This is a genomic window from Kitasatospora sp. NPDC001664 (genome assembly GCF_053596675.1).
The window spans coordinates 194623-251105 of the sequence record NZ_JBSFGS010000006.1; the positions used below are offsets into that span (position 1 = coordinate 194623).

The 56483-nt window shown below is 71.8% G+C and carries 53 protein-coding genes and 1 CRISPR repeat array (1 of these 54 running past the window's edge); of the genes, 26 read left to right on the forward strand and 27 right to left on the reverse strand.

Going from position 1 to position 56483, the window contains the following annotated elements; translation table 11 throughout:
* The 5 genes from ACWCYY_RS11305 to ACWCYY_RS11325 form a co-directional block, all read right to left on the reverse strand.
* Positions 1-1070, reverse strand: a 1070-nt coding sequence (locus ACWCYY_RS11305) for a DUF2637 domain-containing protein (RefSeq protein ID WP_449795790.1), incomplete at its 3' end; no start/stop codon positions are given.
* Positions 1067-1597 (reverse strand): WhiB family transcriptional regulator, encoded by a 531-nt coding sequence (locus ACWCYY_RS11310; protein ID WP_449795791.1) that lies wholly within the window; start codon positions 1595-1597, stop codon positions 1067-1069. The genes ACWCYY_RS11305 and ACWCYY_RS11310, both read right to left, overlap by 4 nt.
* Before the next feature lie 94 nt (positions 1598-1691).
* Positions 1692-2360, reverse strand: a complete 669-nt coding sequence (locus ACWCYY_RS11315; protein ID WP_449795792.1) for a DciA family protein — start codon at positions 2358-2360, stop codon at positions 1692-1694.
* The gene (locus tag ACWCYY_RS11320; RefSeq protein ID WP_449795793.1) at positions 2357-3727 is read right to left on the reverse strand and encodes a hypothetical protein; all 1371 of its coding nucleotides are present in this window, start codon (positions 3725-3727) and stop codon (positions 2357-2359) included. Before ACWCYY_RS11320 ends, ACWCYY_RS11315 begins: the two co-directional genes overlap by 4 nt.
* Before the next feature lie 254 nt (positions 3728-3981).
* Positions 3982-4266, reverse strand: a complete 285-nt coding sequence (locus ACWCYY_RS11325; RefSeq protein ID WP_449795794.1) for a hypothetical protein — start codon at positions 4264-4266, stop codon at positions 3982-3984.
* 428 nt (positions 4267-4694) lie between these two features.
* Between ACWCYY_RS11325 and ACWCYY_RS11330 the strand changes: the two genes are divergently transcribed.
* The 3 genes from ACWCYY_RS11330 to ACWCYY_RS11340 all read left to right on the forward strand — a co-directional run bounded on the left by ACWCYY_RS11330 (position 4695) and on the right by ACWCYY_RS11340 (position 7335).
* Complete coding sequence (locus ACWCYY_RS11330) at positions 4695-5114, forward strand: helix-turn-helix domain-containing protein (protein ID WP_449795795.1); 420 nt, start codon at positions 4695-4697, stop codon at positions 5112-5114.
* Positions 5115-5415: 301 nt separating this feature from the next.
* Positions 5416-6039 carry a hypothetical protein gene (locus ACWCYY_RS11335; protein WP_449795796.1) on the forward strand — a complete coding sequence of 208 codons (624 nt, stop codon included), beginning with the start codon at positions 5416-5418 and terminating at the stop codon, positions 6037-6039.
* A gap of 27 nt (positions 6040-6066) precedes the next feature.
* Positions 6067-7335 (forward strand): MAB_1171c family putative transporter, encoded by a 1269-nt coding sequence (locus ACWCYY_RS11340; protein ID WP_449795797.1) that lies wholly within the window; start codon positions 6067-6069, stop codon positions 7333-7335.
* Positions 7336-7501: 166 nt separating this feature from the next.
* Here the strand turns inward: ACWCYY_RS11340 and ACWCYY_RS11345 are convergent, their stop codons facing one another.
* The 6 genes from ACWCYY_RS11345 to ACWCYY_RS11370 all read right to left on the reverse strand — a co-directional run bounded on the left by ACWCYY_RS11345 (position 7502) and on the right by ACWCYY_RS11370 (position 15462).
* The gene (locus tag ACWCYY_RS11345; protein WP_449795798.1) at positions 7502-8392 is read right to left on the reverse strand and encodes a hypothetical protein; all 891 of its coding nucleotides are present in this window, start codon (positions 8390-8392) and stop codon (positions 7502-7504) included.
* A gap of 861 nt (positions 8393-9253) precedes the next feature.
* Positions 9254-11671 carry a CRISPR-associated helicase Cas3' gene (gene cas3 / locus ACWCYY_RS11350; RefSeq protein ID WP_449795799.1) on the reverse strand — a complete coding sequence of 806 codons (2418 nt, stop codon included), beginning with the start codon at positions 11669-11671 and terminating at the stop codon, positions 9254-9256.
* A gap of 23 nt (positions 11672-11694) precedes the next feature.
* Entirely contained in the window at positions 11695-12372 is a 678-nt protein-coding gene (gene cas5 / locus ACWCYY_RS11355; protein WP_449795800.1) for a CRISPR-associated protein Cas5, read from the reverse strand.
* Positions 12369-13394: a type I-B CRISPR-associated protein Cas7/Cst2/DevR gene (gene cas7i / locus ACWCYY_RS11360; RefSeq protein WP_449795801.1), complete on the reverse strand. Its 1026-nt coding sequence runs from the start codon at positions 13392-13394 to the stop codon at positions 12369-12371. Before cas7i ends, cas5 begins: the two co-directional genes overlap by 4 nt.
* Entirely contained in the window at positions 13391-14812 is a 1422-nt protein-coding gene (locus tag ACWCYY_RS11365; protein ID WP_449795802.1) for a hypothetical protein, read from the reverse strand. The genes cas7i and ACWCYY_RS11365 overlap by 4 nt, the downstream gene beginning before the upstream one ends.
* Positions 14809-15462 carry a CRISPR-associated endoribonuclease Cas6 gene (locus ACWCYY_RS11370; protein WP_449795803.1) on the reverse strand — a complete coding sequence of 218 codons (654 nt, stop codon included), beginning with the start codon at positions 15460-15462 and terminating at the stop codon, positions 14809-14811. Before ACWCYY_RS11370 ends, ACWCYY_RS11365 begins: the two co-directional genes overlap by 4 nt.
* A 320-nt stretch (positions 15463-15782) precedes the next feature.
* Positions 15783-16473: a CRISPR direct-repeat array (repeat unit 30 nt; unit sequence GTCCTCATCGCCCCTCAGAGGGGTAGCAAC).
* A 299-nt stretch (positions 16474-16772) separates the two neighbouring features.
* On the opposite strand from ACWCYY_RS11370, the gene ACWCYY_RS11375 reads away from it, so the two are divergent.
* Both ACWCYY_RS11375 and ACWCYY_RS11380 read left to right on the forward strand, forming a co-directional pair.
* Entirely contained in the window at positions 16773-17222 is a 450-nt protein-coding gene (locus tag ACWCYY_RS11375; protein WP_449795804.1) for an NUDIX hydrolase, read from the forward strand.
* Positions 17223-17514: 292 nt separating this feature from the next.
* Complete coding sequence (locus tag ACWCYY_RS11380) at positions 17515-18351, forward strand: TrmH family RNA methyltransferase (RefSeq protein WP_449795805.1); 837 nt, start codon at positions 17515-17517, stop codon at positions 18349-18351.
* A gap of 4 nt (positions 18352-18355) precedes the next feature.
* Here the strand turns inward: ACWCYY_RS11380 and ACWCYY_RS11385 are convergent, their stop codons facing one another.
* The 9 genes from ACWCYY_RS11385 to ACWCYY_RS11425 are packed head-to-tail and all read right to left on the reverse strand — an operon-like array spanning position 18356 to position 26977.
* Positions 18356-19357, reverse strand: coding sequence for a glycosyltransferase (locus ACWCYY_RS11385; RefSeq protein ID WP_449795806.1), 1002 nt, complete (start codon positions 19355-19357; stop codon positions 18356-18358).
* Positions 19354-20211 carry a glycosyltransferase family 2 protein gene (locus tag ACWCYY_RS11390; protein WP_449795807.1) on the reverse strand — a complete coding sequence of 286 codons (858 nt, stop codon included), beginning with the start codon at positions 20209-20211 and terminating at the stop codon, positions 19354-19356. The genes ACWCYY_RS11385 and ACWCYY_RS11390 overlap by 4 nt, the downstream gene beginning before the upstream one ends.
* Positions 20208-20990 (reverse strand): HAD family hydrolase, encoded by a 783-nt coding sequence (locus tag ACWCYY_RS11395; protein ID WP_449795808.1) that lies wholly within the window; start codon positions 20988-20990, stop codon positions 20208-20210. The genes ACWCYY_RS11390 and ACWCYY_RS11395 overlap by 4 nt, the downstream gene beginning before the upstream one ends.
* On the reverse strand, positions 20987-22003 hold the full coding sequence (locus ACWCYY_RS11400) for an NAD-dependent epimerase/dehydratase family protein (protein ID WP_449795809.1): 1017 nt from the start codon (positions 22001-22003) through the stop codon (positions 20987-20989). The genes ACWCYY_RS11395 and ACWCYY_RS11400 overlap by 4 nt, the downstream gene beginning before the upstream one ends.
* A gap of 35 nt (positions 22004-22038) precedes the next feature.
* Positions 22039-23235 (reverse strand): polysaccharide pyruvyl transferase family protein, encoded by a 1197-nt coding sequence (locus ACWCYY_RS11405; protein WP_449795810.1) that lies wholly within the window; start codon positions 23233-23235, stop codon positions 22039-22041.
* Between the two features lie 16 nt (positions 23236-23251).
* Positions 23252-24298: a glycosyltransferase family protein gene (locus ACWCYY_RS11410; RefSeq protein WP_449795811.1), complete on the reverse strand. Its 1047-nt coding sequence runs from the start codon at positions 24296-24298 to the stop codon at positions 23252-23254.
* Positions 24295-25329 carry a glycosyltransferase family 2 protein gene (locus ACWCYY_RS11415; RefSeq protein ID WP_449795812.1) on the reverse strand — a complete coding sequence of 345 codons (1035 nt, stop codon included), beginning with the start codon at positions 25327-25329 and terminating at the stop codon, positions 24295-24297. The genes ACWCYY_RS11410 and ACWCYY_RS11415 overlap by 4 nt, the downstream gene beginning before the upstream one ends.
* Positions 25326-26012, reverse strand: coding sequence for a phytanoyl-CoA dioxygenase family protein (locus ACWCYY_RS11420; protein WP_449795813.1), 687 nt, complete (start codon positions 26010-26012; stop codon positions 25326-25328). Before ACWCYY_RS11420 ends, ACWCYY_RS11415 begins: the two co-directional genes overlap by 4 nt.
* Positions 26009-26977: an NAD-dependent epimerase/dehydratase family protein gene (locus ACWCYY_RS11425; protein ID WP_449795814.1), complete on the reverse strand. Its 969-nt coding sequence runs from the start codon at positions 26975-26977 to the stop codon at positions 26009-26011. The genes ACWCYY_RS11420 and ACWCYY_RS11425 overlap by 4 nt, the downstream gene beginning before the upstream one ends.
* A gap of 523 nt (positions 26978-27500) precedes the next feature.
* Here ACWCYY_RS11425 and ACWCYY_RS11430 point away from each other — a divergent pair.
* Both ACWCYY_RS11430 and ACWCYY_RS11435 read left to right on the forward strand, forming a co-directional pair.
* The gene (locus ACWCYY_RS11430; RefSeq protein WP_449795815.1) at positions 27501-28844 is read left to right on the forward strand and encodes a hypothetical protein; all 1344 of its coding nucleotides are present in this window, start codon (positions 27501-27503) and stop codon (positions 28842-28844) included.
* Complete coding sequence (locus ACWCYY_RS11435) at positions 28841-29554, forward strand: SDR family NAD(P)-dependent oxidoreductase (protein ID WP_449795816.1); 714 nt, start codon at positions 28841-28843, stop codon at positions 29552-29554. Before ACWCYY_RS11430 ends, ACWCYY_RS11435 begins: the two co-directional genes overlap by 4 nt.
* Positions 29555-29705: 151 nt before the next feature.
* Here ACWCYY_RS11435 and ACWCYY_RS11440 read toward each other — a convergent pair whose 3' ends face one another.
* The 3 genes from ACWCYY_RS11440 to ACWCYY_RS11450 form a co-directional block, all read right to left on the reverse strand.
* Complete coding sequence (locus tag ACWCYY_RS11440) at positions 29706-30722, reverse strand: hypothetical protein (RefSeq protein WP_449795817.1); 1017 nt, start codon at positions 30720-30722, stop codon at positions 29706-29708.
* A gap of 174 nt (positions 30723-30896) precedes the next feature.
* A complete protein-coding gene (locus tag ACWCYY_RS11445; protein ID WP_449795818.1) occupies positions 30897-31721 on the reverse strand; it encodes a hypothetical protein in 825 nt (274 codons plus the stop codon).
* A gap of 158 nt (positions 31722-31879) precedes the next feature.
* The gene (locus ACWCYY_RS11450) at positions 31880-32380 is read right to left on the reverse strand and encodes an NUDIX hydrolase (RefSeq protein ID WP_449795819.1); all 501 of its coding nucleotides are present in this window, start codon (positions 32378-32380) and stop codon (positions 31880-31882) included.
* Positions 32381-32714: 334 nt separating this feature from the next.
* Between ACWCYY_RS11450 and ACWCYY_RS11455 the strand changes: the two genes are divergently transcribed.
* From ACWCYY_RS11455 to ACWCYY_RS11465, 3 genes are all read left to right on the forward strand, one after another.
* The gene (locus ACWCYY_RS11455; protein WP_449795820.1) at positions 32715-32855 is read left to right on the forward strand and encodes a hypothetical protein; all 141 of its coding nucleotides are present in this window, start codon (positions 32715-32717) and stop codon (positions 32853-32855) included.
* A gap of 81 nt (positions 32856-32936) precedes the next feature.
* Positions 32937-34136: a JmjC domain-containing protein gene (locus ACWCYY_RS11460; RefSeq protein ID WP_449795821.1), complete on the forward strand. Its 1200-nt coding sequence runs from the start codon at positions 32937-32939 to the stop codon at positions 34134-34136.
* A gap of 20 nt (positions 34137-34156) precedes the next feature.
* A complete protein-coding gene (locus ACWCYY_RS11465; protein WP_449795822.1) occupies positions 34157-34942 on the forward strand; it encodes an aldo/keto reductase in 786 nt (261 codons plus the stop codon).
* Here ACWCYY_RS11465 and ACWCYY_RS11470 read toward each other — a convergent pair.
* The 3 genes from ACWCYY_RS11470 to ACWCYY_RS11480 are packed head-to-tail and all read right to left on the reverse strand — an operon-like array spanning position 34920 to position 37968.
* Positions 34920-35777, reverse strand: coding sequence for a hypothetical protein (locus ACWCYY_RS11470; protein WP_449795823.1), 858 nt, complete (start codon positions 35775-35777; stop codon positions 34920-34922). The two genes, ACWCYY_RS11465 and ACWCYY_RS11470, sit on opposite strands and share 23 nt — an antisense overlap.
* Before the next feature lie 59 nt (positions 35778-35836).
* Positions 35837-36559 (reverse strand): HAD family hydrolase, encoded by a 723-nt coding sequence (locus ACWCYY_RS11475; RefSeq protein WP_449795824.1) that lies wholly within the window; start codon positions 36557-36559, stop codon positions 35837-35839.
* Positions 36560-36561: 2 nt separating this feature from the next.
* Positions 36562-37968: a helix-turn-helix domain-containing protein gene (locus ACWCYY_RS11480; protein WP_449795825.1), complete on the reverse strand. Its 1407-nt coding sequence runs from the start codon at positions 37966-37968 to the stop codon at positions 36562-36564.
* A 413-nt stretch (positions 37969-38381) separates the two neighbouring features.
* Between ACWCYY_RS11480 and ACWCYY_RS11485 the strand changes: the two genes are divergently transcribed.
* The 14 genes from ACWCYY_RS11485 to ACWCYY_RS11550 all read left to right on the forward strand — a co-directional run bounded on the left by ACWCYY_RS11485 (position 38382) and on the right by ACWCYY_RS11550 (position 54265).
* Complete coding sequence (locus ACWCYY_RS11485; protein WP_449795826.1) at positions 38382-39359, forward strand: hypothetical protein; 978 nt, start codon at positions 38382-38384, stop codon at positions 39357-39359.
* A gap of 42 nt (positions 39360-39401) precedes the next feature.
* Positions 39402-40898: an amino acid permease gene (locus ACWCYY_RS11490; protein WP_449795827.1), complete on the forward strand. Its 1497-nt coding sequence runs from the start codon at positions 39402-39404 to the stop codon at positions 40896-40898.
* Positions 40895-42322: a glutamine synthetase family protein gene (locus ACWCYY_RS11495; RefSeq protein ID WP_449795828.1), complete on the forward strand. Its 1428-nt coding sequence runs from the start codon at positions 40895-40897 to the stop codon at positions 42320-42322. The genes ACWCYY_RS11490 and ACWCYY_RS11495 overlap by 4 nt, the downstream gene beginning before the upstream one ends.
* Before the next feature lie 101 nt (positions 42323-42423).
* A complete protein-coding gene (locus ACWCYY_RS11500) occupies positions 42424-43986 on the forward strand; it encodes a glutamate ligase domain-containing protein (RefSeq protein ID WP_449795829.1) in 1563 nt (520 codons plus the stop codon).
* A 23-nt stretch (positions 43987-44009) separates the two neighbouring features.
* Positions 44010-44522: a helix-turn-helix transcriptional regulator gene (locus ACWCYY_RS11505; protein ID WP_449795830.1), complete on the forward strand. Its 513-nt coding sequence runs from the start codon at positions 44010-44012 to the stop codon at positions 44520-44522.
* Between the two features lie 29 nt (positions 44523-44551).
* A complete protein-coding gene (locus tag ACWCYY_RS11510; protein WP_449795831.1) occupies positions 44552-44737 on the forward strand; it encodes a hypothetical protein in 186 nt (61 codons plus the stop codon).
* A gap of 107 nt (positions 44738-44844) precedes the next feature.
* Entirely contained in the window at positions 44845-45753 is a 909-nt protein-coding gene (locus ACWCYY_RS11515; RefSeq protein ID WP_449795832.1) for a helix-turn-helix transcriptional regulator, read from the forward strand.
* A gap of 68 nt (positions 45754-45821) precedes the next feature.
* Positions 45822-46214: a hypothetical protein gene (locus ACWCYY_RS11520; RefSeq protein ID WP_449795833.1), complete on the forward strand. Its 393-nt coding sequence runs from the start codon at positions 45822-45824 to the stop codon at positions 46212-46214.
* A gap of 35 nt (positions 46215-46249) precedes the next feature.
* Entirely contained in the window at positions 46250-48178 is a 1929-nt protein-coding gene (locus tag ACWCYY_RS11525) for a glycoside hydrolase family 15 protein (protein WP_449795834.1), read from the forward strand.
* A complete protein-coding gene (locus tag ACWCYY_RS11530; protein WP_449795835.1) occupies positions 48175-50262 on the forward strand; it encodes a tetratricopeptide repeat protein in 2088 nt (695 codons plus the stop codon). Before ACWCYY_RS11525 ends, ACWCYY_RS11530 begins: the two co-directional genes overlap by 4 nt.
* The gene (locus ACWCYY_RS11535; RefSeq protein ID WP_449795836.1) at positions 50259-51443 is read left to right on the forward strand and encodes a helix-turn-helix transcriptional regulator; all 1185 of its coding nucleotides are present in this window, start codon (positions 50259-50261) and stop codon (positions 51441-51443) included. Before ACWCYY_RS11530 ends, ACWCYY_RS11535 begins: the two co-directional genes overlap by 4 nt.
* Entirely contained in the window at positions 51433-52425 is a 993-nt protein-coding gene (locus ACWCYY_RS11540) for a phosphotransferase enzyme family protein (RefSeq protein ID WP_449795837.1), read from the forward strand. The genes ACWCYY_RS11535 and ACWCYY_RS11540 overlap by 11 nt, the downstream gene beginning before the upstream one ends.
* The gene (locus ACWCYY_RS11545; protein ID WP_449795838.1) at positions 52422-52859 is read left to right on the forward strand and encodes a hypothetical protein; all 438 of its coding nucleotides are present in this window, start codon (positions 52422-52424) and stop codon (positions 52857-52859) included. Before ACWCYY_RS11540 ends, ACWCYY_RS11545 begins: the two co-directional genes overlap by 4 nt.
* Positions 52860-52903: 44 nt before the next feature.
* Positions 52904-54265, forward strand: a complete 1362-nt coding sequence (locus ACWCYY_RS11550) for a tetratricopeptide repeat protein (protein WP_449795839.1) — start codon at positions 52904-52906, stop codon at positions 54263-54265.
* Between the two features lie 161 nt (positions 54266-54426).
* On the opposite strand, the gene ACWCYY_RS11555 is transcribed toward ACWCYY_RS11550, so the two are convergent.
* Complete coding sequence (locus tag ACWCYY_RS11555) at positions 54427-55236, reverse strand: hypothetical protein (protein WP_449795840.1); 810 nt, start codon at positions 55234-55236, stop codon at positions 54427-54429.
* A 577-nt stretch (positions 55237-55813) separates the two neighbouring features.
* On the opposite strand from ACWCYY_RS11555, the gene ACWCYY_RS11560 reads away from it, so the two are divergent.
* Both ACWCYY_RS11560 and ACWCYY_RS11565 read left to right on the forward strand, forming a co-directional pair.
* The gene (locus ACWCYY_RS11560; protein ID WP_449795841.1) at positions 55814-56254 is read left to right on the forward strand and encodes an NUDIX hydrolase; all 441 of its coding nucleotides are present in this window, start codon (positions 55814-55816) and stop codon (positions 56252-56254) included.
* Positions 56251-56483: the 5' portion of a protein-L-isoaspartate O-methyltransferase family protein gene (locus tag ACWCYY_RS11565; protein WP_449795842.1), read on the forward strand. It continues 979 nt past the right edge of the window; the window shows 233 of its 1212 coding nt (coding positions 1-233); the start codon lies at positions 56251-56253; its stop codon lies beyond the right edge, outside the window. Before ACWCYY_RS11560 ends, ACWCYY_RS11565 begins: the two co-directional genes overlap by 4 nt.

Consider the following 56483-nt stretch of genomic DNA (forward strand, 5'->3'; position numbering starts at 1 on the left):
GGACCGGACGGACCCGACGCGGGTACCGGACCGGACGGAGGAACCGGACTGGACGAGCCCGGCAAGTGAACCGGACCAGCGACCGGACCGGACGGACCCGACCCCGGTACCGGACCGGACGGAGGCACGGGCACGGGGACCGGACCGGACGGACCCGACGCGGGTACCGGACCGGACGGAGGAACCGGACTGGACGAGCCCGGCAAGTGAACCGGACCAGCGACCGGACCGGACGGACCGGACGCGGGTACCGGACCGGACGGACCCGACGCGGGTACCGGACCGGACCGACCCGGCCCCGACCCCGGTACCGGACCGGACGGAGGAACCGGACTGGACGAGCCCGGCAAGTGAACCGGACCAGCGACCGGACCGGACGAGCCTGACCCCGGTACCGGACCGGACGGAGGCACTGGACCGGCGACCGGACCGGACGGACCGTTGATCAGCCGGAGGCGCGGTTGTTCGGCGAGGGTCGGCGTGTGATCGAGTTCCTGAGCTTCGGGGCGGGTGCGGCGGAAGCGGGTGCGCCACCAGGACCGGACCGTGGTCGGCTCGTCGGAGTCGCTCCGGTCGGTTCGAGCGGTCCCGTTCTGCTCGGTCTCCGCGTAGGTCGCCTCGCTTGCCTGCGCGGCAGTGGAGGTGTGCCGCGACATGACGATGTACAGGTGGGTGGCGCCGCCGAGCACCAGCGGGGCGATGGTGCTCAGCGCGCCGACAGCGGTGTTGGTCAGGTGGAATCCCTGGCCGGCCGACGTCTCGTTCAGGCGCACGGCGTGGGTCCAGTTGGCCCAGACGCTGGTGGCCGTGGCTCCGCCGAACACCGACCAGGTGTAGGCGCGGGCCCGCAGCGGCGCCTCCTTCAGCACGACCAGCGCCCGCACGCCGTACGCGATGAACCCGTCGATTGCGACCGGGAAGAGGTAGCTCAGCTCAGGACGCACGTGCATGGCGACAGCCATCTGCTGCAAGGCGTCGTAGCTCAGGGTTCCGCCGACCGCGCCCATCACGCCGATCGCGGCCTTGTCCCATCGGGACATGCTGTTCGGTATGTTGCCGGTCTTGGTCATGCTGCCACCGCCGTGGCCTCCGGGCTGAACTCGGCGGCGATGCGCTGCTCGCGCCGGAGCAGGAAGGGCTGCGCGTCGAGCTGGGCGCGGGCCTCGCGCACTCGGGTGAGGGCGCGCTTGCGGCCGATGCCGAGTACGGGGGCCCAGATCCGCAGGTCGAGGTCGAGGATAGCGGCGACCACGGAGACGGAGTATTTCTCCTGCCGGGAGAGGTGGACCGGGCGGCCGTTGAGAGCGGCGACGACGCGGTCCTCCTCCCAGCGGCCGACGGTGCTCAGGCGGTGCAGCACGATCCGCTCGCTCTCGACGAGTCCGCCGCGGATCCCGTAGCGGTCGTTGGTCTCCAGCGCTTCGGTGAGGCATTCGTCGCTGACGGGGCAGCTGCCGCACAGGGCCCTGGCGGCCCGGGTCTCCTCGGCCTGGTCGGGCAGGGGGTAGAACGAGTCAGGGGCTCCGGTGCCGGCGCAGGCGGCACGCTGCACCCAGGTGTGGTCGCGGCGGGTGGCGATCGAGGTGATGGTGGACACGGGGTTGGGTCTCCGGATGGGGGTCCGCGGCCGGGGCGCGGAGGTTCGGGGGCGGCGCGGCGCGACCTGGTCGGTCGCGCCGGCCTGTCGGTGGCTAGCGCGGGCGGGTGCCGGAGAGAGGGGGCGCCGTCTCTCTGGCCAGCGTTCTGATCCGCCGGTCGACCGCCGGGCTCGTCCTGGAGTCCGCAGGGGCGCTCGGGTGGCTGGCCTGGAGCTGGGCCAGGGCACGCAGGTAGCCGGGCGAGGCGTCCTCTCGGCTCTTGATCCTGGGGTCCGGCGCGGGGGTTTCGGTCCGGGTGGCCGGTCGGGTTACCGCAGCGGCTTGGGCTCGGTGGGCACCCACCACTCGGATGCTGCGCAGGATTGTTTCTCCATTGGCCTGGTTGAGCGTTGCGACCAGCGCTGGGGCGAGGGTGCGGATGTGCGTCGCGTAGGCCGGGGACTCGGCGCGGACGTCGAGGCGGCCCGTCTGGTGGTCGAAGCTCACGGCGGTGACGTGGGCGGCGAGTTCGCCGACGGCGGCCGGCCACAGGTCGAGCAGCCCGCCGCCGGCCAGCGGTTCCTGCCAGGCGTGCTGGACCATCAGGTCGGACAGGGCCGCTCCGAGGCCCACCGGGTCGACCCGGCCGCGCCGGGGCGCGGTCGTCAACCCGGCGGCCTTGGCCTTCACCGCGCTGTCGGAGAGCTTGGCGGCGTCGGCTCGGGCTCGGCGAAGGGCGAGCCGGGCGAGGTCGATCCCGGTGGCGGGCTGGTTGTCGCTCATCGTGCTGTTCCTGTTCGGAGGTGGCTGGTGGTGGCGCGGAGGCGGAGGACCCGCTCGACGAGGTCGCGGCCGTAGATGTGCTCGGCCTGCGCGCGGCCGGCGATGGCCAGGGCGGAGGTGACCAGGGCGGGTCTGCCGCTGAGGTACTGGCGCCACGCCGTGGTGCGGGCTTCGCGGTGTTCCTCGCTGGTGGGCTGGTCGTCGAGGACGGCCAGCGGCTGGCGGCAGGTCTCCCACGCTCTCGACCAGGCGGTCCGGACGAGGTTCTGGACTGCGGAGCTGCGCGGTGCCTGCCAGGTGCCGGCCCACTCGCCGTGCCGGTCCCGGCTGGCCTGCGGGGAGTCGCGCCACCAGGCGACGATCGCGTCGCGCTTGGCCTCGGTGTCGTACAGCAGCTCGGCCCCGGCCAGGCGGGCGGTGAGGAAGCCCACCGGCCGGTGGATCCGGGTGGCCGGGGTCCGCTGGGCGAGCACGGCGATGACCTGGTGGGCGGTCCACCCGGCATCCGCGAGGTGGCGCACGGCCCAGGCGACCCGCGGCACGGGGCTGCCGCTGAGCCAGGGCACCTGCTGGACGAGTTCGAGGCCGAGCTGGTGGCGCCGACCGACCGCGTTCAGCCGCCGGCTGCCCTTCCGTCCTCGTCGAGCCTGCTGGTCCTTCCCGTTCCCGAAGTCGTCCTCAGAGGGATGGTTGGTAGGTGCTGCAGGAGAAGACGTAACAGCACCACCCGCCATTGGGGTGCAACGGGAGGACGTCGACGAGGAGCCCTTGCCGGACTTCCGGGTACCGCGCCGCTTGGCCCGGCGGACCGTTCGGCTGGCCTTCCTGCCCAGCTCCGCGAGGGCACGGCGACCCTCGTCGGAGCCGATGCCGACGACCGCGCGGATGAAGCTCTCGGACTCGGTGGTCCGCAGCCCGATGGCCTCGTCGAACTTCGCGGGGATGGTGCGGACGAACTCGCTTGCCCTGGCCCGCTGCTGGCGCACTCGGGTGCCCTTGACCGTGTAGGTCAGCAGGCCGGCTGTGCGCAGGAGGGAGAGGTGGTACTGGACGGTTCGCTCGGAGACCTTGAGTACGCGGACGAGGTAGGCGATTCCCGGTCTGCACGGGTTGAGTTGGGCGAGCTGCTGGGCGATCCGCACCGTGGTGGGGCCGAAGCGCGGGCCGTGGTCTCGGGCGGGGGAGTGGGCTTCGGCGTCGAGCGTCCAGTGGACAGCCTGCAACCAGGTGTACGTGTCCGGCGCGATGCGGCCGGTAGTGGTGGATATCCACTGAGAGGAGGCGGGGACGGGCAGGCCGGAGCCGCCCGCTCCGTTCCCTGACTGCCGGGCGTCGGCAGCGTTGGCGAGGAGGGTGGAGGTGGGCACGAGAGTCCTGGTTCGCCTGGCACGCCGGGGCCTGCGACCCCGGGCAGTCGGGATCGCGCCGCACGGGCGGCGGGTGCAGATGTGGGCACAGGGGCGGCGTCACGCGCGGGAGGTGCCAGCGGGAGGCGGCAGCCGTCGGGTGGGCCAGGGCAGCGTGAAGCTCTACTTCGCGGCAGGGAGGATCACCGGAGCGCCTGGTGGACGTCTCCGGTGCGCGAAGTGGCGCGGTCCCGCTGTCGAGGTGGTGGAGCCGGTCAGGCTGCCATCAGGCAGGCCGTGTCCGGCACAACAGCGGTCAGCCGACCGGTGCCGAGATCGAGCTCGTGGGTGGCCTGGGAGTCGAGACCGGGGAAGTCCTGGACGATCCAGCGGGCCAGCGCCTGCCGGATGGTGAGCGACTGCGGGACGGCTCGGCCGCTGGCGTCGTAGGCGGCGGCGGTACGGGGGAACCCGCCGAAGCCGCTGCTCAGGCGGACCATCGTGGCGTCGGGGGTGAGACTGGCGAGGGCCTCGACGAAGGTCGGAGAGGCGGTGGCCACCACGGTGACGGCACTTGGCCGCGGGGACGTCTGCGCTGTACGGAAGCCAGTGCGCATGATAGGACTCCTGGGCTGGGAGTACCTCGGCCGTGTGGTGGGACCGCCGGGCGGAGGTACTGAAGGCGTTGGTTGACGCCCTCGCGGGGGGTGTCCGGGAGTTGCACCTCCAGGGCACCCCGCCGAGGGCGGCCCGCGGACTGGCTCGGCCGAGAAGTTCTTCGGCTGCTGCTGTCCCTGCCACGGCCCTGATCAGCGACGCGTTACAGCGCCCTGACCAGGCCATCGGTAGTTAACTGTCCGATCGGGTGGGATCAACGTACATCAAGTCGCCCCTGATTTGGACAGTTAACTACCCTCGAAATGTGCGATCGGGCACGATCGGGCACTAAAGTGTCCCCGTGGGACGATCTGACACGGAGGAGCGAGCGATGGCCGAGGCCCGGACTGGTGGCGACGGCGCTGCGGTGATCGCCGAGCGGCTCGACCACCTCTTCAAGCACCGGCACCCGGCGGACCGCGGCCGGTACTCGATTCCTGAGGTGGCGGCGGGCACCGGCATCAGCGAGAGCACCCTCAAGCAGATGAAGTCCGGGGCCAACACCAACCCCAAGATCAACACCCTCGTGGCCCTGGCGAAGTTCTTCGACGTGCCGCCCACCTACTGGACCACCGAGGAGGCCCCCGAGAGCGTCTTCGCTGACCGCGCACTCCAGGCGGCCATGCGCGACGCCGGCGTCCAGTCGATCGCCCTGCGAAGCGCGGCCCTCACGCCAGCCAACAAGCACCTGGTGGCGGAGATGATCACCATGGCGCTCAAGTCGCAGGGCCTCGACGTCGACTCGGAATGACCCCGGGCGGCCGGGCCATTTATTTTTGAACTTTATCTATGCGCATAGACTCTGTGGCGGCCCGCGCGCCCGGCTTTCCCGGGATTGCCCGCTTCTGCTCGCATCCGTGATTGAGATGCACGTCACGGTTTCGGCTTGGCGTGGCCATTGAGAACTACTTTCGGTGACGAGCCAGGGCTCTGCCATCGGCGAAGTCCCGGGTCACCCTGGCTTCGAGGGGATGTGCCAACTAAAAGTTGGTATACGTTCCGTAGTCGCAGGCACGACGCCGCATCCTTCGCAACCCGAACGGTCGCTCCAGATGAAGCGCAGGATTGAAACGATCTTCAAGCCTCTGCTTACGATTCTTTATGCCCGCCTCGCCGTACCCGTGGACGATGGGCGACTTCGACCGACTTTCTTGATCATTTCGGGGGTGGCTGTGTATGCAACAACGCTGCGCGATTCCTGCGAGGGTCGCCTCGCCAGCCTGCTGGCACTTCTGCCGCACAGATTCACTGTCCAAGAGTTGATCTCGGCGGTTTCTGTGCTGATTGGCAAGCCCATCCACTGTGAGCCGCGAGACATGAAGGGTGAATTCGCTTGCGGCCTCAGGGAAAGGTATGCAGATCGCGAGGTGATCTCCTTCGACAGGAAGACCTCACCTCTGCATAGGTGTCAGATCATCGCCCATGAACTCAGCCACATACTCTGCGGCCATGCCGGTTCGATCAACCTCGCCGATATTCCATCGGACGAGGAACTCCTGGAACTGATGGACTGGTCCGTCCTAGGAATCTCCGCCCGCACCTCCTACGAGACGGAGGAGGAGAACGAGGCCGAACTGGTTGCCTCTCTCATCCTCCGACGCATGTACCTCGCGAGCGTGATGCCCGCACCGCGTCCCACCGCCGCCGCCGAGCGGTGGAACGCCATGTACACCTGACCGACAGAACGAAAGATCACCACCCTCATGATCAGCCTCGTGACGCTCGGGCTTCCGGCCCTCCTGGTGGCGGCAGCCGTCTACTGGATGCGCCCGCGCCGCGGACTGCCCCGGCCGGCCAGCTGGCGCAGTACCGTCCTGCTGCTGCTGACCTGGGCCGCCGGCATCCTCTGGTACCACCCTCACCTCCAGGCTGCTGCCGACGAGGTGACCCGCGACCTCGCCAAGCTCGTCAGCAACACCCTGATGCTCTGCGCGAGCCTCCTGGTGGTCAGCTGGCTCCTCTCCCTCAACTACGAGCGCCCGGAGGCACTCCGCCGTCTGCGACCGCGCCTCGTCTTCCTCGCCCTGGTCCTGGCCGTCATGGCGCTCTCGTTTCTCATCACCCCGCCGGACCGCAGGTGGTCCGGCCCTTCGACCAGCGCACACTGGGACCAAGCGCCCATGACCCTGCACCTCTACACCCTGGTGTACGCGGCGTTCATGGGGACCGCCGTCTACGACTGCCTCTCCCAGACCTGGCGCCGCAGCCCCATGACCACCTGGCGGATCCACCGGGCCGGACTGCGGACCACCGCGGCCGGATGCTTCTTCGTCCTGCTCTACCTCACGTACAGAATCGTCCACACCGCCAGCTCGGTGGCCGGCTTCGAGCTGGTCTCCGGCGGCCCGCGGTGCACGACCCTCGTCAGCCCGCTCGGCTGCACCTTCTCCTTCACCGCCCCGCTGGCCGGAATCGTGCTGATCACCGCCGGGCTGACCGTCCCCGCCATGCTGTGGCCGGCCGCCAAGAAGCTGCGCCAACGCTGGGAGATCCGCACCACCCGCGAGCTCTTCCCACTCTGGGACGACCTGACCGCCCTCTGCCCCCAGGTCGTCCTGCGCACGGTCGCCGCGACCACCGAGACGGACCTGCTCCTGCACCGGCGGGTCGTCGAGGTCTGCGACGGCATCCTGGTGCTGAGCGCCAACCGCTCGCGTGAGGTTGAGCGCTTCGCCACCCGGGCAGTCGCCAGCCGTGGCCTGGCCGGAACCGAAACCGGCGCCGCCATCGTCGAGGCCGCCGTCATCGCGGCTGCCGTCGAGGCCGCCCGCACCGGTGCCCGCGACGAGGACGACCCGGCCCCGCTGGCCACCGGCGACGCCGCCCGCGAGGGAAACCTGCGCGCCGAGGCCCAGTGGCTACGGTCGGTCTCCAGGCAGTACACGACCAGCGACATCGTCCGCACCGCCGTCGCTGCCCAGCAGACCGAGCGGATGATCCGGCAACTGTCCGCCGTTCCGGTGCGGCCGTAGGTGCGCGCGGAGGTGCTGCCGGACACACGCCGGCAGCACCTCCGCACGGCCAGCGGTGCCGTGCCACACACCATGCTCGACACCCCGGCCACGGTCCCACCAGGGTGCCGTGAGACCTACGTCCGCAGCGGCACGTTCCACTTTGCCGCGTGGAGGTCTGAAGACCTTACGCGGCCGAACCCGCCATCACCGCACGGACCTTGGCCATCCCCCTCGCCGTCACCGCAGCCACCCTCGCCTCCGCGGATCGGCTCCTGACAGCTCCACTGCACCGCCCGCACAGTCCCGGGCCCGGAAGCGGGTCCCGGCAGTCGGCGCACTCCGCCGTCCTCGGAACCTCACGCCGCCGCTCGGGCGGCATCTTCCGCTCCAGGCGCGACCGGATCACAGCGACCGGCGAGTACACCGTCTCCGGCAGCCCGGCGAGCAACGCCTCCCGCAGCTGCTCCTGCGAGCCGCCCCGCTCCAGCCACGACCGCACCATCGGCGCCAGCACCGCCGCCTCGGCCTCCCCGAGCGGCAACCGACGCTCCGGTCTCACCGCGCGCAGCAGCGCGTTCATCGCCTCCCGGGTCGTCTGGTCCACCTCGACCGAAGGCTCGGTGGCCGGTTGGCGATCCGGTGCAGTCGTCTCCCGCCCACCCTCGGCCCCAGCCGCGTCGGGCAGCCCGTCGCCCTCGGCGGTGGGCTCCTGCTGCGCGGGGAGGGAAGGTACTTTCACCAGGTCCTTTGGAAGGACGCCACGATCAGCGGGTCCCGGCTCACCGGAGCCCGGCGGAGTGGCACCCGGCTGTGCGCCGAGCTGCGGTCGGTCGAAAATGTGCGCCTCCGACCGAAGCCGCCCGTTGGGCAGCCGGACCACCTCCACCCGGTAGTACCCCCACGCCCGCAGCTCGTCCAGTGCCGCCGCCAAGGTCTTCCGCCCCTGGGGGCTCGAGTCCGCCATGTGCCGGCACGTCTCCCGCCAGTCGTCCGGGCGTGAGAGAAGATCCACCAGCAGCCCCCGCGCGGTGTAGGACATCGCGCGGTTCTGCGCCAGCTCGTTCGGGATGATCACGAAGTTCGACGGGTGCGGGCTGCGGTGGATACGCAGGGAGGTCCTCCTGGAGGCTGTGACTTGGGTCGATCCCAAGGGGGATGACGGACCATAGCCACGAAGGCCGCACAAGTGAAGCGCACACGGAGCGACCTTGATCACATCCTGACTGATGGTCTCAGCCCTGCAGTTCAGGGAGTCTTGCTATGCAAGAGGCCGTTGACAGACGTGGCCCCTCCAAGGGGCGATGAGGACAGCACGTGGTGATGCACTACGGGGACGGAAAGATCATGTTGCTATCCCTCAAGGGGTGATGAGGACAGACGCCACGCGGCACGACACCCTGAACGCGCAGTACACGTTGTCATCCCTCCGAGGGGCGATGACGACACGGTACGCCGCCCCCGGTTACTCCGGCGCTGCTGCCCCCTAATCGGGGGAATGAGGGCGGGCTACCACCAGGGGAGGACACAGCAGCCATCTAGTTGTTACCCCTCTGAGGGGCGATGAGGACGAGCGCGCCGCCCGCGTGCTCTCAGGCGAAGGAGTGTTGCTACCCCTCCAAGGGGCGATGAGGACCGCCGGCGCCACTGTCATCGGCGTCCCGCTGGCGTAGTTGCTACCCCTCCAAGGCGCGATGAGGACCGGTCCGGGCATGCCCACGGGATATCCGTGCGCGTCATCATCTTGCTACCCCTCCAAGGGGGTGATGGGGACCGCCAACCCCGAGGTGTCAGTCTTCCAGTACGTCACGTTGCTACCCCTCCGAGGGGCGATGAGGATGAGATCCCGCAGAGGGTGGAGTACGAGCGGGCGATGTTGCTACCCCTCTGAGGGGCAAACGAGAACACCTGTGGGTGCCGTTGATGCTACCTGCGAACATCACTCGACCTCACTTGTCTGGTAGGCGAGTTGGTGGGTTCCGCGGAGGGCGAGTAGGCCGAGGTTGGGGTCGTAGTCGGCGTTGAGGATGCGGACGTTGAGGGCCTTCTCGTGGCGGCTGAGTGGGGCGGCCCAGGCGGGCATGGGGATGAGGTGTTGGTCAGCGAGGAGGCGTCCTTCGGCGGTGGTTCCTTGGGTGAGGGCTTTGGTGTAGGCGTCGCGGTGTTGTTCGAGGATGGCTTCGGTGCCGTCGAAGAGTTCGTCGAAGGTCTGGGCGAGGTCGGTGCGGTCGGCGAAGGGGCGGCGGAAGGTGAGGAAGGCGCTGTCGAAGGTGTCGCGGTGGGCGGTGACTTCGTGGTGCCAGTGCTTGCCCCAGTCGGTGGCGTAGATGGTGTTGAGCCAGCCGGTTGCGTCGGCTTCACTGATGATGCGGTGGTGGTGTTCGAGCAGGCGCTGCCAGCCGGCTTCGACGGGTTCGCGGGGGTAGATGCCGTCGGCGTACTCGCCTGGCTGGTTGCGGCGGCGGGTCCAGGTCGGGGTGTGGACGATGACGTCGGCGGGCTCGCGGGTCCCGATGCGGTTGATGCGGCCGAACCGCTGTAGGAGGGCTTCGAGTGGTGCGGCGGCGGTGAACAGGACGTCGACGTCGAGGTCGAGGCTGACCTCGACGACCTGGGTGGCGATCAGCAGGCCGGGGAGGCGGTTGGTTGCTGTGCTGGCGAACCGGGCGCGGATGTTCTGCTCGATGCGGTTGCGGTCCTGGCGGGTGAAGCGGGAGTGCAGGAGGAAGGCGCTGTCGTCCCCGTGGAGGGCGCGGCTGTGGGGGGCGAGTTGGGTGAACAGGGCCAGGGCGTGGGCGACGTTGTTGGCGACGACCAGGACGCTGTGGCCTTGGTCGAGGCGGGTGCGGATCTCGTGGGTGGCGGCTGGGTCGGTGAGGTGGTGGTGGCGGACCTGGAGTCGGTGGCGGGGTGGCAGGCCGAGGTCGGGGGTGTCGACGATGGTGGGCTTGCGGGTGAGGGTGGTGGTGAAGAGGTCTGCGAGGACATCGGGCAGGGTGGCGGAGACGACGGCGATGCGCCCGCCCAGGCGTTCCCACAGGCGGGCGGTGGCGAGGATGTAGCCGAGGCGGCGGGGGTCGTAGGCGTGCATCTCGTCGAGGATGAACACGGAGTTCGCGGCGTCCACGAGCAGGCCGGCGTGGGCGGGGCCCGCGAGGGCGGCGCGCAGTAGTTGGTAGGGGGTGCCGACTCGGACGCTTTCGCGAAACAGGCGGGTGGCGGCTGCCCTGGCCAGGGCCTTGGCTGCTTCGCTCTGCTGGCACGACCCGGCCTGTTCAGTCTCTTCGTCGGGGCTGTCGGTGGGGTGGATGGCGGCGGCCAGGTAGTAGGAGGCGGCCCGGGAGTGGGCGACGCCGACGAGGCCGGGGTCGCCGAGTAGGTCGGCGAAGCGGTCGGCCATCGCGTTGATGGAGGCGAGGTAGGGCAAGGTGAAGAAGACCCTGGGAACCCCGCCGACGCGTTGGGTGAGTTCGGTGACCTGGCGGGCCGCCCACAGCAGTACGGCTTCGGTCTTTCCGCTTCCGGTGGGTGCCCGCAGGAGCAGGTGGTCGCTGGTTTCGGCCGCGCGGATCTGGTGCTCGCGCAGCGCCCGGCCCTTGGCAGCCATTTGTTCTTCGAGGGCGGGTCGGAAGCGGTGGTCGAAGGGCTGGGTGGTGTGGAGGGTGCCGTGGGCAGAGGAGAGGTGGTCGGCTACGGTCACCGCGCCCTGGAGCAGGACGGCGGCCAGTCCGACGTCGGCGGCCACCCGCCGGTCCCAGCGCTCCAACAGGTCGGTGAGGGTGTCGTGGGCCGCGCCGATGAGGCAGGTGGCACTCAGCGTGCCGACTTCGGGGGTGGTGGGCAGAGTGGCACCGGCCGCGGTGGTGTGCAGCCAGGCGAGCAGGGCCGCCGCCGTGTGCTCATCGATCGGGCCGATCCGCTTTGCAAGTTCCTCCGGTGTCAAGCCGTCGTAGAGGAAGCGCAGGTCCCGGCCCTTGCTGCCGGTCAGCGGGCGGTGGTGGGTGGCGACGCCGGCCGCCACCCACCCGAGCAGCTGTTCGTCCGGGACGAGGAGGGGCAGGAATCCGAGCGAGACGACCTCGTGTCGTTCGCCCCAGGAGCGCACCCGTCCGCGGACCATCTGCTGGAAGCCGTCTGGCAGCTTGCCGCTGTCGTGGCAGAGTCCACTCAGCTGGACGGTCGGCCAGAACCGGCCGTCCAGCACCTGCTCGGCGGCCTCGATCCGGCCGACCCGCCGGGCGAGCTCGACGCCCGCCACCAGGGTGGCCTCCAGATGCACCGTCAGCTCTTCGGGCGGTGCGGTGCCGCGGGCGCTCTTGGCCAGCAGCGCCTGCAGCGGGTCGGCGCTGGTGCCCATGCCTTCTCCTTCGTCTCCCTGTCTCAGGCCGAGGTGGCGGCGGTGGTGAAGTGGGCGGCCGGGTGGACCGGTGGGAGCAGCAGAACAGCCTGACCGTCGGTGTCCGAGGCGCTGTCGGGCACCGCTGTGCTGCTGCGACCACTGGTGTCGTGGCGGTAGTCACCCCAGACGGTCCGCTCGCGCCCTGGGGCGACTGCGGTCGGCAGGCGCAGCAGCGTGCCCTGAGCCTTGGGGAAGGCGGGGACGATGGCACCGCGCTGTTCGCCCGCGTCGGGGGCGAGGGTGGTGTGGTGGAGGCGGATGCCGACGAGGTCTTGGCTGCGGCCCAGCCGCAGTGGCCATACCGGCCGTCGCAGCCGGTGCCACCACTGCTCGGTGTCGTCCAGCAGCCACACGTTCAGTTCGGTGTCTGCGAGGAACTCGCGGGGGCTCGGAATCGGGGTGGTGGCCTTTCCGGTGGCTTCCAGTGGGTGGTAGGTCTCCAGGTCGACGCCGGTGCCGTCGGCGTGGAAGGCCATGGCGAAGCGAAGGCCGACGTCGACGTTGTCCCAGCCGCCGGCCGCCGCCGCGAGCAGGCCCGCGACGGTGGACGGGGGCGGGCACGGGTGGGTGACCTGCACGCCGGAGAAGAGGTGGTTGCGGAAGGAGACCACCGGTGCGGTCAGGGTCACCCGCAGCGCTGGGGCCGGAGCGGCCGTCATGCCGCGGGGTCCTCGAACCAGGCATCGTGCTCGCCTCCGCCGATCCGGTCGGAAAGGCCGTTGAGGATCACCCGGGGGTGCCCGAATCGCACCGCGCCGCATTCGACGAGGTCGGCGAGGTCCTTGCTGGCCCGCTCGCGCTGGTCACCGAGGAAGCCGGGTGCCCAGCCGATCAGCACCGGGCCGTCCAACTCGTCGCTCCACGCCTCGATCTCCTCGCGCAGCACATCGGCCTGGAAGACCACCCGGCCGTCGTGGGCGCCGATGATCCGGGTGAACGGGTTCACCCCGCCCTTCACTGGGGCGAGCAGCAGCAGTGCCGGCGCGCGGTCGCCGTAGTGGAGGGCCTGCTTCGCGCCACCGCGGACCGCGGCGAGCGTGCGCAGTACGGTGTCCACCCGGCGTCGGCGCTCCGCCAGTGGCAGGCGCACCGCGCCGATGCCGCGCAGTGTCGTCTTCTCTGCACCCGCTTTGACGGCCTCCTGCGCGGCGGCCGGGCTCAGCGCGGTGCGCAGGCCCGTGCCGTCGGTCTCGAAGACCCCGACGCGGGGAAGGTCCAGGAGCACATCGCCGGCCAGGGCGGCGGTGTAGAGCTCGTGGGAGTGGATCACGGGGTGCTCACCGGCGGGGAAGTCCCGGCTCATGGTGCCGAAGTCGCTGGTCGGGCGTTGGGGGACGATGGAGACGAAGGTGCCGGTGGCGAGCACGGTCTCGCGGCCGTAGCTCTCCTTCTTCACCGCGACCATGTAACCGAACAGGTCGTCGTCCAGGTGCCGGTCGGGACGGCCTGCGGTGTAGGCCTGCTGCTTGGCGCCGGAGCCGCTGCGGGTCACCGGCGAGCGCGACTCCTGCGCCGGCAGGCTGTCGCGCAGCCAGCGGCGAAAGGCCTGCGCGGAGACGTACGGGTAGACGTCGCGGCCGACCCGCATCTGCTTGACCTTGCCGTTGTTGTCCTCCGCCAGGCCGTTGTTGGGGGCTCCCGCCACCACGTCCAGAACGATCTTGCCGACCAGATACGTCACCGCTGCTCATCCTCCGTGTCGAACGTCATGGCTTCGAGGTCGCGGGGATCGAGGTCGTCCTCGACCTCCTCCTCCAAATGCTCGGGCTTCCAGCCGAGCGTGTTCAGCTCCTGCAGCACACCGACCAGGAGCATGTCCCGGTGGAACCAGCCCGGGTTGTGCGAGACCGGGCTGAACAGCAGCTCGAAGCCCCGTTCCGTCACCAGCGGTCCCAGCGCCCCGGCTGGCGGCTTCACGCTCCACTGCACGCCCTGGGAGGTCAGCCACCAGCGCAGCTTCGAGGGGTCACGCAACAGCGCGCGGAAAGCGCGCAGTTGGCCGCCGGTGTTGGCGTCCTTCAACAGCACAGCCACGTTGCGGGCGGTCCTGGCGATCTCGGTCAGGTCTTTCTCGGTCATCAGCATTACCTCGGTAGCAAAGGAGTTGAGCAGCACGGCCAGGGCCTTGGCCCGGGACCGGTCGCACCCGGAGCGGGTCAGGCACGCGAGCAGCCGGCCATGACCGGCTCCCACGATCCGGTGGGGCGAGCGGAAGACGTTGCGAGCCAAGGCCACGAGTCCGGGCGCCGAGGCACTCGCGTGGGCGCGCACGAGCTCCGCGAAGCCGGCCCGTCGGGCGCCCAGCCGCTGGGTACGGCGCAGCCATTCGGCGAGCGGCTGCTCCAGTGCGTGGGTCTCCAGCTCCTGGCCGCGGTTGTTGTTGTTGAACACCACGAGCTCGACGGCCGCGCCGACCGGCTGGCGGTGCGTGCGCAGCGCGATCAGCGCGGCCACCTCACGCGCGTCGCTCTGCCGCTTGCTTGCGTCGCCGGTGGCGGCGAGCATCCGGTTGTGGTCGACCTGTTCGGCGACGGCGTGCTGGAGGAAGTCGTCGTCCCAGCTGTGCAGGGCGATGGACTGACCGCCGGTCAGACGCACCCCGTAGGGCAGGGCGTAGAAGCTGTTCAGGCAGGGCCAGCACAGGGCCATCCCTTCGTGGCCTCGCGGGGTGGAGTTGCGGTAGGAGTGGCTCGCGGCGAGCGGCACGTCGCTTTTGCCGTAGAACCCGACCGCCTGGCGCGAGCACAGCGCGCAGACCGTCTCCGGCCAGTCGGCCGACTCTGGCAGTGTTCGCCACTGCTTCACGCGGTCCGTCACCTCGGTGTCGGCGCGCTTGCCGTTGCTGGGGTGGTTCATGGCGGTGTTGGGGAAGAACGAGTAGCTGACCTTCAGCCAGAATCCGTCCGGTGCCTTGCTGTCGCGCCCGAGCGCGGCACCCGCCGCGTCCCTGGTCATGTGCGCCAGCGCAGCCTCGAACTCGGCCGTGCCAGTCTGGCTGGGAGGATTGTCGCCGGCCAGTGCCGCCAGCGCGAACGCCCCGACCCGCTGCAATGGATGTGCGGTCAGTACCAGTTGGCACTGCTCGGTTGTCTTCGTCACGCCGTCACCCAGCCGAAGCCGGCCGAGTTCGCCTGGCCCAGGCCCCAGCTCCAGAGCGCCTGCAGCGTCTCAGGGGCACCGGTCAGCTCCACCTCGACGGGCGCCCCGGGCTTGGCGCCTTGCCCGACCGCGAACGACCGCTTCGGGCCGACCCACGACACAGACTCAAGGCTCACACCCGTGTCCACGCCCAGTGTTTCGGCCTTACGGCGCAGGTTCCCTTGGAAGTACGCCGGCCACTCCGGCTCCGTCGGCAACACCCACGCCCCCCGGGGTCCCAGGGCGCTGCCCTCGCCTTGTTCGGAGCTCTTCATGACCACCGGCGTCGCGGTGCGCATCACCGCCCTACCGTCCGCGAACTCCGGCGGCGCCACCACACTGACGCCCGTCAGCCGCAGCGCCACCCCGCCCCAGTCCAGCAGCTCACGCTCCGCGAACCCGGCCGCCAGCGCCTGCGCGATCTCCGGCACCGGACTCCCGAACTCCACCACCCCGGCACCGCCCGCCGCGTAGCGGCGCGGCTTCCGGCGCGCCGCCGGGAACACCGGGGCGCTGTGCCCGAACGGCGCCATCCCATAAGGCCCTTGGCCCTTCTCGTGCAGACGGCTCCCGAGCTCCGGCGCAACCCGGCCCAACACGTCGTAGACCATCCCCCGCCCCGGGGCCAGCACGCTGCCCCACGGCACCTCCGACGCAGCCGTCACCACTCCCAGCCGCACCCTCATCCGAACCCCAACGCTCAAATAGCATGGCAAATAGGCGTACTGATGAACCACCAGTCGCGCACCACAGGACCCTAGAGGCCACCACTGACAGCCGCCACGAGAATGCATACAGTCACCACCCGGTGCCCGCCCCACCCCCATCGCCCAAGCCCACGACCAGGGCCGATGCATCACCAGCCACTCGCTGCAGAAGATCTCGTCGAACCCAATCGACACCACACAACCACCAGCGGCTTTACCCTGGGGTCCTCATCGCCCCTCAGAGGGGTAGCAACAAGACGGCGCCGCAGTCCTCGCCCTTGAGGTGGGCGTCCTCATCGCCCCTTAGAGGGGTAGCAACGTGATCGCGGCGCCGTGGCCGCGCACCGGTTCGACAGGTCCTCATCGCCCCTCAGAGGGGTAGCAACATGGCGCGGCGGCCGGAGGTGGCCTCCTCGTACTCGGGTCCTCATCGCCCCTCAGAGGGGTAGCAACCGGACCAGCTTCAGGATGTAGCCGGCCACCACACCGCGTCCTCATCGCCCCTCAGAGGGGTAGCAACTCCTCCAGGGCGAGCTCCACGATCCGGGCGACCAGTCCTCATTGCCCCTCAGAGGGGTAGCAACGCGGCCTGGTGGTACGGGCACACGCCCGCGGCCGGTCCTCATTGCCCCTCAGAGGGGTAGCAACCGGGGACTTCCGAGGGTGGACGGGTGCGGAAGCCGCGTCCTCATCGCCCCTCGAAGGGGTAGCAACGTGGAGGCGACCTTTACTAACACCGACCCTGTGGTGGACGTCCTCATCGCCCCTCAGAGGGGTAGCAACATCAGCTCCGGGTTGGTCGTGGCCGCCCGCACGCCGGTCCTCATCGCCCCTCGAAGGGGTAGCAACCGCTTGTGAATGATGTCCACGCCGATGAGTTGGCCGGTCCTCATCGCCCCTCGGAGGGGTAGCAACATGCAGGCTGGGCAGTCCTCCCGGCAGCCCAGGTGGTCCTTATCGCCCCCCCCGGAGGGGTCGTAACGTGGCGATGACGACGCTGGTCCACCCGGAGGCGAGGTCCTCATCGCCCCTTGGAGGGGTAGCAACGTGGTGTACCTGACGAACCCGTTCGGGCGCGGCTCGGTCGGGGCCAGCCTGACGACGCCGCTGCCGTAATTGCCTTCCTTCGCCGGCTCCACCGCATCCTTCGTCAGCGCGTAGACGTTGAACATCGACGGCGACTGACAGCCCAACTGGCCACCCTGACAGGCACCATGGAGACCACCATGCCGAAGCAGCGCGTTCGCGCCATCCTCGTCACCCCGGCGGGCACCACACTCGTGATCAAGCGCATCAAGCCCGGCGCTGACCCGTACTGGGTCCTCGTCGGCGGTGGTGTCGAGGACACCGATACCAGCAACGAGGCAGCCCTGCTGCGCGAGATCCGCGAGGAGATCGCCGGCGAAGCCGAGGTCCTGCGCCACCTCCACCAACTGACGAACACCGCCGGCGAGACGGAGCACTTCTACGTCGCGCGGGTCACCAGGTGGAACTTCGCCGATCGCTCCGGGCCCGAGTTCGAGCGGGACGACCGTGGTGAGTACCTCCTTGAGGAGATCCCCCTGACCCCCGAGGCCATCGGCGCCCTCAACTTGATGCCGCCTCGGTTCAAGGACGTGCTGGCTGCCGAGGCCGGAGCTGGCGGCCTGCTGGCCACGCCGTAGCCTCGTGGGCTTCCGAAGAGACCGCTGCGAGTGGCGCGTGAAGCTGTTCAGGCTGCTGACTGGATTGCGGCGCGGAAGCCCGCGACACCGATTCTGCGTACGGATCGGCTAGGCCCGCACCATCCTGAGCGCCGGTGCCGACGATGCCGAGATCTGTGGTGCCTCAGCCCCACGCCCCGGATGAGCCGACGGCATTCCCAGGCAGGCTGCGCGTGTAACCTTCGAGGTGCGCTGGTGCGGACTCCGAGGGCTCGGAACGCATCGTGGTTGTCGGCTCACCTTGGAGGAACAGGTGCCAGCGGTCCAGCGGATGAATTCCCGCAACGCCCGGTTTCAGCAGTGGGAGTCGCTGCTGACCAACCGCAACAAGCGGACCCGCGCTCGCGAGTTCCTCGTGCAAGGCGTCCGTCCCATCTCGCTGGCAGTCGAGCATGGCTGGCCGATCCATGCGCTGATCTACGACGGGAAGCGGAACCTGTCGCGCTGGGCAGAGGACCTTCTCCGTACGGTGAAGGCCGAGCGGATCTCGATGGCACCGGACATGCTGGCGGACCTGGGCGAGAAGAACGAGAACGCCCCGGAGGTCATCGCGGTGGTCGGCATGCCGGCCGACGACCTCGGCCGCATCGAGGTCGAGGACGACTTCCTTGGGGTGCTGTTCGACCGGCCCACCAGCCCGGGGAACATCGGAAGCATCATCCGGTCCGCCGACGCCTTCGGCGCGCACGGGCTGATCGTGTCGGGGCACGCCGCCGACGTCTACGACTCCAAGTCGGTGCGGGCCAGCACTGGCAGCATCTTCGCCCTCCCGGCGGTCCGGGTGCCGTCGCCGGCCGAGGTGACCGAGTGGGTGGACGCCCAGCGGGACCGGGGGAAGCCGGTCGTGCTGGTGGGTACGGACGAGAGGGGCGACTGCGACGTCTTCGACTTCGACTTCACCCAGCCGACCCTGCTGCTGATCGGTAACGAGACCACCGGGCTGAGCAGCACTTGGCGGGACCTGTGCGACTACACGGTCAGCATCCCGATGACGGGCGCGGCGAGCTCGCTGAACGCCGCGAACGCTGCGACCGCCGTGCTGTACGAGGCTTCCCGGCAGCGGATCGCTGCCGGGAAGCGCTCAGCGTGATCGCTCAGGCCCACGTTTCTCCGGCTGCGGCCCGCTCATAGACCTGCAGGTACTTCGCGGCGATCACCTCGTGGCCCCACCGTTCGACAGCCACACTCCGGACGTACTCCGGAGTGGGCAGGCCGGCGAGGATCTGCCGGGCCTGCTCGGGAGCCGGAGTGTGCCCGGCCGCGATGACCGCTCCCACGTGGGTGGCGATCTCGGGCAGGCAGCCGTTGTCGCTGGCGATGACCGGAGTGCCGCTGGCCGCCGCCTCGGAGACCACGGTGGCGCCCGGTTCGATCCACTCGCCGCCGAACGGGCCGCCCCGGGGCTGGGACAGGGCCAGGAGCGCGCAGGCGTCGGCGAGCAGTTCGGTGCGGGCGGTGCCGCCGACTTCTCCGAGGTAGTCGACGGTGTTGGGGTAGTCGGTCAGGAGGCCGTGCAGGTAGTCCTTCTCCCAGGCAGGTCCGGCCACCTTGAGGGGCAGGCCGGCGGCCCGGGCGAGGGCGGCGGCCTCGCGTACGCCCTTGTGGGCGGAGACCCGGCCGAGGAACAGCAGGAACTCCTGCTTCTTCTCTCGGTAGGTGCACCGGTCCGGGTTGACCGGCAGCCGGATGACCGGCGCCGTGCGAGCTCCGGTAGCAGCGCGCTGGGCGTGGGAGAGGTACACCGCGTTGTTCCGGTTGGTGGGTGGGCCGGTGAGGTGGTGGGTGCGGACGGTCGGCCACGGCAGCGGTCCGTGCAGGAAGCCGTTGTCGGCGTGGTCGTGGACGACGTCGGGACCGAACGCCCGCAGCGCGCCCAGGGTGGCCGCCGCGTCGGCGGTGTCCACCGTGGTGAGCCCGGGCCGGTTCGCGCTGCCCGGTGCTCCGGCGAGGATGATCTCGCAGCCCGCGGAGAGCAGGCCGTCGAGCAGAGTGGCGACGACCCACTGGATGCCGCCGTAGCCCTGGGGCGGAACGGTGATCCACTGGGTGGGGTCCTGCCCGTAGCGGTAGGGCGGGTTCAGCATCGCCACCCTCATGCCGTCCTCCCCGTGTTCGGGTCCCGGTCGAGGACCTCGTGCAGTTCTCCGACGAGGACCGCACCGGTGTAGAGCAGCGCGAGGGCGGGCCGGCCGACGGAGCGGTTGCGCTTCCACTCCTTCGCCAGGCCCTGGGCGGCGGTGCGGCGGCGGACCTCGCTGCGGCCCTGCCAGTAGGCCCGCCGCAGGAGGTACCGCAGCCGCAGGCGGTCGGCGGGGATGAGGTGGCGGACTTCGACGTAGTCCAGGACGGTGTCCGTGGCACCGCGGGCGACGAGCTGCCGCACGAGGGTGGTGTCCTCGGCGGAGCTGAGCGTGTGCCCGGTGCGGCCGAGGTGTTCGTCGAAGCCGACGCCGAGGAGGCGGGCGTGGTCGAGGTCGAGGGCGAAGCAGCCGCCCCAGATGCTGGCGGGCAGGTCTGGGTGGTGCGAGCCGAGGTAGTGCAGCTGGCCGTCGGTGAGGAACCCGGGTGCCCGGCGGCCTTGGAGGTCGGCGGTGATGCGGGTGCCGACGACGTGCGCGCCGACCGCGAGGGCGGCGCGCACGTGCTCGATCGCCGCGCGGGTGGCGACGATGTCGTCGTCGAGGAAGAGCAGGTGCCGGGTGACGGCTTCCTTCATGGCCAGGTTGCGGCTGTAGGAGAGCCCGATGTTGCGCCCGTTGAACAGCACCCGGGCGCGCTCGTCCCGGGCAGCCGGGCCGAGCAGGCGGTGGATTCGCTGGTCGGCGGCGGTGTCGACGACCAGGAGCAGTTGGTCGTCGGGGCCGAGCAGTCGGCGCAGGCGCTCGGCCGCAGCGGGCAGGAGGCTGGCGCGGTTGCTGCACATCGCCAGGGTGAGCGGCGGGTTCGTCATCCTCTCGGCTCCTCTGCCCGGATGCTGCCCCGGCCCGGGGCCCTCGGCGGACTGCCGAGGGCGGGGCGGAGCGCGGCGAGGTCGGGGACGCGGCGGCTGCGGTGGGCGGCGGGGTGGTGGCGGACCTGCTGGCGCTCGGCGCGTACGGCTTCGTAGGCGGTCACGACGGCGGGGTCGATGCCGGGCGGGGTCGTCCAGCCGGTGGGCGGGTTGACCAGGGCGGCCTGTGCGCCGATCCGTTGCGCGGGGGCGGCGTCGTGGTCGGGCCGGTCGCCGACCATCAGGGTGGTGTGGGTCTGCCAGCCGAGCTGGTCGATGGCCCACTGGAGCAGGGCCGGGTCGGGCTTGGCGTGCCCGACGAGGGTGTCGAGGGCGACCAGGGCGAGGTGCTTGGTGGCGCCGGTCTCGTCCAGGACGGCCTGGCACTCGGGGGGCTGGTTGGCGACGACGCACACCGGCCGGTCGGCGGCGAGTTCGTCGAGGGCGTCGAGGGCACCGGGGATGATCTGCGCGAGCGCGGCCCAGTTGTGCCGGACCGCTCGCCAGCTCTCGGCTCCAGCCGGGGTGAACAGGCCGGGGCTGGCGGTGGCGGAGGCGCGGCGCAGGTAGAAGCAGCGCATCCGGTCGGTGAAGGTCTCGATCGTCAAGCGGGGGTCGGCCTGGGCGGCGCGTTCCAGGACGCCTTGGAGCCAAGCGAGTTCGAAGGGCTCGTCGTAGTAGAGGACGCCGCCGACGTCGGTGGCGATCGTGGCCACCGGGGTGGTGGGCGCGGCGGTCACCGCTGGGCCGCCGTCGCGGTGCGGTACCACTCGGGCTGGTCGTCGGCGCTGGCTTCGAGGACCAGGCTGGTGGTAGGGGTGACGGGGCCGTGCTGCTTGGCCCAGGAGGCCGTGGCGGCGAGGCCCTGGGCGAGCGGGGTGTCCTGCCAGTTGCCGAGCAGCACGCGGGCGAGTTCGCTGCTGGTGTAGGCGGCACGGACCTCCTCACGGGTTTCCAGGTGGCGGATCGGGTGGTCGGGGACGCCCATGGCGATCCGGACGGCGTGGGCCATGTCCAGGACGGTGCAGGGTTGTTGGCTGCCGACGTTGATCACCCGGTTCCAGTGGTTCGGGTTGGCGGCGGCGTCGAGGAAGCAGGCGGCGATGTCGTGGACGTAGGTGAAGGCGCGCTGCTGGCTGCCGTCGCCGTAGACGGTGATCGGTTCGCCGCGCAGGATCTGGTTGATGAAGATCGCCACCGCGTTGCGCAGGGGGTCGCCCATGTTCTGGCGCTCGCCGTAGACGTTGTGCATCCGCAGCGCGGTGAATGGCAGGCCCTGGAGGTGGGCGGTGATGGCGAGTTCGCGCTCGACGGTGAGCTTGGCGTTGCCGTAGCTGTCGGCGGGCTGCGGGTGGTCGTCCTCGCACATCGGCACGCGGCCGGTGCCGTAGACGGCGACGGAGGAGGCGTAGGAGAAGTAGCCGACCTTGGTGGCGAGGGCGGCGTTGATGAGGTTGATGCTGCCGAGCACGTTGACGTTGTAGTTGTGGTGCTTGACGGCGTGGCTGATGCCCTCGGCGGCGAACGCGGCGAGGTGGTAGACGGTGTCGAAGTGCTGGGCGGCGAAGACGTCCCGGACGATGGCCTGGTCGGCGATGTCGCCGACGATCAGGTCCGCGCCGTCGGGCACGTTCCCGCGCTTGCCGCCGTCGAGGTTGTCGAGGACGACGACGGTGTCGCCCCGGGCGAGGAGGAGGTCAGCGACGTGGGAGCCGATGAAGCCGGCGCCGCCGGTCACCAGGTGGGTGGGCACAGGGAGTTCTCCTTCGAAGGTGAGGGGTGCGGGGGTCAACTGCCCAGGAGGGCCTGGACGCGGCGGATGTCGCCGGCCGCGAGCGCGGTGATGGCGGGCAGTCGCGTGGCGAGGTGCTCACGCAGGGCCGCAGTCTCGAGTTCGGCGATCCGCTGGGCAGCGCCTTGATCGGCGGTGAACGCGGCGACGTCGTAGTGGACTTGGCCCGCCGGGACGTCGGTGCCGTAGGTGTCGGCGAGGACGCCGTGGAACTTCGGGGAGTGCCCAATGGCGACGGCCGGGGTGCCGCTGGACAGTGCGGCGATGGAGGCGTGCAGCCGCTCGGAGACCACCAGGTCCGCGCCGCCGAGCACCGCCTTGTACTCGGCGGCCCCGAGGTCGTCGTCCAGCACGTGCACGGCACCGTCGGGCAGGTGGCTGGCGATCTGCCGGGCGAGGATGCGGTCGTCGTTGTGCTCGCGGGAGTCGTGGCAGTGCGGCACCAGCACGATCGGGGCCTTGCGGATGTGGTGGAGCTGCTCGGCGAGGTGCCGCAGAGCGGCGAGGTGGCCGGTGTCGGTGACCTGGCTGTAGCGGGTGACGCCCCGGCTCGGCACGAGGCAGACGTACCCGCGGCCGGGGGCGAGGCCGGCCGCGCCGAGGAGCTGTTCGGTGCGGGCCCGGTCGGCCGGTCGAAGGAGAAACGCCGGGTCGGCGGACAGCCGGACCTTCTCCCCGGGCAGGCTGAGGTTCCAGGTGAGGTAGCGGTGGCTGGTGGCCTCGCGGACGGTGAGCAGGTCGCACGCCGTGGCGACGGTGGTGAACGCGGCGGCTTCGGCCGGGTCGGTGAACGGGCCGACCGACTGGCCCAGCATCGCGGTCGGCACGCCCGCGGCCTGAGCGGCGGTCAGGGCGAGCAGGTAGGGGGTGGAGACGCCGTAGTCGGAGGTGTGGAGGTCTCCGCCGGTGGCCAGGACGAGGTCGGCGTCCGCGATGAGCCGCTTCGCGCGCTGCTCCAGGTGTGCGGTGGTCTCCACCGGGCGGAGCTGGAACCAGGAGCGGGAGACGACGAACGGGTCGGCGACGCAGACGGCTCCGGTGTCGGCAAGCATCCGCTGGTCGAGGTCGGGGGTCTGGGTCAGGACGGTCACCCGGGTGCCGTCGTGGGCGAGTTGGGTGGCGAGCGAGCGGACCAGGGCTTCGACGCCCCGGCTCTCGCAGCTGGTCACGCCGGTGATCACGATGTTGGGCATGGGTGGGCCTCCCGGATCAGTGGGTGAAGGCGAGGAGTTCGGCGAGCACGCGCCGGTAGTTGAACCGCTCGTGCAGGTGCTGCTGGATGATGGCGAGGCGGCGGCGGTTGGCGGCGGCGTCGCGCAGCAGTCGGGCGAGGTCGTCGGCGGGATGGCCGCCGAGGATGAACGGGGTGATGGCGTCGCCGAACAGGTCGGTGGTGTAGGCGAGTTCGGGGGCAAGGGCGGGCACGGTGCCAGCCGCGAGGGTCTCGAACATGCGCGGGGTGAGCAGGCGCTGGTGCGCCAGGAGGGGCCGGACGAGCACCGGGGTGATCGCGGCCTGGGCCATCTGCGCGATGACGCGGCCGAACGGGACCGGGCCGGCGGTCTGGACGCCGCGGGCGGTGAGCCAGCCGTGCTGGTTGCGTGTGGCGACCGGGTGGTCGGGGTGCGGTTCGCCGGTCCACCACCGGCCGCACACCCGGATACGCGTCAGCGGCGGCCGGGCGGTACGGGCGGCTTCGACCAGGTCGGCCCAGGCGTCCCAGCGCCACCAGTTCGCTCCCACGTACTGCAGCTCGTAGGGGAGCTGGGCCGGATCGGGGGCCCGCTCGGGGCTGCGGTGCGGCTTGGGCATCCCGAAGTAGCTGAAGAACTCGGCGCCGACGGGGAGTGGGCCCAGGCGCGGTTGGAGGATGCGGTCGCTCAGGCGCCGGTACAGGTCCTGCCAGGGCTGGTGCCCGTAGGGGCCGGCCGAGTCGTCCTCGCCGAGGACGGTGTGCTCGCCCCAGTGGGCGTCGGGGTCCAGGACGATCCGGCGCTCGCGCGGTACCTTCTCGCACAGCTCCACCTGCTGCTCGTCGAGGAACTGGCGTCCTTCGAAGACGAGGACCAGGTGGGTGCCCCAGGTGAGGTCGTGGACGACCGGCAGCAGGTCGGGGACCTGGCCGTCGAGGCGGCACAGCGGTCCGGCCAGGGCGACTTCGCAACCGAGGGCGGGCGCGGCCTTCACGTACTCGGCGATCATGTGGGCCGATCCGGCCTGCCAGTGGAAGTCCCCGGCGATCAGGAGCCTCGTCATGCCGTACCCCCGGTACAGCGCTCGGCGTGGCGGTCGCCCCGCAGACGGCGGTGGGCGCGGCGGCGCACCACGATGGTGGGGGCGAGCTTCAGCAGCCACCACGCCGCGGTCGCGGTCTCGGCCCAGCCGCGCGCCACGGTGGTGTCGCCGCCGACCGAGCGGCCGTGCAGGTCCTCCCACAGCCACCGCCCGGCCAGCGTCAGCGCGTCGCCGATCGGCCAGGTGATGTCGGTGGCGAGGAAGTAGTACCGGTTGCGGCGCATCTGCACCCGGCGGTAGGTGCTGGCTCCGGTGCCTCCGCCGCCGTAGTGCTGGATGCCGAGGTTGAGGTTGAGGGCGACTCTCCAGCCGGCCCAGCGGGCGCGGCGGCACAGGTCGGTCTCCTCGTAGTAGGTGTGGAACACCCGGTCGAACACCCCGAGAGTGCGCAGTACGTCGGCGCGGACGAAGAGGGCGGCGCCCTGGACGTAGGCGTGCTCCAGGGTGTCGGGGGCCCGGCCCTCGGCGGGGCCGGCGGGGGAGGGGCGCTCGGGCCGGTCGCCGACGAAGCCGTCCGCCTCGCCGCAGCGCAGGGCGGTTCGCGACCAGTCGTTGTGCTCACCGAGGGCGATCTCCTGCTCGTCGGTGTACTCGTACTGCATCGGCCCGCAGATGCCGTACTGGGGCCACGCCTCCATGAACGCCGTCAGCTGGGCGATCAGGTCGGCCGGGGTGCGGGTGTCGGGGTTGACGAGGAATACGTAGTCGGCGCCGTCTGCGAGCGCGGCCCGCATGCCGACGTTGTTGGCCTGGGCGAAGCCGAGGTTTGCCAGGTTCTGGATGACCCGGACCGCGGGGAAGGAGCCGCGCACCAGGTCGGTGCTGCCGTCGGTGGAGGCGTTGTCGACGTACCAGACGCTCAGGTCGACGCCGGGGGTCTCGCTGGCGAGCAGGGAGGAAAGACAGGAGGTGATCCAGCGGGCCTCGTTGGTGCCCACCGTGATGGTGGCGACCTTCGGCCTGACCGGGCCGGCGGAGTGCGGGGTGCTCATGAGGCTGCCTCCATGGGGACGAACTCGATGCAGATGCTGCGGCGGGGCCGCACGCTCGGGTTGGCGCGGGAGGCGTGGACGACGCGCACGTCGTGGACCGCGACATCGCCCGCCCGCGCGCTCACCGGGTGCACGGGGCCGGCCTCGCGCAGTGCCGCGACGTCGGCTTCGTCCGCCTGGTGGTGGGAGCCGGGGACGAACTCCAGGCAGCCGTTGCCGGGGTCGGAGGCGTCCAGGAACAGGCTCAGGTTGATCGCGGTGCCGGGCGGGGTGTCGACCCGGTCGCGGTGCCAGGGCACCGGCGCGGCCAGCTGGGGCATCTTGACGATCATCGCCATCACCCGGGCCCGCACCGGGCAGCCGAGCAGCTGCGTCGCGAGGTGGTGCAGGGGGCCTGCGGCGAACAGCCCAGCCGCGAGAGGCGCCCCGCTCTGCCGGTCCAGGTTGTGGATGCGGTAGAGCACTTCCTGGCCGCTGCTCTGGGCGGTGAACGACCAGTAGTCCTCAGCGCGGTGACCCTCGGTGAAGCCGGTGACGAGGGTGTCGGCCTCCTCGCGGAGCCGGCCCAGCAGAGGGTCGCTGACGATGCCCGGCACGACGGTGAAGCCGTGGGTGCGCAGCCGCTCCGCGGCTGGGCCTGACTGCCCCGGCCCCGGGGTGTCGAGCGTCGTGGCCCGGCTCACCGGGCGGCCTGGGCGTAGTGGCGGGCGGCGAACCAGTCGGCGGTGGCGGCCAGGCCCTTGGCGGTCTCCGTCTCGGGCTTCCACCCGAACTCCCGCCAGGCGAGGGAGATATCGGGGCGGCGGCGCACCGGATCGTCCTCGGGCAGGCCGACGAACTCGACCGTCGAGGAAGAGTCGGTCAGCTCCAGGATCTGCCGGGCGATCTCCAGCACCGTCATCTCGCCCTCGGCGCCGAGGTTCACCGGCCCGGGGTGAGCGCTGCCGGCAACAGCCAGCACTCCGCGCACGGTGTCGTCGACGAAGCACAGGGACCGGCTCTGGCCGCCGTCACCCGTGACCTGCAGGGGCTCGCCGAGCAGCGCCTGGGTGAGGAAGGCGGGCACCGCGCGGCCGTCGTCGGCCCGCATCCTCGGGCCGAAGGTGTTGAAGATCCGCACGATGGCGGTGTTGACGCCGTACTCGCGGCGGTAGGCGGCGGTGGCGGCCTCCGCGAAGCGCTTGGCCTCGTCGTAGACGCTGCGGGGGCCGATCGGGTTGACGTTGCCCCAGTAGCTCTCGCGCTGCGGGTGCTCGTGCGGGTCGCCGTACACCTCGGACGTGGACGCGAGCAGGAACCGGGCACCCTTGGCACGGGCCAGCTCCAGGGCGTTCAGCGTGCCGATCGAGCCGGCCACCAGGGTGGGGATCGGGTGGCGCAGGTAGTCCACCGGAGAGGCGGGCGAGGCCAGGTGCAGCACCAGGTCGACGTCGCCCGCGATGCCGAGAGGGCCGGTGACGTCCTGGACGCGCAGCTCGAAGCCGTCCGTGCCGAGCAGGTGGGCGACGTTGTCCCTGTTGCCAGTCAGGAAGTTGTCGACGCACACCACTGCGGTGCCCGCCTGGATGAGGGCGTCGCACAGGTGCGAGCCGATGAAGCCGCCGCCTCCGGTGACAACGGCCCTGCGAAATCCGGTCGTTCGGTTCATGGTGCTTGCACCTCCGGAGTCTGGGCGCGACGAGGTGGCACCTCCGGCTCCCGCGCGGGGATGCCAGGGTGTGCTCGACGAGCCGGGTTCACTGCGTGCTGCTGGCGGGAAGCCAGACGGGGTACGGCCGGGGCGGCCGCCGGCCGCAGGCTGCGGCCGAGCGGCACTGGAGGTGCCGCCCGTTGAGACGGTGGAGTGCTCCCGGTCCTGGACGGGGCGGGACTGCCGCGGGTGCCGCCAGACGAGGGCTGCGCACCAAGGCCGTCCGTCGCACGATCAGGGTCACCATCCGGACATCCACCGGAAGGGGTCCCCCGAGACCGCACGTCCCCCCGGTGGGACCGGCCGCCTCTGCGCGACCGGTCACCCTTCGGGGGAGACCCAAGCTAACCCGACGTCAGCATCGGTTCTCCAGTGCCGGGTTGTCGTCTTCCTGTCGTCTTCTGATCCCACCAGCCCACCCAGTACGATCGACTGATCGTGTGCATCTCGCTACGCTCTGGTGTCGCCCGAGAGGATGTCGATGGCGAAGGACAAGCGCAGTTGGCCGCTCGTTCACCCGCTGACCTATGTGCGCTCGGCGAACGACTGGACGCTGCAGCAGGTGGCGAGCATCGTGGCCCGCCGCACCAAGGGCGCGGCCGACCGCACCAAGGTCTGGCGCTGGGAGAACTGGGGCGTTGAGCCCGACCTGCCCGCGCAGCTCGCCCTCGCGGACGAGCTCGCCATCACCTCCGAACAGGTCCACCGCCTCGGCTGGCCCGGCTGGTTGCCCGACGGGGAAGCGATCCGGACAGGTTTCCCCTGGACGAGCGCGGGGACGCTCCAGGCACTGGACGACACCCTGGAGCACGCGCTGCTTGACCGCCGGGGATTCATGAAACTGGGCGGGCCCGCGCTCACCGGCCTCGCCGAACAGTGGCTGGCCGTCGAACCGCAGGCCCTGACCGCCGTGCTCGTCGGCGGCCGGACCAGCGACGACCTCGTCGACAGCATGGAGGCAGGCCTGCCCCGGCTGCGGAGACTGGAGGCGGCCTGCGGCGGCGAACGCGCCCGCAGGCTCATGGATGCCGAACTCGCCATCGTCACCAGCATCCTGGCCGAATCCTCCTACAGTGCCGCCGCCGGCCGACGGCTCCACCGGCTTGCGGCCGAGCTTGGCCGCATCGCCGGATTCGCCTCCTTCGACGCCGGACTGCACGCCGCCGCCCAGCGGTACTGGACCACCGCGCTCCGCGCCGCGCACACCGGAGCCGACCGCGCGATCGGCGCGAACATCCTCAAGTCGATGAGCCTGCAGTGCTACGACCACGGCCTCGTCCAGGACTCCCTCGCCCTCGCCCGCAGCGCGGTCGAGGGTGCCGGCCCTGTCACCCCCCGGACCATGGCGATGCTCCTGCTCCGCCAGGCCCGCGCCGAAGCCGCCTGCGGCAACCGCCTCGCCTGCGACCGCCTCCTGGCCGCCGCCGAGAGCGCCCTCGACCGGTCCAAGCCCTCCGACGGCGACCCTTCTTGGACCATGTACTTCGACGAGGCCGAGTTCCACGCCCAAGCCGCCACCTGCCACACCGACCTGCGGCGGCCCGCGCAGGCCGAGCGCGCCTTCGCCACCGCACTGGCGCTCATGCCGTCGGCCAAGACCCGGGACCGCGCCACCTACGTCATCGGCTCCGCCGCCACCCACACGGCCCTCGGCGACGCCGAGCAGGCGATCAGCCTGCTGGAGTCCGCCGTCGAACTGATCCGCGACGCCCCGTCGCAGCGAAACGTCACCCGGGCCCAACGCGCCCGCTCGGCAATCCCATTGGCCAAGAACGACCCCCGGGTCGAGAAGCTCGACGCCCAGTTCGCCACACTGATCGCATGACCGACTTCTCGGACCAGCGCGTCGCACTCGTCTCCGGCGGCAACCGCGGCCTCGGCTTCGCCATCGCGGCCCAACTCGCAGCACAGGGCATCCATGTCGTCATGGGCGTGCGCGACAGGCTGGCCGGCCGCGACGCCGAGACCGCCCTCGGTCGCAAGGGCCTGATGGTGCACTCCCACGTCCTCGACGTCACCGACCCCGCGAGCGTCGCCCGCGCCGTCGCCGACGTCGCCGCCCCGTTCGGCCGTCTGGACATCCTGGTCAACAACGCCGCCGTCGCCATCGACCGCCAACAGCCAGCCGCGACACCCGACTTCGAGAAGGTCCGAGCCACCCTCGACGCCAACCTGCTCGGCGCCTGGCGCCTCAGCTCCGCTGCCATCGGCGAGATGCGGAAGAACAACTTCGGCCGGATCGTCAACATCACCAGCCACCTCGGCTCCCAGAACAACATGGGCACCGGCAACGTGAGTTACCGCGTCTCCAAGGCCGGCCTCAACGCCCTCACCCAGATCCTCGCCGCCGAACTCGACGGCACCGGCATCCTCGTCAACGCCGCAGCCCCCGGCAGGATGAACACCCGCATGGCCTACGAAGAGACCGACCGCACCCCCGAGGAAGCCGCAGACACACCCGTCTGGCTCGCCACCCTCCCCGATGACGGCCCCACCGGCGGTCTCTTCTACAACCGCGGACCCCTCGCCTGGTGACCCCTCGGCCCTCCGGGCCTACTACGCCCTGCGACTCCGCCTGGTCGGCCCCTCGGCCCCGGTCTGTTCCCACGCACCGCTCGGAAGCAGACCGGCACTCGCACCACGTTGCGGGAGCCGGCTAACTGCAGGGCCGCCACCTCCTGAACGGTCACGGCCGGGCTGACGGTGTACGGCTCTCCACCGTCGGGGTCTGCTGGGGCCGGTTGCCCAGGTCCGGCACTTCGCCCGGCTCAAGCACCGTCGGCGCATCCTGGGGTTGGCCTCCTCCGGTCCAGCGGGAGAGCAGGTCCAGCCCATGGTTCACGCCGTAGAAGAGGACGAACGCGAGGAACGGTACGAGGCCGATCACGAAGACCTGAGCAGCTCCTTCGAGGGGGAGGTTGCTCGCCCACCAGACCCCGCCCGCCGAGAAGAGCACAACGCCTATCCGGCGCACCCAGTCGTAGTTTCTGGGGGGCCTGGCGTCCTGGCCGGCCTGATCGACGATGGGGTCGAGCAGCGGAAGCGTCGGGCCAGCAGCGCACCGGTCCGCGATCGTCGTGAGCTGCACAGCCAGGTCGCGGAGGGCCTGATCCGGGTTCACATCGAGCTGGCGCTGCGTCGCGTAGAGCCCCACCCGAGCCTGCCAGACGTGCCGCTGAAGCTCTCGCGCGGAAGTGAACTTGCTCCGCAGGTTCGGCAGGCTAAATCTGACGCTCTGACACCGGCGCGCCAGGACCCTCATCGGCTGGCTCCGCTCAGCGGCAGGCACTACCTTCGCCTTGCTGCAGGCCCCAACTGCCCGCAGCAAGTCCCTGATCAGGCCCTCCCTCCGGCGGTCGTTGGGCCAGAGCTCCCCGATGAACACAGGGACGAAGCACAGGATGCTGAGGACAATCTCGGAGTCCGTGGCGAGGACCGAGCCATCCACCCAAGCCAACTTGAGACGCTGGGTGATCGTCATCGCCGCGAACGTTCCGATCCAGCCGGCGGCGGGGAGGTAGCGGGTTGGCGTTCGGCGGTACCGAGCTCGCAGATGATCGGCGATGTGGTCGGTCGGCACCGCCACGCCGAGCAGCTGAAGCGCGAGGCGCAGGTCGGCGATTGCCCGCTCTGCGCGGCGGGCAGGACGGTCCCTCCAGCGGACAAGGAGATTCCCCGGGACGGCGAGCAGCTGATGCGGCATGGTTCCCCCCATGTGGCCAGTGCCGTAGGAGAATACCGGCTCTGCAAGGCGGCGGCGCATGCCCGCACCGGAGTGCCAGGCCGCTCCTGCGGCGTGCGGCCGCTTCCACTCCTGCTGAGGGGTCACCCCGTCTGGAGGTCCCTGATGAGCTGTGTGGCTTCCCGGCGAGCGGCATCAACGCGGAGGACGAGCACCGGTGAGGCTGTACGAGGCGTCGGCGAGGAGTGGTGCCAGCTCCGGGTAGTACCCGCGGTCGACGGCTTGGAGCATCTCCGCGAGTGCGACGAGCTGGCCAACCCGACCGGCGGGGGTGTCGAGGACCTCGGCGAACTCCGCTCGGATCCGGTCCGCGATGGTCGGCACGAGCAGGCTGCTGACCCACAGAACAGCGGGGTCGTAGCCGACCGGTACGAGGCCCCAGCGCTCCCAGTCCAGGATCTTGAGCGGCTGATCTGTCAGGTTGGCCCATTGGAGGTCCCCGTGGCCGACGACGCGATCGACGGGTGCGGGTGCCGGGATGCCGATGTACCTCGGGAAGACCTCGTCGATCCAGCTCTGGCGCAGGGTGATCTTCGTGCCGGGTGCAGTGGCGATGCCAGCCAGCGCACTCTTGAGGCCGCTCCACCAGGTGTTGTCCAGTCCGGGGTCGTCACGGAGATCCGGTGTCGTGGACACCGCCGGCCCCGCCAGGTCGAAGTGATCGGCCTGATAGAACCAACTCCCTTGTGTCCAGTCGACGGTGTCGTGCAGCCGGGGCCGCGGAACGGAACCGGGGAGGAGCTGTTCAGCTCCAAGGGCGCCTTGGCCGGTCGGCCTGGGTGCCCTCGTGCGGCCGCTTCTGGAAACGCGGAGCCAGGTGTCCTCGGTTCGACGACCGATGGTGGCGCCGGAGGTGCCGAAAAGAGGCGGTCCGGTGCACACGAGGCCCAGGAACATCGCGGCCTTGGCGTGCGCCGCCACTAGGTCGTGCCGGGTGTCGCCGGTCGGCCGAAAGGGCATCAAGTACCTTCCTGAGTAGATCTCGTGGAGCGGCAGAGCGGGCATCTCCCTGGCGCGGCGAGGCTCGACAACCCGAAGGGCGGAGGGGTGAGTCGGCCACGTCGTCGAGCAGGTGGTGCAGTTCGGTGCTGCGCGCCGGCTTCCTCCTTGCCGTGTGGTTAGTCGGGCAGGCGCCCGAGGAGTGCGCCCTGGCCGGACTGGAGGATGTGTGCGGTCTCCACCGGGATCCAGAAGCACTCGAAGTGGGTGGGCTCCTGCTCGCCGTCGTGGTCTTCCTGGCTCATCCAGCGCTCCGGGGTGGGCTCGGTGAGCTCCAGGTGGAAGACATGCCGGCGCTGAATCTCGGCCCGGTACGGGCTGATGTCGTACTCGTCCTCACCCAACTTGCTGACGATCTTGAAGTCGCTCAGCCCTGTCTCCTCCCGGGCCTCCCGCAGCGCGGCCGCCTCCGGGGTCTCCCCTTCGCGGATGCTGCCGGCCGGAACCTGGATGCCGACCTCCTCGTAGGTGTAGTCGGTGTGACGGAAGACCAGGAGCCTCCCGTCGCGCACCACGTAAGCGAGCACCTTCTCCTTGGTGACCTTCTCGGGCATCGGGGCCTCCAGGTTGTCGAGTTTGATCAGCAGGCGGCTGCAGTGCTGCAGCGCCGGTCCGGTCATCGGCTGCCAAGCCGAAGACCGGGGACCCACGAGTCTAGATCCGCTGACCACCCGTCAACTTCTGTCAGAGGCCGAGGGCATGAGGATTCGGTCGGCCGTACGAGTGGCGTGATGCAGCACCGCGCGCCTCCCGAGTCGCTTGTCGATCGTCCTGAGTATCACAGGGCCGGGACCATCGGCATTTCTCTTTGAATATGACGTTGGGTGACTTCGGGGTCATGATGAGCGACCAGTGCGGAGCTGGTCCCGGCTCTGGATTGGCAGGGCCATGTCCGATCGAGGACTCCGCAGTCGAAGCCCCCGGATGTTGTCCGGGGGCACGAGAGGAGCGCTTATGGATGACGAACTTTTGATCGCCGTCGAGGAGTTGGGGGCGGTGCACGATCGGTACGACAGTCTCCGGTCGGACAACGCCGGCTCCGGAGGGGACGACCCGTGGCCGGGAGGCGACGGGAATCTGCACGAGAGCGAGTGAGTGAGCCGGCCGGTGGGCGCACCCATCGTGGGGTGTCCACCGGCCGGTCCTGCTGGGTCATCGAGTTCAGGGGAGGTTCGTGTGGAGCACGGGTTGATCAGCGCTGTGGAGTCGGCTCTGGAATGGACAGGGCCGGAGCCGGTCGGAGAGCAGTTTGCGCGGGGACACATGGGGGTGGAGGGCCTACCGGGGCGCTTGCTCACCCCGCACCGGTTGCTCGACCTGGTGATGCGGCGCAGTCTCGCCCGCCCGCAGTTCCGGGTGTTCCAGCGCGGCGTGGAGGTCCATCCGGCGGTCTACTACACGGACAGCGTCAGTCCTCGGGGCCAGAGCACCTCCATGGTCAACATGAACGCTCTGGGGCGACTGCTCAACGAGGGCGCGACGCTGATCCTCGACCAGGCGAACGTCGCTGACCCCACGTTGGAGGTGGCCTGCCGGGCGCTGCAGTGGTGGAGCCGGGAGCGGGTCCAGGTGAACGTCTACTGGACCACCGGCGAGGCGGAGGGCTTCCCTCTGCACTGGGATGACCACGATGTGATCGTGGTCCAGCTGGCGGGCGAGAAGGGCTGGGAGGTGCGTGGCACTTCCCGTACCGCGCCGATGTACCGGGACGCCGACCCGAACTCCACGCCGAGCGAGGAGGTGATCTGGTCGGGGATCCTGCGCGCCGGCGAGGTGATGCACATCCCGCGCGGCCACTGGCACCGGGCCACTCGTGTCGGTCACGGAGACGCAGGCCACTCGCTGCACGTCACGTTCGGCATCACCAAGCGCACCGGGGCCAGCTGGATGTCCTGGCTCGGTGACTGGTGCCGCGATCAGGAGGTCTTCCGGCGCGACCTCGACCGCGGGCCTGAAGCCGACACCGCCCAGCTGATCGCCGCCGCGCAGGAGTTGCTGGAGTCGCGACCTCCTGCGGCGTTCCTCGGCGACTACGAGCGGACCGCTGCCCCGGCCCGGCAGGTGCCGCACCTGGATGTCCTCGGTCCGCTCAAGGGCGCGGTCTGCACGACCAACTTCCCCCCGGAGATCCGCTCGGGCGACAGTTCGGTGGAGGTGACCGCGGCCGGTCGGCGCCTCACCTTCGCCGCGAAGGCGGAGCCCGCGCTGCGACTGCTGCTAGGCGGGCACCCCGTGGTCTTGGCGGACGCCGAGGCCGTTGCGGGCACCGAGGTGCACGCGGTGGCCGGTCTTCTGGTGAGGGAGGGACTGTGCGCTCCGCTGACCGACGAGTTGTTCTCGGGTTACACCGGTCTCGTCACCAACGCCACATCCTGACCTCGGCGTTGGAGCACGGTGTGACCGCAGTCGACACCGCGTCCAACTACCTGGGGTTCGGCTCCCACGCGAAGCTCGCCGAGGTCGGAGGGGACCTGCTGCCACGCTTCATGATCTCCACCAAGGTCGGCTACTTCCCGGCCTCCGACGGGCGGGTGCGGCACAGCCTCGTCCCGGAGGACCTTCGCGCTGCCGTGGCGGGTGCCAATCGCGAGCTGGGCCGTACGCCGGAGGTCGTGTTCCTGCACAACCCGGAAGCCTCGCTCGTGGCAGGAGAGCAGGGCAAGGAGCAGTTGGCAGCGGCTTGCGGTGTCCTGGCCGAGGCGGCGACGGCCGGGTGGTGCGGGGCGTGGGGCATCTCCTCGTGGAACCCACGCGTCCTGGCCGCGCTCGGCAGCTCGCTGCCGCTCGCCCCGGATGTCCTGATGGTCCGGTCCGGGCTGCTCGTCGGCCACCAGGTCATGGCAGCCGGCGAGATTCTGGCACGACAGTGGGGGGTGCCGCGTGAACGCCGTTGGGGCATGAGCCCGTTCGGCGGGGATCTCACCGATCCGCCCTGGCGCAGGAGCGACTCGCGTCTGTTCCTGGCGGACCACGCCGACGCGCATGCGACGCAGGTGCAGGCAGCCTTCCGGGTCGCCTTCGAGCTGCCGTTGGTGGGCGCGGTCGCGGTCGGCACCGACGAGCCGGATCACCTGCGGGAGCTGGTCGCCGCAACCGGGCTGACGGTCCGTGGTGAGCTCATCGACCGGTACCGGCGTCTGCTGTCGGAGAAGGCTGCTGTCACGCCTTCTGCAGCCGGCTGATCAGCTGTTCGGCTTCGATCCGGGCCGGTGCCACCCGTGGGTCGTCCGGGTGGGCGTGCGGCCCGGCGATCTTCGCCAGTACGAAGAGGCGCATCACCATGCCGTCCCGGCTCTCAAGGTCTGCCCGGCGCTCGCGGCGCACGCGGTCCGCGAGCGCCGGGACGGCCAGGGAGGCGGCCAGCAGCGATGCCGAGTCGAGGCCGCGCGGTGCCATCCCCCAGTCCTCCCAGTCGAACAGGCAGAACTCGGGGCCGGTGACGTTCGCCCAGTTCAGATCGGCGTGAGCCGGTACCCACGCGTCCACCTGTGTGTTCACGGACCGAAGGAAGGCGGTCCGGATCGTGCGATCGACCGACTGCTGGGTGATCGGCTCGGTGTCCGGTGTCGCCATCCGGGTGGTGGGCTGGGCGGTGAGCGCGGCCAGGGAAGTGTTCAGTGCCTTCCACCAGTCGTCCGGAAGTCCGGGGTCGGTGGCCAGGATGGCCGTGCCGACCGGGCGGCCCGGCAGGAGGGACGTCTCGTCCGCTCGCCAGATCGCCCTGTCGTCCGGGTCCTGCCACGCGATCGAGCCTTCCCAACGGGGCATCGCCACGCCGGTTAGAGCGGCTGCGGTCTCGGTGCCGGCCCAGCCCTGCTCGCGCGCCCGTGACCACTGACGGCGCTCGATGCGAACCCAGGTGTCCCGGTCGGTGCACGCTCCGACCGATCGGCGCTTGCGGACGATGCTCGCTTGGTCGAGTACGGTGCCGAGGCGCTGCTCGACCCGTTCGAGGACCAGGTCGACCGGCTCCTTCCGGAGGTCCACCGCGCGGCCGTCTGCTACGGAGAGCGTCATGATGGCGACGGTAGCAGGCTGATCCACGGAGGTGTCGCAGGTTGGGACCTGGGCTCGGACTACCTGCGGTGGGGCGCGAGTTCTGCCACAGCGCGGAGCACGGTCTGCGGATCGCTGAGACTGTCGAGGACTCGGTCCGCCCCGGCCTCGGCCAGCTGGTCGGCCGACGTGGTGCCGGAGGCGACGGCGATCACCGCGGCCCCGCCTTCCGCTCCGGTCCGCACGTCTTCGAGCGAGTCTCCGATGATGACCGTGTTCGACCGCTCGAAGGTTGTCCCGTAACGGGCAGCGGCGCGGCGCTGGGCCACCTTGACCAGGGCCGGCCGGTGGGAGTCGTCGGAGGCGAAGCCGCCGACGGCCAGGTCGACGTAACGGTCCAGGCCGAAGGCCCGGAGCTTGATCTCCGCGCTCTGCCGCAGGTTGCCAGTGACCACCGTGGGCACGAGGTCCGGGTGGGCGTCGACTGCCGCGAGCGCGGCGGTGGCACCGGGCATGAGCTGACCGCCGGAGCGGAGTTCCTCCGTCTTGGCTGCGAGGCGCTCGGGCAGCAGCGCGACGATCCGCTCGGCGAACACCTCGACGTCGCTGTCGTTGACGTCGTTGGCCGCGAGCAACTCCCGTACGGCCAGCGGCATCGTGCGGCCGGTGCCCCGCTCCGGGAGCTTCGTCGCGTCGCGGCCGACGACCTCGCGGAACGCCTCGCGGTAGACGGCGCGGTCGGTCTCACCGACGTACACCAGGGTGCGGTCGATGTCCCACAGAACGAGCACGGTGCTGGTCACGGTCACGACTCCTTGGCCGCCGTCAGTTGTCGTGATCGTTCTACCAGCTCACTCGATCGCTGGCCGGGGATGGCCCGGAGGTGCTCCGCTGTCTGTTCCAGGTGCTCGTTCAGCCTGGCCGATTGGACGTTCACCGCGAGGGTGAAGGCGGAGTCGGCGGCCGTGAAGCCTCCCTCCCGGTCTCCCGCGAGTAGGTGCGCGGAGGCTGCTCGCGACGCGAAGAGCGCCCGCGTCCGAAGATCGTTGGGGTTCAGGGTGGAGGCGGCCCGCTCGAAGTGGTCGGCCGCGGCCTTGTGTTGGCCCAGTTCGAGGTAGCAGCTCGCGGTCTGGCCGAGGATCTCCCCGCTGTTCATCCAGTAGAGCCAGCTCGGGTCGCGCTCGGCCGGGCCGAGCTCGGCCAGTTCGGCGGCCCGCCCAAGGGCACGGTGGCACGCCTGGTGTTCGCCGAGTTTGGCGTGACCGCGGGCTTGACGGGTCAGGAGCATGGCTTCGAGGTGCGAGGATCCGAGGGCGTGGATCTTGTCCCTGGCGGCCTGCATCGCGGTGACGGCGTCGCGGGGGTCGCCGACCGAGTAGCCCTGGATGGCCAGGTAGGACAGAGCGCCGGCGCCCAGGCGTGGATCGCCGGAGGCGTGGGCGGCCCGGAGCGCGGCGAGGAGTGCGCGTTGGGCCAGTTCGTGGTGTCCGGCGTCGAAGTGGAACCATCCGAGCTGGGTGGCGGTGTCGGCGGCGATACCGGCCAAGCGCCGCCCGGTCTCCTCGTTGTAGCTGGCTGACTTCAGCGTCTCGTGGATCAGGCCGAGGTGGGCGCGGGCGAGGCCGGCGACCATACCGCTGCCGGAGCTGGCGTCCATGGTGCGCAGGCTGTCGATCGTTCCCTGGAAGCTTTCGACGAGCCCGGGAGTCACCTGCGCGCCGTCGAGCGCGCGTTCGAGGGGCTCGGCATCGGCGATTCCCCACTGGTGGATGTAGGCGGAGAGGGCGGTTCCTGCGAGGAGCAGGAACTGGCGGCGGTTCGGGCGCATGGCGGCGGACTCCCCTCGCATCGCGTCGTGCAATGCCGCCACCATACGGCGGGCCGTCCACGGCCCGGCCATGTCGTCATGAGCAGAGAGTGAACTGCCGTGCGCTGCTGGGGAAGTTGGGGTCGCAGTCGCACGCAGGGGAAGCCTCACCAGGTCGGCTGGGGCGCCGACCGAGTCGAGGTACTCCACGATCCGGTCGATGTGGGTCAGCTGCACCCGGCCGGCCTCCAACCGGGACAGGTACCCCTGGGTCAATCCGGTGATCCCGGCCAGATCGTCCTGGCGAAGCGGGACAATCTCCCGCAGCCGCTTGCTCAGCCTGCCGAAGTCCAGCTCAGCGAGGCTGTCGCGTACCACCGCGTCGCGCCACACCCATACCGGCACGGCCTCGGCGGGCGCCTCGGCACCCGTGCGGGCACAAGGGCCGCAGACGCTGCCGCCGTCGTTGTACCGGCTGAGCGTGCAGCCGCACCGTTCGCACCGCCGTGCCCCCATTGGCCCCCCTCCCCATCTGCGGGAGGTCAGCTCCCGCAGGCAGCCACCGAGACCCATATTCGGGCGCGAATATGACTACGCGAATGGTCACCGGTGAACACTCTCAGGCACCTTACTGCGGCGGGCAGTTGCTCATGACGGAAAGCGATCATCTGGCCTGTCGTGACCGCGCCACCCCTGAAGGTGCTGCGCGGCAGAGCTCGGCCCGGTTGCCCCGACTGCTGATCGATGCGCACGGGTGCCCAGCCACGACTTGGCCACTGATTTGCCATGCCCATGCCTATACCTGAAAGGACGATCCCATGATCGCCATGTCAGCGGCTCGTCCGGTCTACCACCCTGCCGGTCTGGACGATGCCTTGCGGGTCGCCGTGGACGACCTGCGGCGCGGGCAGTGGCTCTCCACGCAGCGGCTGCTGGCCACCACGCCCCGACGGGGAGGGCTGCGGACCTCCCGGACGCAGGTGCTGGCGCTGGTCGCGGCCCGCTCGACCGTCCTCGCCGCGTGGGGGCGCGAGGACCCGGACGACCCGGGCCTGGCCATCCTGCGGACGCGGGTCCTCGTCGAGCACGCTGTGGCCGCGGCGGAGTCCGGCTCGGCGGACGCCCGCGGGCTGGAGCAGGAGGCCCGGCAGGCGTGCCAGGTCGCGGCGAACGCCGACCCGTCGGACCCCGTGCCGTGGGTGTGCCTGCTCGCCCTGGCGTCGCTCGACCGCCATCGGGAGCGGCCCGAGCACCAGTACCCCACGCCCGACCGGATGCTTCCACCCGGCCCGTGGGGCCTGCTCGACGCGGCCCTCGGGCGCGATCCCGGGAACCGCGAGGCCCACCACCGCATGCTCCGCTACTGGCAGCGGATCTATCGGTCCGCCGCCACGGACTTCGTGAGCGCCGTGGCGCCCACCGCACCGGCCGGCTCCCCCCTCGCGGCCCTGCCGCTCTACCTGTCGGTCGAGCAGTACCGCAACGCGCGGACCCGGAACGCGGTGGTGCGGCGGCAGTGGCTGCAGGAGGTCCACCACGCGCGCGCCCAACGCGCCTACGAGAGCTGGTCGGCGGCGGTCCCGGGATCGTGGCCGGTCGTCGATCTCAGCTACCTCGCCCACGCCCTGTGGGCGTCCGCCCAGATGGGCCCCGCCGTCGAAGTGTTCAACGCGCTGGGCCAGTTCGCCTCCCACGCCCCGTGGAGCCACGTCGCCGACTCGCCCCAGCAGGCCGAGGAACTGCTGCTGACCGCCCGCCAGCAGGCACTCGCCGGCCGCGCGACCGCGTTCGCCTGACCCACCGCCGAACCCCGCATCCCCACCTGGAGGTCCACCACCATGTCCCGTGCCCACGCTGCGCTGTCCGACGAGGACCGCCTGCGCCAACTCGGCTACGAGCCCAAACTGTCGCGGAGGATGGGCGAGTTCGGAAACTTCGGGATCTCCTTCTCGGTGATCTCGATCCTGTCCGGCTGTATGACCATGTTCGCCTTCGGTCTGAACACGGGCGGCCCGGCCGTGATGTTCTGGGGCTGGATCGGTGTCGGGGCAATGGTGATGTTCGTCGGCCTGGCGCTCGCCGAGGTCACCAGCGCCTACCCCACCTCCGGCGCGCTCTACTACATGGCCCACCGCCTCGGCGGCCCGCGCTGGGGCTGGCTGGTCGGCTGGCTGAACCTCCTCGGCCTGGTCGGCGCGATGGCCGGCATCGACTACGGCGCGGCATCGTTCGTCGGGGCGTTCCTGAACCTCCAGTTCGGCTACGAGCCCACCCCGCTGGCCTTGTTCGCCATCTTCGCCGCGATCCTGCTCCTGCACGCCGTGCTGAACCTGGCGGGCGTGCGGCTGGCGTCGGTCCTCAACTCCGTCTCGGTGTGGTGGCACATCGGCGGCGTGGTGCTGATCGTCGGGGCGCTCGCGATCGTGCCCTCCCAGCACCAGGACGCCAGCTGGGTCGTGGGCCACTTCGTCAACAACACCGGCTTCACCAACCCGGTCTACGTGAGCGCGGTCGGCCTGCTGATGGCCCAGTACACCTTCTCCGGCTACGACGCCTCGGCCCACATGTCCGAGGAGACGACGAAGGCGTCGGTGGCCGCGCCCCGCGGGATCGTCCGCTCGATCTGGGTCAGCTGGCTCGCCGGCACGGTCCTGCTCGCCGGGATGCTGTTCGCCGTCCAGGACTACGACGGCGTCCTCAACTCCGCCACTGGCGTGCCGCCCGCCCAGATCTTCCTCGACGCCGTCGGCCCAGCCGGCGCGAAGGTGCTGCTGCTCGTGGTGATCGGCGCCCAGCTGTTCTGCGGCAACGCCGAGACGGCGGCCGCCTCGCGCATGGTCTTCGCGTTCTCCCGGGACGGGGCCCTGCCCGGCTCGGCCCTGTGGAGCCGGGTCTCCGAGCGCACCGGCACCCCGGTGGCCGGGGTGTGGCTGTCGGCCGCCGCCGCTCTGGTCCTCGCCCTGCCCGCGCTCTACAGCTCCACCGCCTACACCGCGGTGACCGCCATCAACGTGGTCGGGATGACACCGGCGTACGCAGTGCCGATCTACCTGCGCCTGCGCCGGGGACGCCGCTTCCAGCCGGGCCCGTGGAACCTGGGCCGCCGCGGCCCAGTGATCGGGTGGATCGCGGTGGGCTGGGTGGCCGTGGTCACCGTGCTGGTGTGCCTGCCGCAGTCAGCCCCGGTCACCGCCACCACCTTCAACTACGCGCCCGTCGCCCTGATCGTGGTGCTGCTGCTGGCGTGGGGGTGGTGGCTCAAGGCCGGCCGCTCGTACGCGCCGCCCGTCCAGCGCTCGGCCGAGCTGACCGAGCTGACCGAGGAGGTCGTGTGATCCGGGCGGGAGCTGCCGGGCGCACCCGGCCGACGACGCGGGCGGCCCGCCGGCGCGCGGGCGGCGACCGGCCGGTGGCCGCGCCGTCGGGACCGCTGCACCAGGTCCTGGCCGAGCACGGGCTGGACACGGTGCTGCTGGCGGTGATCGACCAGCAGGGCCGCCTCAAGGGCAAAATGCACGACGCGGCTGGACTGTCAGCGCGGCTTCGCACGGGGCGGATCACGCCGGAGATGTGTGGATACGTGCTCGGCACCGATCTGGCGATGACCCCGCCGCAGGATGGCGCCTTCTCCTGGAAGGCCGGGTTCGGCGACGTCTGGGTCCTGCACGACCAGCACGCCCGGGTGCTGCCCTGGGTGCCGGGCGCGGCGCTGCTCCTCGCCGATCCGATGGACGGCCCGGAGCCGCACCCGCTCGCGCCGGTCGCCGTGCTGGAGCGCCAGACCGAGCGCCTGAGCGCGTTCGGCGTCACCGCGAAGGTCGGCGTCGAGAGCGAGTTCGTCCTCTACGAGGGCAGCGCCCGGGACGTGGCGGACGGACGGCGCACCCCGCGCCCGGCGACCTCGGGCAGCGGCGACTACGCCCTCGACCAGCCTTCGGCGGTGGGCGAGTTCGGCCGCCGCCTGCGGCAGGCCCTGGCCGGAGCCGGCCTGCCAGTCGAGGCGTTGAAGGGAGAGGGTGCGCCCGGGCAACTGGAGGTGACCCTCCCGTACGGGGAGCCTCGGCGGGTGTGCGAGCAGCACGTGCTGGTCAAGCACGCGGCGAAGGCCATCGCGGAGGAGCGCCTGCTGGCGGCCAGCTTCATGGCGGCCCCGGCTACCGGAGTCGGCAGCGGACTGCACCTGCATGTCTCCCTGCACGGCGCGGACGGCCCGCTGCTGGCCGACGACCCGGACGGGGGCGTCGTTCTGTCGGAGCTGGGGCAGTGGGCGGTGGCCGGGCTGCTTCAGGTGCTGCCGGTCACCGGGCCGCTGTGGGCGCCGTACGTGAACTCCTACAAGCGCCTGCAGCCCCACTCCTTCGCGCCGTCGCGCTGGAGTTGGGGCCGGGACAACCGGACCTGCGCGGTCCGGGTGGTGGGGCACGGGCCGAGCCTGCGTCTGGAGGTCCGCGTCCCCGGCGCCGACGCCAACCCGCTGCTCGCGACGGCGGCCGTCCTCGCGGGCATCAGCCACGGCATCGAGGCCGGTCTCAAGCCGCCGGCGGCCACTGAGGGCGACGCCTACCAGGACACCGCCGCCGCCCCGCTGCCCGCCTCCCTCGCCGAGGCGCTCGGCGCCTTCGAGGCGAGCGAGTTGGCAGCGGACCTCCTCGGCCGGCCGGTGGTCCGCCACTTGGCCGCGGTCGCCCGCATGGACCTGGACCACCACGCTGCCCGCGTCACCGACGCCGAGCTGGAGCGCGGATTCGCCCAGGCATGAAGCCCCCGGGCCGGGCACCGACGGGCCTTTAAGCGCCCGGCCCGGGAACCAACACCCTTCTTCTCCCTACCTGTTCACGACCCCTGACCTTGGAGAGCACCGTGGCGACGAGCACCGAAACCGAGCACGACGCGAGCATCGACCTGGCACTGGCCGTGCCGCAGCTGCTGCAGGCCCCGCACCTGGCTGGCGCCACCGACCCCGGCATGGAGGGCCTGGCCCTCTGGCTGGCCGGGGCGGGCGCCGACGTCACCGGCAGCGTCCGCCCCGGCCAGGAGAACACGGAGGCGGCCGAGCGGCTGCGCGCGGCCGGTGTGAGCGTGCGGACCGGCTACGACTCCTCGCACGTGGACGCCGGCCGCAGCGCGGTGGTGTGGTCCGGGGTGACGGTCGGCCCTCACCCGGAGCTCGACCGCGCACAGGGCATGGGACTGACCGTGCTGAGCCGAGCGCTGGCGCTCAAGGCGATCAGCGCCCACGCCGGGCGCGAGGTGCTGATGGTCGGCGGCACCCACAGCACCACCACCGCGGCGGCGGTCCTGGCGGCGGCCCTGGACGACGGCAAGACGGGCTGGATCCTCACCGCCCCGGCCAGAGGCAGCACCGTCGGCCGGGCGGCGGTGGGACGGCTGGTGGCCGACGTGTGCGCCGACACCGACGCGCACGAGGCCGTGCCGCTCGGCGGCTGGCAGCGCAGGCCCGCCCCCACAACTCCCGTCACCCCCAAGCCGAGCATCGTGCTGATCACCGGCGTCGGCGAGAACGCCCCGCACCACGAGAGCATCGTCGACAGCCTGGACGCGGCCGAGCGCCTCGCCCGCACCGCCACCACCGTCGTCCTGCCGCTGCGGCCCAAGCAGCCCCACGACCCGCACCGGGTCAAGCACGCCCACGACCCGCTGCGGTTCCTCCACGAGCGCTTGTCCGATCGGTCCGGCCCCGCCGTGGTCACCGTCGGCACCGGCGAGGACGCCGACGTGCGGATCACCGTGGCGGTCTGGAACGGCGCCGCCTTCCAGGTCGCCCTCAACTTCAAGGACGAGCTGCGCCAGTTCGAGCTGCGGGTCACCGGACGCCACCACATGGTCATGGCCTGCGCGGCCGTCACCGCCGCCCTGCTCGCCGGCGAGGCACCGGACACCGTCGCCGAACGCTTGGCTGCCTTCGAAGGAGTGGAGCGGTCGCTGGTCGAGCTCGGCTCCCAGGCCGGGGTCGAGGTGTGGGACTCCCGCGCCCGCCACCCCAGCGAGATCGCCCGCGACGTCCTGGCCGCCCGGGAGCTGACCGACCGTTCGGTGATCGCCGTGCTGGAACCCAACGGCTACGCCCGCGCCAGCACCCACACCGCGGAACTGGCCGAGGCCCTCGCCAGCGCGGACCACATCGTGCTGCTGCCGGTGACCACCCCACTGGCAGCCCCGGCGCTGCCCGACCCCAACGAGGAGATCGCGGCCCTGCTCACCAAGCAGGAGGTGCCGGGCCGCCAGGTGGCCCGAGCCCGGTTCGGCCCCTGCGAGCCGGTGCCCGCCCGGCAGGTCGCCCGCCTCGCCGAGCCCGGCGACCTGGTGCTCGTCATCGGCACCGGCCCCGAGGCCTTGCGGCTGGGCCCCGACCTCCTCTTCCACCTCGGTGCGCCGACCATGCCCATCCCCCCGCAGCTGTGACCGGAGAGGGACACACGCACCCCATGCCCCCTCTCGAACCCGAACTTGCCTCCGGGAACCAGCGGTTGGCCGAGCTGGTCGCCGCAGGGGCGAGCCACCAGCAGATCGCGGCCGAGACCACGCTCGACCTTGACGCGGAGGATGTCCGCGGCGCCATCGAGGACCTGCTGGCCTTCACCGGCACCCGCACCGTGCTCCACCTGGCGGCGTGGGCGACCGCGCGGCGGATCGTCACCACCACGGTGCACCCGTGCGCCGCCCTCGTCGTCCGGCCCCAGCTCGCGCCGAGGCTGCTGACGATCCTGCGCGGCTGGTCGGGTGGACGCTCCACCCCGGAGCTGACCGCCGACTCCGGCGTCTCGCCCGGCACGATGCGCACCTACTGCCACACCCTGCTCACCAGGCTCGGCGTCGACAACCAGCCGCAGGCGTGCGTGGCCGGAGTCCTGTCCGGCGTCGTCCTGCTGAGCGACATCGACCCGGCCTGGCCCAGTGAGGCCCTCGCCGCCGCGCCCACCTCCGGCGGGCCGGCATGACGGCCCGGCGCGGCAGGGGGCGCCGGGCCATGGTCCTGGCGGCGGCGTGCTTCGTGGCCGGTCTCCCGGTCGGCGCCGCCCTCCTCTACCTCCTGGAGCGACGAGCCGCCCTCAACGATCCGCTCTACCTCGCGCTCTTCGTCCTGGTGGCGTTCGCCTCCCTGGCCGCCGTCGACCGCGCGCTCCACCGCAAGACCGGCCCCACCGGCCGGTGACCGTCCCGCTCGCCTGACGCACCACCCGCTCCCTGCTCCAAACCCATGGCGGCCGAATCGGGCCAGGGCCGCACCGCCTCTACCAACTCCCAGCGAGAACAGCCGAGATGAACGAATCAGTCGCCGCCACGGCGACCAGCACGCGCGACCTCGACCGGATCCTGCGCCCGGTGCACGCCCTCATCGTCACCACCGCCGCGCTCACCACCGGCCCCGACGAGACCCCGGGTTCTCTCCCCGCGGTCCAGCGGCTGCTGCTGAGGGCCCTGTCCGACCAGATCCCCTGTGTCCTGGTCGTGCCCGACAGCACCCACCCGCTGCCCCTGCTCAGCCGGTGGCCGATGGTGGTGAACAGCGGCGCCGCGATGGGCAATCCCTTCGCCACCGCCGCGCGCATGCTGGACCTGCCCGGCACGGCCTGCATGGCGGTGTGCGGGGCGGACGAGAGCGCACTCGCGCTCGCCGGCGGGGTGCCCGTCACCGTCGCCGACGAACACGGCATGCTCGGCGCCCTCGCCGCCCGGCCGGTGGTGATCACCAAGCGCCAGACCCGGCTAGTCCTGCTGATGGCGGGCGGCTCCAGCAGCGAGGAGGCCGCCGACAAGCTCGGCGTCACCCCGCAGGCGGCCCGCGCCGCCGTCAGCTACCTGCACCGCCAGATCGGCACCGAGGACCGCGCGCACCTCCTCGCCCACTGCCTCGTGCACGGGCTGGTCGACACCACCGGCCTGCGGGCGAAACTGCCCGCGCAGCCACCGGTCCTGACGGAGGAACAGACGCGGGTTCTCACCCTGTCCATCACCATCCCGGTCTCCCGGCTCAACCGCCCGGCGGGCATGTCCCACAAGCGCGCGACGACGACGCTGGCGAGCGCGGTCGCGAGCCTGGGAGCGACCAGCCGCCACCACGCCGTCGCGCTCGCCGTCCTGTACGGGATCATCCCCGCCACCGCCGTCCCCGCACCCCGCCCCACCCGGCCCACCCGGCCCACTCGGCCCGCGGGCGGTGCGGCGTGAGGTACGTCGAGTACCCGGAAGAGCCGCCCACCCCGGGCTCAGGCCCGGTGGTCTATCTCGCCGGAGAGGTGGACTCGTGGCCGAACTGGCAGGTCCCCGCTGCCTTCCAGCTGGCCGCATCAGGGTTCACCGGCACCGTCCTCTCGCCCCGCCCGGTCCTCACCCGAGCCGACCCTTACGGCGCCTGGCGGCCTTTCGGTTGGCAGGACCGGCACATCCGCTGCGTGGACCTGGTGGTCTTCTTCCGGCCGCTGGGCCCGCTGCAGGTCATGCGGACCTACGAGGAGCACGCGGCCGACCCGCAGCGCCCGGCCGTGGTGGTGGGCACCGACGAACAGGGCCGGGCCGCCGAGCGGCTTCGCGAGGCCGCACCGTGGCTGACCGTCCACCCCACCCTCGCCGTCACCCTCAGCGCCGCTCTCGCCCACCTCGCCGGCGACCCGGTCGCCGCCCTGCGCTGACCGCCCTCGCCGCTACTCCTGTCAGGACCCCCGCCATGCCCACACCCCGCCCCGTCCCGGCCCGGATCGAGGACCACGCCCTGGTCGGCAACACCACCACCGGCGCGCTTCTCCGGCGCGACGGCACCGTCAACTGGCTGTGTCTGCCCCGCTTCGACTCGTCCGCGGTCTTCGCCGAGCTGCTCGGCCAGCACGAGCACGGCTTCTGGCGGATCGGCCCCGCCCGCTACGACGGCACCGCGCCGGAGCCGGCCGCCCGCAGCACCTACCTCGGGGACAGCCTCGTCCTGCGGCAGGAGTGGGACACCGAGGCCGGCGCCATCGCCGTCACCTCCTTCATGACCGCGCCCGACCCGTCCGGCTACGTCGCGCCGCAGCTGGTGCGGATCGTCGAGGGCCTGTCCGGTGAGGTCCGCGTCGCCTCCGTGTTCCGCCCGGCCCCCGGCTACGGAACCGCCCCCTTCGACATCGACCGCACCAGCACGGGCCCCCACCACCGGCTGGTCGCCTCCAGCGGCGGCGACTCCTTCTGGCTGGACGGGCCGCTGCACTCGGCCGGCAAACGCCGGGTGTGCCGCGCCGATGTCGCCGTCCGGCCGGGCGAGCGCCTGGTGTTCGCCCTCACCTGGCAGGCCGCCCACCTTCCCGCTCCGCCGGTCGCCGACGGCGAAGCCGCCCTCGACTCCACCCTCGCCTACTGGGCCGCCTGGACCAGCACCCTCACCCATCGAGGCCCCGACCAGGAGGCGGTCATCCGCTCGGCGATCACCCTCAAGGCGCTCTGCCACCCGGACGGGGGGATCGTCGCGGCCCCCACCACCTCCCTGCCCGAGGTGATCGGCGGTGAGCGCAACTGGGACTACCGGTTCTGCTGGCCGCGCGACAGCGCCTGGACCATCGCCGCACTGCTGCGACTCGGCTCCACCACCGAGGCCGCCGCCTGGCGCACCTGGCTCACCACCCACATCGACCCCGCACACCTGCAGCCGATCTACCGACTCGACGGCGGCACCGGACTGGAGGAGATGACCCTCGACCACCTGCCCGGCTACGCCGCCTCCCGGCCGGTGCGCATCGGCAACGGCGCCGCCGCCCAACTCCAGCTCGACGTCTACGGCGAGATCGCCGACACCCTGCTCCTCGCGGAGGACGCCGGCCTCCCGCCCTGCCCGAAGACCGACGCCCTGCTGCTCGCCCTCGCCCACCGGCTGGAGCGGATCTGGTGCGACCCGGACGCGGGGATCTGGGAGATCCGCGGCCCCCGCCGCCACTTCACCCACTCCAAGGTGATGGCCTGGGTCTGCTTCGACCGCGTCCACCGCCTCCTCGCCCGCCGCCCCCACACCGACCACCGCACCCTGCTGCGCCTGGCGGAGCTGCGCGACGCCGTCCACGCGGACGTCTGCAACGACGGCTACGACCCGGAGCGCAACACCTTCACCCAGTACTACGGCAGCACCAACCTCGACGCCTCCCTGCTCCAGCTGCCGCTGCTGGGGTTCCTGCCCGCCGACGACAAGCGCATCATCGGCACCGTCGAGGCCGTCCAGCGCGAACTCGCCACCCCGGACGGGCTCGTGGAGCGCTACCCCACCCGGGAGGCGGCCGGGGCCAACGTGGACGGCCTCGCAGGCCACGAAGGCGCCTTCGTGGCCTGCTCGTTCTGGCTCGCCCAGGCCCTGGCCGCGATCGGCCGCACCGGCGAGGCCCGCGAGCTTCTCGACCGCCTGCTGGCGCTGCGCAGCGACCTGGGCCTGCTCGCCGAGGAGTACGACCCGGTCGCCGGGCGGCAGTTGGGCAACTACCCCCAGGCGTTCTCCCACTGGACGATGATCGACGCCGCCGTCCAGCTCGGAGCCCAGCCCCGCCGCCGCGTCACCGGCGGAGGCCGCCGCCCGGTGCCCGCCGGGAGAGCCGCTGCCCAGCGCCCGCCCGCGCTCGCGCGGACGGGAGTGGCTCGGTGACCGGCCGGGCCCTTCCGGAGCCGGGCCCGCCGTCCCCCCGCGCCTCCAACACGATCAGCGGCGGCGCCTTCGCCACCGCGGTCCAGGCCGGCCACATCACCTCCGTCACGATCACCCAACCCACCCCGCAGCCCGGGCCGGTTCCGCGTCAACTCCCGCGCCGGACCCGTCCGTTCCTCGGCCGGGAGGCGGACCTCGCCCTCCTCGCGGAGGCGTTCGCCGACGAGCGCGCCATCGTGCTGCACGGTGTTCCCGGCTCGGGGCTGACGCGGCTCGCCGCCGAGGCCCTCGTCCCGCACGACGGGCCAGTGCTGTACGCCGACCTGCGCCGGATCGGGGCGGGGGCGGACCCGGTGCTGCTGGTACTGGCCGCCTGGGCCAGGGCGCTCGGCCACGAGGAGCCGATGTCCAGGTGGGAGGCCGAGGCGTGGTGGTGGACCGCAAGCGGCAGCACCGCCTGCGCCGTGCTCGTCGACAACGCCACCGCCCTGCCCGGCGGCGCGCTCGCCGCGCTGCTGCCCGTGGCCGGGCCGGCCGTGGTCACCAGCCCCATCCCGGTGGCGGAGCTGGCCTCCGGCGGGGCCGTACACCACCGCCTCGGCGGCCTGGAACCGGAGGCCGCGCTGCGCCTCCTGGCGCACCGCGCCGACCCCCGGCTCCTGGAGCGCCTCGACGCCGAGCGCCTGGTGGACGCGGTCGGGCGCCTGCCCGCCCCGCTCTCGGTGCTCGGAGCCCACCTGTCCCTGAACCCGCACCGCCCGGTCGCCGACCTGCTGCACTCGCTCGCCGCGTCCGGCCGCCGCCCCACCCCGGAGACCGCCTTGTCCGACACCCTCCACACCGCCAGCCAGGACCTGTCCCTGCCGCTGGCCGACACGCTGCTGCTCCTGCAGGTCCTGCCGGTGCCCGAAGCCGAGCCCGGCATGGTCGCCGCCGGCCTGGGGATCACCCCCGTGGCGGCCGAGGAGCGGCTGCGGCAGCTGGAGGGCCGGTTCTTCGTCGTCCGCTCCCCGAGCGGACGCTACCTCCTGCCCGGCGCCCCATCCACGCGGCTTCCGGCAGCGGGGACCGGCACGGACGGCCTGCTGGCCCGGGTCCACCGCGCGATGGTGTGGTGGCTGGCCGGCCTGACCGCCGCCGAGCGCCTCCTGACCCCGACCCACCGCGAGCTGGAGCGCGAAAGCGCCGACGGCGACGGGAAATTGCCGATCCACCCGCCCGTCTTCCACAGCCCCGAGGACGCGTGGCGGTGGCTGGCCGAGCAGCACCGACTGCTGCCCGAGGCCCTCGCCGCCTGCGCGGGCCGCTGGCCCGCCCTGACCTGGCAGATCTTCCACGCCGCGTGGCCGCTGTGGCAGCGCGTGGGCGACACGCAACTGCGCCTGCGCGCACTCGACTTGGCGCTCCCCGCGGTGCTGGAGACCGGCAGCCCGCTGGCGGTGCAGGAGATCTACGGCGCGGCCGTCGGGGTGCTGCGCGACGCCGGCCGTCACCGCGAGGCGCTGGCCGCCGCCAGGACCGCGCTGACGCGGGCCAGGGAGCGCGAGGACCTTCGGGGCGAGGGGCAGTACCTGCACGCGATCGGCGCGACCCTGCACGCCGCAGGCCACCCCCAGCTCGCGCTGCCCTGCTTGCGCAAGGCCCTGGACCTGCGCGAACGGGACAACTACCCGCGCGGTATCGCCCTGACCTTGCTGATGATCGGCGCCTGCCGGAGCGACCTGCGCCGCATCGAGGAAGCGGGCCTTGACCTGACAGCGGCACGACGGATGCTCAAGGCGGCGAGCGACCGCCTCAACGTGGCCAGGGCCCGGGCCTGGGAGGGCCGGAACCTGCAGCGACAGGGAAACTGCGCCGCCGCGCACGACCGCCTCCAGCTGGCCGTCGGCTCCTTCGCCGACCTCGGGGCCCGCGTCTGGGAGGCCCGCGCCACCTTCTGGTCGGCCGAGGCGCTGGACGGCCTCGGCCGCACCGCCGAGGCCACCGACGCCCTGCACCGCGCGGCAGAGCTGTTCGGCGCCACCCACCCCGACGAGACGGCCCAGGTCGAAGCCGCGCTCGCCGGGCGGGCGGAGCGGCCGTGAGCGTGCACCCGGTGGCGGACGCCCCGGAGCTCGGGGTGCCCGGCCGCGGGCAGCCGCGTCAGCACTCCGGGGTGGGGGACCTCCCGGTGGAGGTTGCCCGGCCGGAGCTCGGCGACGGTGAGTTGGCGATGCTGCGACTGCTCGCCCGGGGATGGATCCTCCCGAAGGCGGCCCGGCACCTGGGCCTGACCGAGTACGAGAGCGTGATGCGCTGCCGGGCCCTCTACCGGGCGCTCGGCGCCCGTCGGCGCGGCCCGGCGATGCGCCGGGCCGCGGCGCTCGCCCTGGTGACCCGGGAGGAGATCACCGCCGACCGGACGCCGCAGCACATCCGCCCCCTGGGACGGCAGCACCGCGTCGTCCTGGACTGCTTCGTGCGGGACATGTCGAACCCGGAGATCAGTTCGGCACTCGGGCTCGGTCGGCAGACCGGGCGGCGCTACGCGCAGGAGCTGATCGAGGAGTTGGGCGCCCACAGCCGGTGGCAGGCGGTGCTGTTCGCCTTCGTCGACGGCCACCTGGAGGTGAGCCACCTGCTGTCCGATCCCGCACGGCAGGAGAAGCACCCGCCCGGCCCTCCGCCACCGGCGCAGGTGTGCATCGCGGCCCCCCTGCTGGCCACCCCGGCGCTGGTGTTGTCGAAGCCGGAGCTGGGGGTTCTGCGGCTGATCGCCGAGGGGCTGACGCAGCGGCAGATCGCTGCCCGCCGCCGCGTCGCCCTGTCCACCGTCCAGACCCAGGAGAAGGCCCTGCGGCAGGTGCTGCGGGCCGGCGACCGCGGCCACGCCGTGACTATCGGCCTGGCCCACGGCGTGCTGACCTCCCGCGACATGGACTTGATCCGAAGCCGCGACGGGATCCAGCCCCAGCTGACGCAGCGGCAGCGTGCCGTCCTCTCCGGCCTGGCCCGGGGCCTGACGTACGAGCAGATCGCCACCGAGCTCCACCTGACCCTCGGCGCGGCCCGCACCAGCGGTCGGGAGCTCATGGCCGACCTCGGCACCCGCACACGCTGCCAGAGCGTGGCCCGCGCCGCCGCCGACGGCCTGATCGACCCGGCCGCGCTGATCACCGGGCACCAGGTCGGCCCTGCCCGCCCGGGCACCGGTCCCCGCCGCCGGGACAGCCGAGGGAAGTTCGCCAAGACCCGAGCCGCCGAGGAGAACTCCGATGCCGCGTAGATCCGCTCTCGCTCCCGCGGCGGCCATCGCCGCCGTCGACCAGCCCGCGGCCTGTGCGCTGGCCGAGGCCGCCGACCGGCTCGGCTACGACCTGGCCGGCCACACCGTCCTGCAGCACGCGGGCAACTGGGTCGTGCGCCTGCCGAACGCGCTCGGCCCCGGTGCGCCCGTGATCGCCAAGGTGCACCGGGCGGGCACCGGCCTGGAAGAAGTGGCCCGCCAGGCCCGCATCGCCTTCTGGCTGCTGGAGCACGACGTGCTGACGGCCCGTCCGCTGCACGGCGGCCGTCCGGTCCTGGTGGCCGGCCGCCCCGTCACCGTCCTGGAGGACCTAGGCAACGGGGGACCGTGCACCGTCGTCGAACTGGCCCAGCTCGCCGCCCGCCTGCACGCCCTGCCGGTCGCCGACCACCTCGTCCTGCCGCCGCTCGACCCCGCCCACGGGCTCCTCGCCCGGATCGCCGCCCTCCCCGGCACCGTGCTGACAGACGCCGACCGGGCGTGGCTGGGGGAGCGGACCATGGCCTTCGACGCGCTGTGGCAGGCCGCCGAGTGGGCGGGCCCGGAGGTGATCGTCCACGGCGACCTCCACCTGCTGAACACCCTGTCGACCCCGCTCGGCCCCGCCGTCCTGGACTTCGAGTTCACCCGGCGCGGCGTCCTCTGGTACGACCTCGCCTTCAAGGCCGGCGGCCGGGACCTGTTCGGCCAGGACCCGGCCCTGTACGCCGCCTTCGCCCGCACCTACGGCGTGGACGTGACCGCCGTCGACGGCGGCAGGCCCTACGCGCTGATGATCCAGGTGCGGGCGCTGTTCGGGGTGGTGGTCGCGCTGGAGGAGGCGGTGCGCAACGCGGTGTGGCTGCCGGAGGCGCGGCGGCGCATCGCCAGCGTCCGCCGGCCAGGCCCCTACCCGTGGAACTGGAGCTCACCCGCCGCCCCACGCGGTGCACGCCGGCCCGGGACGGAGGCCGCGGAGTGAGCGCCTGGCTTCTCAACTGGGCACGCTCGGGCTGGTGGTGGCGCCCGCTGGTCTTCGCCCTGGCTGCCGCGCTGATGGCGGCTGCCGTCCGCCACGGCACCGTCGAGGGAGCGCGGGCACTCGCCGCGGCGACCGGCAGCCTCGGCGCCCAGCGGGCATGGACCCTGCTCATCCAGGCGCTGCTGCTGGCCGCCCTCGCCGCGTGGCTCGGCCGGCGCGAGGGAGCAGCCGCCTGGGCCTACCTCACGGCCGTGACCGCCTGGGTCGCCCTCGCGCTGCTCGGCCAGCAGCACCTGTCGTACCTGGTGCTCGCCGCCGCCGTCCTGTTGCTGCACCGGCGCCGCCGCGCCCGCCTGCCCGCCCTGCTCGGCATCTGCACCGCGTCCTGGCTGTGCGCCGACACCACCGCCCTCGCGTGGGAGCTGACGCGGTGACCCGACACCCCGCCCCGCCCGCCGACCGATCGGACCCCTGCCCCGTGACCGACACCGCCTTCACCCCCGAGGCGCTGCCCGACGACCTCGCCGCCGTGCACCGCGCGGTGGCCCTGATACCGGCCGCCGAGATCGACGCCCACGGCGCCGCCGCCGTCACCCAGGCCACCCCCGCCGCCGCCCGCCAGCAGCTGGCCGAACTCGCCCGGCACCAACTGCTGGCCTCCGAAGGCCGTGCCCCGGTACGCGGCGACCTCTACCGGGTGCGCCGCGTCGTGCGGGACCAGCCGCCCGCCCGTGCCGGCAGCGAGGAGGAGGCCGCCCACCGGGTGGCGGTGCGCTACCTGGACCACCTGGTGGCCACCGCCCAGGAAGCCGGCCGCCGCCTCACCCCCTACCACCGGCCACTGCCCCACGCCCTCGGCGCCGAGCTCGCCACCACCGTCCGCCTCCGCAGCCGGCTCTCGGCGCTCCAGTGGCTGGACGGCGTCCAGCCCTCCTTGCCGTACGCGCTGGACGCCGCCCAGAGGTTCGGCGAGTACCAGCGCCTGACCGTCCTGGTGCACGACCTGTGGCCGCTGTTCGAGTACCGGCGGCCCATCGAGCTGTGGATCACCACCCACCACATGGCACTGCGAGCCGCCCGGCTCTGGGGCAGCCTGGCCGCCCGGCGGGCCGTGGCCACCGCGCTCGCCCGAGGGCTGTCCGCCGCCGGCCGCCACGAGGAGGCCGACGAGCAGGTCCAGGAAGTCCTCAAGGGCACCGTCGCCGACAACGACCTGCGCGCGTTCGCCGACGTCCGCCTCGCCCTGGTCGAGCGCTTCCACGCCGAAGGGCGCTACGACCTGGCCCAGCCGTTCATCGACCAGGCCATCAGCCTGTACCGCGACCTCGACGACCCTCACAGCATCGCCGTGTCCCTCACCCTGCTCGGCTCCAACAACACCCGCCTGGGCCGCCCGGGAGAGGGCGTCGAGCTTCTCACCCGTGCCCGCGCGGTCCTGCAGGCCCTGCCGGTCGCCGATCCGCTGGCTGCCGCCACCGCCCTCGCCCACCTCGGCGAGGCCCACTCCCTCGCCGGCTCCCACGACCTCGCCACCGCGGCCCTCCTGCGGGCGTTGGAGGAGTTCGCGTTCGCCGGGCACCAGCACTGGCAGGCCCGCACCGCCGAACTCCTCGGCGACACCTTCGCGCGGATGCGCCTGGCCGACGCCGCACACGACTGGTACACCTCAGGCGCCTCCCAGTACCAGGCCCTCGGCGCTGCCCACGACGCCGACCGCCTGCGAGAGGCGATCTCCGGCCTCGACCGCGCGCTCGGGCAGACCCGTGCGGCCCCCGGCATCCTGCTGCCCGGCTCCGACCGCCACGGTCTGACCCTGGTCAGCTCCCCGGAGGACCGGTGAACCCCACTGCGGCGGGGCCGACCGCCCGCTGGCCGGACACGGGCGGAATCCGCGGGTGGACGTTGGCCCAAGCGGCTGCGGCCTCCCCGGCGGCCGCAGCCGACGGGGGTTGGTTGCCAGCCACGGCGCCGTGGCTGGCAACCAACCGGTGCTGTGGCGGATCAGGGCTGGCGGTGCTCGGTACCGGTGGGGTCGACCCAGATGACCAGGTCCTGGGCGCGGTTGCTGAACCGGACGTCGTGGACGAGCCGACCGCGCAGTTGAGCGTGGTCGAGGTCGCCGTGGGTCCACACGTCGCCGCCGCGGATGGCGGGGATCTGGTAGAACGCGCCGTCGCGGGTGGCGGTGGGCCAGCCGGCGGGGTCGGCGGCGATGGCAGCGCGGATGTAGCGGCGGGCGGTGGGGCCCTTGACCGCGACCACGGCGCGAGGCGCGGTCCGCGGGTTGGCGGCCCACTGCCGGGCCCAGGGGCCGAGCTGCCACCAGCGGACGGTGTTCTCGGCCAGCACGGCCGGGTCGGTTCCGCCGGCGTCGGCCTGCGGCCGGTCCAGGTCCCGGTACGGCTTGGAGCTGTGAAACACGATCAGAACTCCGCCCAGGCTCCGTCCGAGGTCGGCGACGGTCAGCGGCTCCAGGGCGAGGCGGTCGGCGTACTCGGGAGGGGTACCGAGCGGGGTGAAGCGCCACTTCTCCCGGCGGGCGTTGACGAGCTTCGCCTTCGCCCCGGTGGACAGGACGTCGATCAGCATGCTCTCCACCACGGCGGCGGTGGCGTGGTCGGGCATCTCGGCGACGTCGATCGTGTAGCCGGGGGTGTCCAGGATGGCGGCGAGCCCGGCGTTGTGAGTGTCGGCTGCGTGACTCTGCGGGCGGTCCTCGCTCCGGCCGCGGCCGATGTAGACGATGCGGTTGTCCCGGTCCCGGACCGCGTACACCACCGGGCGCGGATCCGGCCTCGACGAAACAGGCATGGCAGTACTCCTGACTCCGGCCTCTGGGACCGGCTCCTGCCGGCGCTCCAGGCGCTGGCGACTGCCACTGACGCTACATCGGGCAAGCGGGCCGCGCCCGGGGAGTTCGGAGAGGACGCCGCGGGTGCGGCCGCTCGCCGCACCCGGCTGTACTTGCGCGATGCCGAGCACGGGAGAGCGGAGCGGCGCTCACCCGCGACATCCCCTGTCGCTGTCACGAACCGGTGCGCTTCCCAACTTCGGTGGCAACTGTCCCGACATCGCTGTCACAGATCACCTCCCACGTGGCCCGCTCAGCCTCCGCAGGCCCTTCGGCCCCCGGCCCGACAGGCCGTGTCACACCCGTCTGGAACAATGCGCGAGGAGACTCAACTGCCGTGAAATATAGGCGTGTTGAGGTCATCACCGGATCGGGTGGCATGTTCGGCGACACGCCGACAAGGCCCCCGCCGACGGCCTACGGTGGGACCCCCAGCCACCCAGTACCCCACTCCCGGCACGACCCGGGAGTGATCCGCCGTGCCCTGAACCTCCCTGCGCTGCCTCGGCGTTGACCCGCACCCCGAAGGAGAAGCTCATGCCGCACACCCAGGTGATCGGCGTCCACCTGGCCCTGGTCGAGGACGGCCGGGTGCTCCTCGGCCGGCGCACGGCCACCACCTTCGCCGAGGACCACTGGCACACCCCGGCCGGACACCTCGAAGCGGGCGAGTCTGTCCTGCGCGGCATGGCCCGCGAGGCGAAGGAGGAGCTCGGCATCACGATCCGCGAGGAGGACCTGCTCCTGGTCCACGCCCTTCACCACCTGGACGCCGACGACGGGGCGGGCCGGCTCCAGTTGTTCTTCGCCCCGCTCGCCTACACCGGACAGGTCACCAACATGGAACCCGAGAAGTGCAGCGCGTTGGACTGGTGGCCGCTGGACGCGCTGCCCGAGCCGACCGTCGGCTACACCCGCTCCGCCCTGGCCGCGATCCAGGCAGGCGTGCCGCTGTCCGTCCACGGGTTCCCCGCGTGACCCGGCCCGTCCAGCCCGAGCACGCCGCCCGCCCGGCAGCCCCCAAGGCGAGCGAGCCCGCGGGCGAGCAGGGCACCGACTCGGCCCGCCGCGAGTTCCTGCGGCTGCTGGCCCTCCAGGACGGAGTGCACGAGCAGCGGGTGATCGCCTCACTCGGCGCCGTCCCGCGCGAGGAGCTGATGCCCGCGGTCTTCACCCCGGCTCACCAGGAGCGGCCCGCCACCCGCTG

Bases quoted from the DNA above. Each gene is read 5' to 3' on its own strand.
- ACWCYY_RS11450 (WP_449795819.1), bottom strand. From the start codon at position 32,380: ATGACCGGACCGGCGCTGCAGCACTGCAGCCGCCTGCTGATCAAACTC.
- ACWCYY_RS11330 (WP_449795795.1), top strand. From the start codon at position 4,695: ATGGCCGAGGCCCGGACTGGTGGCGACGGCGCTGCGGTGATCGCCGAG.
- cas3 (WP_449795799.1), bottom strand. From the start codon at position 11,671: ATGGGCACCAGCGCCGACCCGCTGCAGGCGCTGCTGGCCAAGAGCGCC.
- ACWCYY_RS11415 (WP_449795812.1), bottom strand. From the start codon at position 25,329: ATGAGCACCCCGCACTCCGCCGGCCCGGTCAGGCCGAAGGTCGCCACC.
- ACWCYY_RS11430 (WP_449795815.1), top strand. From the start codon at position 27,501: ATGGCGAAGGACAAGCGCAGTTGGCCGCTCGTTCACCCGCTGACCTAT.
- ACWCYY_RS11470 (WP_449795823.1), bottom strand. From the start codon at position 35,777: ATGACGCTCTCCGTAGCAGACGGCCGCGCGGTGGACCTCCGGAAGGAG.
- ACWCYY_RS11490 (WP_449795827.1), top strand. From the start codon at position 39,402: ATGTCCCGTGCCCACGCTGCGCTGTCCGACGAGGACCGCCTGCGCCAA.
- ACWCYY_RS11510 (WP_449795831.1), top strand. From the start codon at position 44,552: ATGGTCCTGGCGGCGGCGTGCTTCGTGGCCGGTCTCCCGGTCGGCGCC.
- ACWCYY_RS11455 (WP_449795820.1), top strand. From the start codon at position 32,715: ATGGATGACGAACTTTTGATCGCCGTCGAGGAGTTGGGGGCGGTGCAC.
- ACWCYY_RS11375 (WP_449795804.1), top strand. From the start codon at position 16,773: ATGGAGACCACCATGCCGAAGCAGCGCGTTCGCGCCATCCTCGTCACC.
- ACWCYY_RS11555 (WP_449795840.1), bottom strand. From the start codon at position 55,236: ATGCCTGTTTCGTCGAGGCCGGATCCGCGCCCGGTGGTGTACGCGGTC.
- ACWCYY_RS11445 (WP_449795818.1), bottom strand. From the start codon at position 31,721: ATGCCCTTTCGGCCGACCGGCGACACCCGGCACGACCTAGTGGCGGCG.
- ACWCYY_RS11390 (WP_449795807.1), bottom strand. From the start codon at position 20,211: ATGACGAACCCGCCGCTCACCCTGGCGATGTGCAGCAACCGCGCCAGC.
- ACWCYY_RS11515 (WP_449795832.1), top strand. From the start codon at position 44,845: ATGAACGAATCAGTCGCCGCCACGGCGACCAGCACGCGCGACCTCGAC.
- ACWCYY_RS11525 (WP_449795834.1), top strand. From the start codon at position 46,250: ATGCCCACACCCCGCCCCGTCCCGGCCCGGATCGAGGACCACGCCCTG.
- ACWCYY_RS11435 (WP_449795816.1), top strand. From the start codon at position 28,841: ATGACCGACTTCTCGGACCAGCGCGTCGCACTCGTCTCCGGCGGCAAC.
- ACWCYY_RS11315 (WP_449795792.1), bottom strand. From the start codon at position 2,360: ATGAGCGACAACCAGCCCGCCACCGGGATCGACCTCGCCCGGCTCGCC.
- ACWCYY_RS11485 (WP_449795826.1), top strand. From the start codon at position 38,382: ATGATCGCCATGTCAGCGGCTCGTCCGGTCTACCACCCTGCCGGTCTG.
- ACWCYY_RS11425 (WP_449795814.1), bottom strand. From the start codon at position 26,977: ATGAACCGAACGACCGGATTTCGCAGGGCCGTTGTCACCGGAGGCGGC.
- cas5 (WP_449795800.1), bottom strand. From the start codon at position 12,372: ATGACGGCCGCTCCGGCCCCAGCGCTGCGGGTGACCCTGACCGCACCG.
- ACWCYY_RS11340 (WP_449795797.1), top strand. From the start codon at position 6,067: ATGATCAGCCTCGTGACGCTCGGGCTTCCGGCCCTCCTGGTGGCGGCA.
- ACWCYY_RS11505 (WP_449795830.1), top strand. From the start codon at position 44,010: ATGCCCCCTCTCGAACCCGAACTTGCCTCCGGGAACCAGCGGTTGGCC.
- ACWCYY_RS11440 (WP_449795817.1), bottom strand. From the start codon at position 30,722: ATGCCGCATCAGCTGCTCGCCGTCCCGGGGAATCTCCTTGTCCGCTGG.
- ACWCYY_RS11410 (WP_449795811.1), bottom strand. From the start codon at position 24,298: ATGACGAGGCTCCTGATCGCCGGGGACTTCCACTGGCAGGCCGGATCG.
- ACWCYY_RS11560 (WP_449795841.1), top strand. From the start codon at position 55,814: ATGCCGCACACCCAGGTGATCGGCGTCCACCTGGCCCTGGTCGAGGAC.
- ACWCYY_RS11385 (WP_449795806.1), bottom strand. From the start codon at position 19,357: ATGAGGGTGGCGATGCTGAACCCGCCCTACCGCTACGGGCAGGACCCC.
- ACWCYY_RS11540 (WP_449795837.1), top strand. From the start codon at position 51,433: ATGCCGCGTAGATCCGCTCTCGCTCCCGCGGCGGCCATCGCCGCCGTC.
- ACWCYY_RS11370 (WP_449795803.1), bottom strand. From the start codon at position 15,462: ATGGTCTACGACGTGTTGGGCCGGGTTGCGCCGGAGCTCGGGAGCCGT.
- ACWCYY_RS11335 (WP_449795796.1), top strand. From the start codon at position 5,416: ATGAAGCGCAGGATTGAAACGATCTTCAAGCCTCTGCTTACGATTCTT.
- ACWCYY_RS11405 (WP_449795810.1), bottom strand. From the start codon at position 23,235: ATGCCCAACATCGTGATCACCGGCGTGACCAGCTGCGAGAGCCGGGGC.